This is a genomic window from Gluconobacter sp. NFX36, from assembly GCF_049887835.1.
Taxonomy (GTDB): domain Bacteria; phylum Pseudomonadota; class Alphaproteobacteria; order Acetobacterales; family Acetobacteraceae; genus Gluconobacter; species Gluconobacter japonicus_A.
The window spans coordinates 224899-276048 of sequence record NZ_JAGEKJ010000004.1; the positions used below are offsets into that span (position 1 = coordinate 224899).

The following is a 51150-nucleotide window of genomic DNA, read 5'->3' on the forward strand; positions in this document are numbered from 1 at the left end:
CCAGAAAATGGCCCGTTAGACAAGGGCAATCAGTGTGTGGTCAGACCCGCTTTTCCATCAGGAAGCCCTGTAAGGTTGCCGAGTTCGGCTCCAAGAAGCTTGAGATATTCGCGAACAAGAAGATGCAGGGTCTGGCGCGTTAAAGGGGCTTCCAGTGCGGGGGGCAGAACGGGATATGGCACCAGATCCAGTTCCGGTGCTGTACGATGCAGTTCCACGATGGCGCGCCGGATATGATACCCGGCCGTGACGACAAGCAGGCTGTGCAGCTTGTGTTCCCGCGCCCATGTGGTGATTTCATACGCGTTGCCGATTGTACTGACGGCGCGGCGCCCCAGCGTGATGCGGGCGATCATGTCGTCTGACAGGGACTGTCTTTGCAGTTTTGCCAATTGGTCGAGCGTGACATGTGGCCCGACACCCGAAATAAGAAGGAGCTGGCCGTATCCGCCCTTGAGAAGGGTCATGGACGTGTCGATCCGTGACTGTCCGCCTGTGAGAGTGACGATTCCGTCGCAGACCGTTGCGACCTGGGGAGGCTGTCTGGAGTCATGGATGAACCACGCCAGACCAAGGGTCCATATCAGAGCGGTCAGCAGCAGGATGGAGGCGGCGGCTCTCAAGGCAGTCGTCTCAGCCAGACGAGAACCACACCCTGTGCCGTGAGCCAGCCAAGGCAGGCCGCAATGAAGGGCAGTGCTCCCAGTTCTTTCAAAAGAGACGACGGAAGGATGCGCAGAGTGGTCCACCAGCCATCAAGCGTCGTTGGAAACGCAGTTGGAAGTGCGGATTGATGCGCGAAAGGTGAAAGTGTCGTTGCAAGGGAGGTTGTGAGCGGCGTGAGCAGAACCAGTCCTGCGATGCCACCAAGGAAGCTGAGGAGCGCAGCGCGACCTGCGATATGGCTCGAAATAGTGAGGTCGGCGGCGCCGAGGGCATGCACAATCTCCACCGCACGCTTCTGCGCAGCCACGGAACGTCGAACGGTCATGCCGATCGAGAGGGCGGCGATGGCTGCAATCAGGGTCACAGCCAGCCATGCGCAACCGGTCAGGCTTGTGCCGAGGCGCTCGAGTCTCTGGCCCCATTGAAGGTCTTCCTGAAGAACGGCTTCCGGAAGTGTATCGTGGACTGTCGTGGTCAGGTCGGTTCCAGGAGTGTGAGCGACGATCAGGACTTCAGGAAGAGAAAGGCCCGGTAGCCCTTTGTGAGAGCCTACAGGTTGCCCGAGCCACGGAGAAAGAAGCTCCTGTACCTTGTCGGTCGAGAGTTTCTGGATGTTCGTGACACCATTCATTGCTTTCAGGGCTTGGATAAGTGCGTTCGTTCGATCCGACGCATTCTGGATATCCGTGGGGATTTCGATGGTTGCTGCACTATGAGCGGCCCGGGACCACCCTTCGGCCAAAGCCTGAATACCCGTCAATCCGGCAAGGGCAAGCCCTGCCAGAAGGGTCATGAGGGCAACGAGAAGTGGCAGGCTGCCGGAGCGCAGGCCGGGAGAGACGCGGCGGCTCATGGTGTGACAGCCTGTGGATCAAGCGTGCCGTCGCGAAGCATGATGGATGGTGCAGGGGCTTCTCGCACCAGTCCTTCATTATGGGTGGCAACGATGACGGTGGTTCCGAGATCAATAAGTTCCTGAAAGGTGGAGAGAAGACGTCTGGCCTGAGACTCTTCGAGAGCATTGGTGGGTTCGTCTGCGAGGAGAATATCGGGGCGTCCGATCAGGGCGCGGGCGATGGCAACGCGCTGCTGTTCTCCGCCTGAGAGAATGGTAGGGCGGGAGTGTGCGTGGGCGGCAACATCCAGCCATTCCAGAACGGAGAAAACTTCCTGCCGGATATCGCGCTCTGACCGGCCTCGTAACCGAAGCGGGAGGGCAACATTGTCAAAAACGGTCCATTCCCCGATCAGACGATAATCCTGCGGTACAAATCCGATGCGCCGCCTCAGATTTCTTAAAGCCCCCCGGCTGGCGTTGGTGATGGATGTTCCCAGAATATCCATCTGGCCAGACGCAGGGCGTGCACCAAGGGTCAGAAGCCGTAGCAGGCTGGATTTGCCTGCGCCCGATGGCCCAAGCAGCCAGCGGAATTCACCCTGCGGAATGTTCAGCGTCATGCTGTGCAGGACGGGTTGCCCAACGCCAGCAGGTTTCAGAGACACATCGCGCAGCCGGATCATGAATGGGCAATCAAAGGTGTTGCGGGTACATTAACCATTTATTAACGGTAACCCCTTCATATGGGCAAGCCAGTTCAGATCAGGCTGATGTCGGTAGAGCCTGATTGTTGAAGGATACTGTGATGCGTCTCGAATGTCCCCACTGTCATGCGGTTTTTGAAGTGCCTGAGGCACTTTTGGACCATGCACGCCGGTTGCGCTGCGCAAATTGTGGGGAAAGCTGGGAGATAATGCCTTCCGAGCCTGAAGTGCAGGAGGTTGAAGGAGGCGATCAGGGTGTGGCGCAACCAGTGGCCCTAGAGGGAGGGTCGGATGAGCGACAGGATAACGACGCGGACTTTCTGAAGCCTCAGTCAGTTGGGGTGTGTAGTCTGGCTGCAAGAGAGATCGAGCGTCGGCAGGCTGTGCTGCATTCCCGCTCATCTGTTGGCGCGCCAACTGGATCAGAACCCATGGCTCGAAAAATGATTGGCAGTACAGGGCGCTGGCTGGCCGCATGGGGTGTCAGCCTTGCCATGGTCGGGGGTGGTGCCGTTGCCGCATGGCACTGGAAAGCGGGGGAATTGGTCCACCTGTGGCCAGGTGTGGGTCATTTTGTTTCCCCCTGAGCTTTCTCACATGTTGCGGGCGGCCAGCGCGGAAAGTGTGGCTCCGATCGCGGCGAGACCCATGAGCAGGAAGCCGTCGAACATCAGAGAGCCCGGCGTCAGCAGGTGGCTGCCAATCTGAAGATGCGTCGGGAGTGTACCGGCGACGTGATTCATGATGTCCTTTGCCTGCGGGTCGGCGCTGGCAGCGCTGGTTGTAATGGCACTGACGATATGCGGCAGGATGTACCAGCCCAGACCCAGGATCAGCAGCAGTGGAGCCAGCAGTTCGGCCACCTGCTGGGCGAAGTAGAAGACGAAATAGCACACGGACCAGATCCCCGTCCGGATCAGGGCCCCGGTTGAAAGAGGACCACTTTCCCCGCTAGGGGTGTTGAGCAGGCGATCCGTAATGTTGCGGGAGGGCTGAATGTCCATAGATACGGCTTCCACTGGTCCGGTAACGGGAGTTAGTCTTCGCCCCTTGGAAATCGGACGAACATCAGCTTCGGACTAGCTGCAAGAGGCCGTCAATGCAAACATTCCGTCACCGTCATGCTGCCTTCTGATCTCAAAACTCCGTCTGGAGTGACGGAGACGGCACGCGTTCTGCTCGTGGAGCCGGATGATACCCATGCCCAGCGGATCTGGCGTGTTCTGCTGAAAGAAGGTTTTGCCGTCACCTGTCTGGGGAGTGGCGAGGCCGCGCTGGGCATGGTCGAAGACCTGATGCCCGATCTTGTGGTCGTCTGTTCAGAACTACCGGGCATGACGGGCGGTCAGCTTGCGCGGCGTCTGCGGCTGGATGCGCTGACCCGGACCATTCCCATCCTGATGCTGACGGAAGACGCGTCTCCGGGCGTGGAGCGTGAAGGACTGGAGAGCGGGGCCGATGCCTATATTTCCAAATCAGCGCATCCGGATCTCCTGGTGCTGCGCATGCGTGCACTTTTACGGGAGGGGCCGGAGCTTCTTCAGGTAGACGAAGCCTCCCGCCTGCGACGGGCCAGAATCGTGATCGTCAATTCTCCCCGCGATGAGGAAGAAGACGAGGAGATTTCCGACGATGCGCCTGAGACGACGCTGGGCGAACTGCTCTGGCGCGATGGTCATACGGTTACGTCCATCGAGCGGTCTGATGATCTGATTGAAGGTGGCTGGTTGCGGGGCGCGGATGGGCCTGACTGTCTGGTCCTGGAACTGGGAAGCGGCGAAGAGGATCTGAAGTTCTGCTGGCTGCTCGATGCCCGCCGGCAGGCCGTGCTTGAGGCGGGTGGTATTCCCTTCCGGACGTTGGGCATTGTCGAGGCGTCGCGATTCAGACGGCAGTCTTCCGGCGAGTTCTTCGAAGCAGGCATTGATGATCTGGTGCCTAGCGATATTGCCATCGAAGCACTGGCGATGCGGATCAGGACGCTGGCCCAGCGGCGTATGGCGCAGGATGAATTTCGCCAGCAGGAAATTGAACGTCAGCAGAATGCTCTGACGCTTGAGGCTGCAAGAGCCAAAGCTGAAATGGCCGAGGCACTGGCGCAGGCCAACATGGAACTGGCCCGGACGAATGAGCAGCTCATTCAGGCGCAGTCCAAACTCGTTCAGACCGCCAAGATGGCGTCTTTGGGTGAGTTGGTGGCGGGCATCGCGCATGAGATCAACAATCCTCTGGCGTTTACGATCGCTCATGCGGATACAGTTGAGCGGACCCTGAAACGCCTTCAGACGATGGGTGGCCCTGAAGAGGGGGCTCCTCTCATGCAGAAGGGAATTTCGCGCCTGGAGTCCATGAAGCTTGGGCTTCAGCGTATCCAGAACCTTGTTTTGAGTTTGAGGCGCTTTTCGCGGCTGGATGAGAGTTCATTCCAGACGGTTGATGTTCCTGGAGCACTGGAAACGGCTCTGGCTTTGCTGGGGCACAAACTTGGGCCGGATATCGTGATTGAGAAAGACCTTCAGGCACCGGCGCATCTGGTCTGTCAGCCTGCATTTCTGAATCAGGTTGTGATGAACATTATTTCCAACGCAGCGGATGCACTGGCGGACATGTCCCCGGAAGGCGGTCCTGTGGAAGGGCGGATTGTTATCACGTCGCGCTTGGAAAACGGTCGGTATGACATGACGATCAGCGATGACGGGCCGGGTCTGCCATTTGAGTTGAGAAACCGTGTCTTCGATCCGTTTTTCACAACAAAGCCTGTTGGTACCGGAACTGGATTGGGGCTGGCGATTGCCTATAGCGTCATGGAAGCCCACGACGGAACCATCGAAATCACGGATGCCAATCTGCCGGATGGCCGAGGAGTGGGAGCTTGCTTCCGGCTCAGCCTGCCCGTGACAATGACAGAAGAGGGGCCGGTTGCGACTGGTCGTCCCGTATGAGTGTATGGAGTGCAAAGGGGCCAAGTCGTCCCCGGATTCTTCTGGTGGATGATGAGGAGGAAATCCTTGTCGCGCTTGAGGACTTGCTGGAAGACCAGTACGAAATCCTCGCCACGACGGACCCGTTCAGGGCGCTGGATCTTCTGCGCGCGCATCCGGATGTCACAACGATTATTTCCGATCAGCGGATGCCGGGCCTGACGGGCGATCAGCTTCTGATGAAAGCGCGCGCGTTTTCCGATGCGCGCAGTATTCTTCTTACGGGGTATGCGGATCTGGATGCCGTGGTCTCGGCGCTCAATCTGGGGCAGGTGCAGGCCTATGTGCACAAGCCCTGGGATTCGGATGCGCTGAGGTCTTTGGTGGGGGAAGTTACGCAGCATTGCGTGGCCCAGCGTGCCTTGCAGACGGAACAGGCGCTGTTGCGCGGGTTGATGGATGCGTTGCCCATCGGACTGGTTTTTTCGGATGCGCAGGGACGATGTATCCGGAGTAATATTCTGGACGAAACGGTTCAGAATGTTGGCGATGAACTCCTGCATTTTCCTGAAACGCTGCGCGAAGACGTCCGGCAGATGCGGGAAGACGTTCGGCAGAGCGGTCAGGAAGAGCGGTTGATCGCGGAAAGCGTTCCCGACGAAGAAAGTGGGACGACGCAACGCTGGCACGAACTGACGCGCCTTGCTCTCGCATGGCCGGAGAATGTCCCTTTGTCGGAGCGTTGGCAGGTCAGCATGGACCGCGATGTCACCCGCCGGGTCATGATGGAAAGCCGGTTACGTCAGGCGGACAAACTCCAGTCTCTAGGAACGCTGGCGGGGGGTATCGCGCATGATTTCAACAATCTTCTGGCAGCGATTTCTGGATCTCTCGAGTTGCTGGAAGATATGGTAGATCTGGATGAGACATCCGGTGCACTCGTCAAAAATGCTATGGAATCTGCGCAGCGGGGCGCAGTTCTGACGCGGCGGCTTCTTCAGTTCGGGCGCCCGCGGGAGGCAAGGCTGGCTCCGGTACGGTTGCAGGAGCTTTTGCCGGGGCTTGAGGCTTTGCTGGTGCAGAGTCTCAAGCGCAGAACAGGTGGGGGAGATGCCGCATGTGTTCTGTCTCTCGGCGAGCTGGCTGCGGATTTTCCTGCGGTCTGGTCGGATCAGGATCAGCTTGAAATGGCGCTTCTCAATCTGTGCGTAAATGCGCGTGATGCGATGAGCCAGGGAGGAACTGTAAGGGTTTCGGCCCGTCTGGTCGGGCAGAAATTCGACACTTTGCCACCGGAATGTTGTCTTGAGCAGGCCGTAGCGATTGATGTGATCGATGAAGGCGAGGGCATGTCTCCAGAGGTGATGAAGCGGATTTTCGATCCGTTTTTCACCACGAAGGATGTGGGGCGTGGAACCGGCCTTGGTCTGTCCAGTGTCTATGGTTTTCTGAGCCGGAGTTATGGCGAGATTGTTGTAGACAGCACGCCCGGGATCGGGACGTGCATGACCCTGATTTTACCCGTGGTTCGAGCAGAAGTCATGGCCGAGCAAAAGGAGCAGGGCCAGGCGACTGTTTCTTTGCGTGTGCTTGTGATTGATGATGAAGCGCCTGTCCGGATGGTGACAGCCGGGTTCCTTCGTCATGATGGGCATAACGTGAGCGCTGTCTCGTGTCTTGCAGAGGCGCTGATGGTTGTGGACGAAAGTGAACCGTTCGATCTCGCGGTGATTGACATGCGGATGCCGGATCATGACGGTCCCGCCTGTGCAGTGGCCCTCATAGAAAGGCTTCCGGATCTGAAGGTTCTGTTCATTAGTGGACATACGGACATTGTGCCCATGCAGGGCTCAGAAGAGCCTCTTGCCAAACCGTTCACGCATAAAGGGTTGCAGTCCGCGATCCAGCGCCTGATGCAGCCTTCTTCAGCACAACCTGGCGTCATGATCTGAAATCGAGCGCCCTCTTGTCAGTGAAAAAGGCAGCCCCATCTTTTCAGGTGATGTCTTACCAAACTACTCCCCACGATCCGGTCGGCTGGCATGGCACGACCATTCTCTGTGTCCGCCGCAATGGGCAGGTTGCCATGGCGGGGGACGGGCAGGTCTCTCTCGGAGCGACTGTTATCAAAGGCAATGCGCGCAAAGTTCGGCGTATTGGTCCGCATGGCAAAATCCTTGCGGGCTTTGCTGGGGCGACCGCTGATGCCTTCACATTGCTGGAAAGGTTAGAGGCAAAACTCGAGCGCTATCCGGGGCAACTCGAACGGGCCTGCGTCGAACTGGCAAAGGACTGGCGAACGGATCGCTATCTGCGCCGACTGGAAGCCATGATGGCCGTTGCCGATGCGGAGCGCTCCTTCACGCTGACAGGAAATGGCGATGTACTGGAACCGGAAGATGGCATCGTCGCCATTGGGTCTGGCGGGAACTACGCCCTGTCGGCGGCGCGGGCGTTGATGACGGTTGAAGGTCTAAGTGCAGAAGAAATCGCGCGCCGGGCCATGAAAATTGCAGGCGATATCTGCGTTTACACGAACTATTCCGTGACGCTGGAAACACTTGGCGGGGAGGCTTCCTGATATGGCCGTACCAAATTTTGCACCCCGCGAAATTGTCTCCGAACTTGATCGCTTTATTGTCGGGCAGTCCGATGCCAAGCGCGCTGTCGCAATTGCCATGCGAAACCGCTGGCGGCGGTCCCAGCTTCCGGATGGACTGCGGGACGAGGTTGTTCCCAAGAACATTCTGATGATCGGCCCGACAGGGTGCGGCAAGACGGAAATTGCCCGTCGTCTGGCGAAGCTGGCTCAGTCACCGTTCCTCAAGGTCGAAGCCACGAAGTTCACGGAAGTGGGCTATGTGGGCCGTGATGTGGACAGCATCATCAGGGATCTTGTTGAAGTCTCGCTGACCATGCTGCGCGAAAGCCGTCGCAAGGATGTGCAGGAAAAGGCTCGGGCAGCGGCTGAAAACCGTTTGGTTGATGCGCTTGTCGGGGAAGGGGCCACGGCCGATACAAAGGTCAAGTTTCGCCAGATGCTTCGGGACGGAACGCTGGAAGACAAGGAAATCGAGATCGAGATTGCGCCTGATCCACAGACCGGAGGTGGTAAGGAAGGCAGCGATATTCCTGGTTTACAGTCTGGGCAGATCATCAGCTTCAATGACATGATGAAAGGCTTCGTGAACCGGATGCCTTCACGCAAAAAGCTGAAGGTGTCTGTGGCGCGGGAACAGCTTATTCGGGAAGAGGCCGACAAGCTTCTGGATGATGACGCACTGAAGCGCGAGGCCGTGGAGCATACCCAGAACCATGGAATTGTCTTTCTGGATGAGATCGACAAAGTCTGTGCGACGTCCGAGCATGGAACGCGGAGCGGGGATGTCTCTCGCGAAGGCGTGCAGCGTGATTTGCTACCTTTGATCGAGGGTACGACGGTCAGCACGAAATATGGTTCTGTGAAGACGGACCATATTCTCTTCATCGCTTCCGGGGCCTTCCATGTCGCTAAACCGTCGGATCTGCTGCCTGAGTTGCAGGGGCGTCTCCCCATTCGTGTGGAACTGTCAGGACTGAACCGGGACGATCTGAAACGTATTCTGATGGAGCCGGAACACTCGCTTCTCAAGCAGTATGTCAGTCTGCTGGGAACGGAAGGTGTCACGCTTGAATTCGCGGATGACGCGGTAGACGCGCTGGCGGAACTGGCTGCCGATATCAATGAGCGTGTTGAAAATATTGGCGCGCGACGTCTGGCAACCGTTCTCGAAAAGCTGCTGGAGGACGTGTCTTTTGCGGCTTCCGAGCGCAAAGGCGAGACCGTGAGGGTGACGGCAGAGGATGTTCGTGACAGGGTGGCGCCACTTGCCCGCAAGGGTGATTTGAGCCGCTTCATTCTGTAACGGAGACTGATTTGTGAGTGATGCCTTCCTTGCGCCGCAAGAAGAAACTGCTGCCGCTGCCATTGAGGAAATCGAAGCCGAGCTGGCCATGTTCGACGACTGGATGGAGCGGTATCAATACATCATCGAGATGGGGCGCAAGCTGCCTGTTTTTCCGACAGAATGGCAGGACGACGCCCATCGTGTTCCGGGGTGTCAGAGCCAGGTCTGGCTTGAAGCGGAAAATCGTGATGGCCGGCTCTTTTTTGCCGGGGCTTCGGATGCTGCGATTGTGCAGGGTCTCGTAGCGTTGCTGCTGCGGGTCTATTCGGGACGTCCCCGCGAGGAAATTCTTCAGACGAACCCGGTTTTCCTGCACGATATGGGGCTGGTCAAGGCACTGTCTACCAATCGTGGAAACGGGGTCGAAGCCATGGCGCAGGCTATTCTCAAGCGCGCTTCGGCCTGATTTTCTGCTGTATTATGTAAAAGTAAAAGCCCCTGCCAACTTTGCTGGCAGGGGCTTTTTTTATGCTCAGTTGGATGGCTGTGCCGCCTGAGGGGCAGGAGCATCACACTTGGTGAACTTGCCCTTGGCGTCGCGACAGGGCTTTGGCTTCTTTGGAGCCTCGCATTTGGTGAATTTGCCTTTGGCATCGCGGCAGGGCTGGGACTTGGCGTGTGCAAGCTGGCCGCCAAAAGCAATGGTGGCGCAAGCAAGAAGAGCGACTTTACGAAAGGTCATGTTTAGCCTCTGTACAGTTTTGCCCTGAAACGACAGGGTTTTGATGCAGGGAATGGACTGGACTGCCCTCTGGACGCAAGGTTTCACTGAAATCCGTCGTTCTTATTTTTTGCGTCTGACGACCAGTCTATGGTGCCATGATAAGGTGCCGAAACGGGTTGTCCGTCTTTTATGGCTGGAAGGTATCGAGCCAACGTGAAATAGGCGAGTGTTGCCTGTCTCAAAATTTCTGGTCCCGGACTGGCGGCACAGTCATGTGCAATGCCCGCCATATCAACCTGGCACGTTACAGTAAATCTTCCTGAAATATCTTTGTCATTGGCAAAATCTGGATAGTACGGAAATGCAGTGTGCGCGTGATCCAGGGCAGGGGTAGTCGCTGTTTTTCCAGTTCGAAAGGGAATGGTGTCTTCCCAGTGACTTTCTATGGGCTGGCCGTATTTATAAGCGGGTAAAAATTTGGATGAATAAGCATAAGCTTCCGCGGCCAGCGCGAAATCTGGTGCGGTAGCGGATGTCTGGCAGCTTCGAGGCTGACCTTTTTCCGTAATGATGCAGAGAATGTGGGCTGAGCCCCCATGTCGTGCTTCAAGTTCGGCTGGTGGATACACCAGGTGCCCGCGATGATTGGGATCCAGAACCGCTATTACGGGTGCGGTATCGTCGCTATGCGCGGGAAAAGGGACAATTGCCAAGAAGGCCGAGATGGTGAGAGCTATTCCGTACCGAAAAACAAGCACTGTACCCTCACTGTAGGAATGTATTTCATAATGTAACAGAAGTTTAGAAAGTTTTTGTTGGGATTTGAAGATAAAAAAGGGGCACCCGAAGGTACCCCTTTTCTGAAAATCAATGCTTTACCGAGTGATCACTTCTGATCAGCAAGGCTATAAGCAATCAGGTCATCACCCATGACTGTCGGGAAGGAGTTATGACCACCTGCGTAGGTGACCACGAACTGCTTGCCATTGACGGCATAGGTCATCGGCGTGGCCTGTGCTCCGGCCGGCAGACGGTCCTGCCACAGGGTCTTGCCCGTCGTCAGATCGTAAGCGCGGATGTAGTAGTCCATCGTGCCCGTCAGGAAGCCGACGTTACCAGCCGTGGAGAGCGGGCCGCCAAGGCTCGGAACACCGATCTTGATCGGAGGCAGCGGGATGGGCAGGGAGCTGCCGTGCATGGAGTCACGGAGCGTACCGTTACGATGCTGCCAGACCACCTTGTTGGTGCGCAGGTCGATACCGGCCACATAGCCCCAGGGTGGCGTGCGGCAAGGCATCTTGATGCCGAGCGGCAGCAGAACCGGGTCCATGAACGGATGCAGGTCAACAGCATACGGGATGCCATAGTTCGGCTGAAGGCCGGTTTCGCCACCAGAGCCCTTTGCGTTGGGTTCCGGCCAGAGCGGGTTGCCCGGACCGCGGGGAACCAGACGGGAGACGAACGGCAGGGAGATCGGGTTGGCGAAGGCCACCTGACGCTGTGGGTCAACCGACAGGCCGCCCCATTCGAACATGCCCAGATCGCCCGGGAAGACCAGCGTGCCCTTGAGGGACGGCGGCGTGAACGGGCCTTCATAGCGCAGGGAGTGGAAGTAGATGCTGCAGAACATCTGGTCGAAGATTGTGCCACCCCAGATATCGGCATCGGAGAGCGGGTTCTTCGGACGAAGCGTCAGCTGCGACATCGGCTGCGTCGGGCTGGTGTGATCGCCCGGAGCTGCACCACCTGGAACTGGTGTTTCAGGAGCAGCGACGACTTCCTTGCCTGTGCGACGGTCGAGAACGAAGATATCGCCTGTCTTGGTCGGGATGTAGATCGTCGGAAGGATGGAACCGTCCTTCTGGGTAACGTCTACGAGGCTCGGCTGAGAGGGAGCATCCATATCCCACAGATCGTGGTGAACGGTCTGGTAGTACCAGGCCAGCTTACCCGTGTCTGCGTTCAGTGCAATAACGCCTGGAGCATAACGCTCGGATTCCTTGGTGCGGTAACCGCCCCACTGATCCGGCGTGCCAACACCCATTGGGATGTAAACGAGGTTCAGGGCCTTGTCGTAGGACGACACGATCCAGGAGTTCGGGGAGTTAGGATGGAAGACCGGATGGTCTGCATCCGGCATCTGGTTCGGGTCCGGGTTGGACGCATCGAAGACCCAGACGCGCTTGCCGGTGTAAACGTCAAATGCCTGCGTTGCGCCCGATGCCTGCTTGATGGAGCCGTTATCGGTGATGGCGCTGTTGGCAATAATCAGCTTGTCGGTAATGACCGGCGGAGACGTCGGCTCATACATGCCTGGCGTGACGTAAGGCTGGTTCGGCTCGCGCAGATCCAGTTCGCCGTCATTGCCAAAGCCGGAACACTTCTGCCCGGTTTCTGCATCGACTTCGACAAGGCGACCGTCGTTGACCGGCAGAATGATACGCTTGGCGCAATCCGTCGGAGCAGGGTTGCCATCGCTGTCCGTTGCATCAGCAGGCGTCTGATGGAAGCTCACACCACGGCAGGTCAGATGCTGGAAGCCTGGATTGACCTGAAGATGCGGATCGAACGTCCACTTGACGTGGCCTGTTGCGGCATCAACGGCCCACAGTTTCTGGTGCAGCGAGCACAGATACAGTGTGTTGTCGAATTCGATCGGGGTGACTTCGTTGGTGGCTTCGCCCGGATCATTCGGTCCCATCAGATCCTTGGTGTGGATGTGCCATGCCACCTTGAGGTTCTGAACATTGGTCGAATTGATCTGCTTCAGCGGAGACCAGCGATCGCCAGCCTGCGTACGGCCATAGGCGTGCCATTCGCTGTCCGGTACGTTGTCCGGGTCAGCCGGGGCTGCATTGGTAAGCTGCGTTGGCAGATTGCCGCTGATGTCATGCGGGTCCGTGAACAGACCGGCGATGAGCACCAGAATCGCCAGGCCAACGGAACCAGCGAGTGGCAGCGTCGTCGCGCGGGTGCCGCCGATCTGGCGGGACACGAACGGGATCAGCAGCCAGATACCGAGAATGATCACAATATCGGAGCGGGGGACGAGGCTCCACAGGTCGAGGCCGACCACGGAGAGCTCCCACACAACCGTTGCGAACACGGCAGCAGCAAAGAGCCACAGGGCAGCCGGATTACGGCGCCATGCAAGGACAGCCGTTGCGAGAAGCGCAAGGCCGAGAATGAGGTAATATAGTGGGCCGCCGAGGGATGCGGCCCAGGCGCCGCCCACGGTCAGGATCGCGCCGCAAAGCGCGAAGACCGCGGCCGTAATCAGGGCCCAAAGCCCTGGCCGGGAAGATGTGCTCATGATGTTCCTAGAGCTGTTATTTGGTGCAGCACTTGACCTTCGGACAAACACATAGAAGCGCATTAAGAATCAAGATGTCAGAAGGTTCATCTTGCTCACGTCACTGTGAGTGAGATCACAGTGACGTGACTTGAAGAAAGGCTCGTCTTTTGCTTGCGCGTTAAAGAAAATAAAGTCCTTGGTAGAATCATCCAGATGGGATAAGGCAGCCGCTCCGTGTACGCGTCCGGGCCTCAAGTGGCATGCCCGGCCGTGCAGAGTCCCGCTTTTGTGGGACCAATCGTTTACGGCGAGGGAGACCGAAATGCCCAAGATGAAGACCAAGTCGTCGGTCAAGAAGCGGTTCAAGATCACCGCGACCGGCAAGGTAACATGCGGCCCAGGCAACAAGCGCCACGGCCTTATCAACCGTCCGCAGAAGATGAAGCGCACCAACCGTGGTCCTCAGACCATGACGGACATGGACGCTAAGACCATCAAGCAGTGGGCGCCCTACGGGCTCTAAGGAGATAAGGTAACATGGCACGTGTTAAGCGGGGCGTAACGACGCACGCCCGTCACAAGAAAGTTCTCGACCTCGCCAAGGGTTACCGCGGCCGTTCGTCCACGAACTACCGTATTGCTCTGGAGCGCGTTGAGAAGGCGCTGCGCTATGCGTATCGCGACCGTCGCAACAAGAAGCGTGATTTCCGCGCCCTGTGGATCCAGCGTATCAACGCTGCCGTCCGTGAGCACGGTCTGACGTACAGCAAGTTCATCAATGGCCTGGACAAGGCTGGCATCGAGATCGACCGTAAGGTCCTTGCTGCCATTGCTTTCGACGACGCAGCTGCATTCGCAGAAATCGTCAAGAAGGCACAGGCCGCTCTCGCAGCCTGAGCTTTTCAGACCTGATCCCCACTTGTGGGGGCTGGTGACTGGCGGGCCGTCCTGTTATCAGGGCGGCCCGTTTTGTATTTGTACTGTAAGCGATGGGCGGTATGGCTGACGATCTCGACACGCTGAAGAATGACACTCTTGCTGCGCTGGGCGCTGCTCAGGATCGCGCGCAATGGGATGCCATTCGCGTTGGAACACTGGGGAAGTCTGGTGCCCTGACCGGGCTGCTCAAACAGCTTGGAAAACTTGATCCCGAAGAGCGCAAGCTGCGCGGACAGGCTTTGAATCGCCTGCGGGACGACCTAACCAAAGCGATTGAGGAGCGTGGTCGTGAGATCGAGGAGCAGGCTCTTGAAGCGCGCCTGAAGTCCGAACGGGTGGATGTGACGATGCCTGCGCCGTCGGTTGCGACGGGCGCTATTCATCCGATCAGCCGTACCATTGAAGAAATGACGGCCATTTTTGGAGCGATGGGCTTTTCGGTTGCTGAAGGACCGGATGTCGAGAGCCAGTGGCACAATTTCTCTGCGCTTAACACGCCAGACCATCATCCAGCCCGTACCGAGCACGACACGTTCTACCTGCCGCCGAAGTCAGGAACCAATGAGCCGCGTGTTCTGCGAACGCAGACATCCGGCGTTCAGATCCGGACGATGCTGGGTCAGAAGCCGCCCATCCGTATTATCGCTCCTGGCCGCACCTATCGTGCAGATCATGATGCCACCCATTCGCCAATGTTCCATCAGTGCGAAGGTCTGGTCATTGATCGCAATATTACGCTCGGGCACCTGAAAGGCTGCCTGATCGAGTTCCTGCGTGTCTATTTCGACAAGCCCAATCTGCCAGTGCGTTTCCGCGCGTCTTACTTTCCCTTCACTGAGCCTTCCATGGAAGTGGATATCGGCTGGTCCAAGGCGACCGGTGAAATCGGTGGCGGTTCTGACTGGTTGGAAGTTCTCGGGTCCGGCATGGTCCATCCACGCGTGCTGGCCAACTGTGGCCTTGATCCAGCCGAGTGGCAGGGTTTTGCGTTTGGTATGGGCGTCGAGCGTCTGGCCATGCTCAAGAATGGTATTCCGGATCTACGCTCTTTCTATGAGAGCGATCTGCGCTGGCTGCGTCACTACGGATTTTCGGCTTTCTCTCCCGCCACGCTGACGGAGGGCGTGTGACATGAAGTTCTCTCTTTCATGGCTGCGTGAACACCTTGATTTTACGGCTTCTTGTGAAGAGATCTGTGCGCGTCTGAACGGCATTGGTCTTGAAGTCGAAGGTGTGGAAAATCCAGCCGAGAAGCTCGCTGGCTTTCGGACCGCCAAAATTCTGGAAGCACATCGCCATCCGGATGCGGACCGTCTTCAGCTTTGCCGCGTGGCAGCTGGGGCAGGCTATGAAGACCTTCAGGTCGTTTGCGGCGCACCGAATGCACGCGCTGGCCTTCATGTGATTTTTGCACCTCCGGGCACTTATGTCCCGGGGCTCGATATCACCATCAAGAAGGGCAAGATCCGTGGTGAGGAAAGCGGCGGCATGCTGTGCTCCCTGCGCGAACTGGGTCTCGGTGAGGAAAGCAATGGCATTGCCGAGTTGCCGGAAACAGCCCCGATCGGTGAGGCATATGCAACGTATGCCGAGCTTGATGACCCGGTCATTGAAATTGCGATTACGCCAAACCGTGGCGATGCTCTGAGCATTCGCGGCATTGCGCGTGATCTTGCTGCGGCAGGGATTGGCCACCTTAAGCCGTGGTTAACGGAAGCCGTTGAAGGGGATTTCGAGTCTCCGATTACGTGGAAGACGGAAAATCCGGGCTGTCCCTATATCGTGGGGCGCGTCATTCGAGGCGTGAAGAATGGTCCCAGCCCAGAGTGGCTTCAGCGCCGACTGAAGGCTGTTGGTCTCAAGCCGATTTCCAGGCTGGTTGACGTCACGAATTACTTTACATTCGACCTCGGCCGTCCGCTGCATGTTTTTGATGTTGCAAAACTTTCTGGCACTACTCTGACCGTTACCCATGCCGCACGCGAGACGTTTACGGCACTGGACGGCAACGAATACGTCCTTGGTACGGATGATATGGTCATCGTCGATGATGCCGGGGTGCAGTCTCTTGCAGGCATTATGGGTGGTCAGCAGAGCGGGGTGGATGAGAGCACAACAGATGTGTTTGTTGAGTCCGCTCTGTTCGATGCCGTTCGTATCGCCCTGACAGGTCGACGTCTGGCCATTCATACCGATGCGCGTCAGCGTTTCGAACGTGGTATTGATCCGGCGCTGGTGCGGAGTGGCCTTGAAGCCGCCACCATTATGATCAGGGATCTCTGTGGTGGTGAGCCAAGCGAGATCACGGAATCTGGTGAGGTGCCAAACTGGAAGCGGACGGCGACGCTCCGTTTCGAGCGTCTGGCAACACTGGGTGGCGTACAGATTCCGGCTTATGACGCTGTTCGCTCCCTGGAGCATCTCGGCTTCGAAGTTGTCGAGCGTGACGATGAGCGCGCGACATTCGCGGTTCCGTCCTGGAGGAATGACGTCGCGTCTGGACAGGTTCTGGCTCAGGCCGCAACACTGGACGAAGACGTTGCCGCCAAGGCTGCAGCCAGCGTGTCGCGCATGGAAGCGGAATGCGACCTTGTGGAAGAAGTGCTGCGCCTTTACGGGCTGGACGCGGTTCCTCCTGTCGCGCTTCCACAAACGGCTATGATTCCGGCTCCTGCCGTAACGCCTCTACAGGCGCGGACTGCACTCCTGCGCCGGATCTGTGCAGCGCGCGGCATGATGGAAACAGTTGGCTTCTCATTTGTCGCCAATGAAGATGCGGTCCTTTTCGGGGATGTGCCTGAGACGCAGCGTCTGTTGAACCCGATTGCAACTGATCTGGATCAGCTGCGTCCAACGCCACTCGTCAATCTGGCGCGCGCTTTGGGGCGTAATCTGGCTCGCGGGCTGGGCCTCTCGGGGGAAGGATCGCTCTTCGAAATCGGGCCGTGCTTCGACTTTGAGGGGCAGCATCTGCGTCTTGCCGGTTTGCGTGGTGGTTTGACGGCGCGTGAACCGGGTCGTGCAGCACAGGAAGCAACGCTTTGGGATGCCAAGGCCGATCTGACGGCGGCTCTGAGCGCGCTTGGTGTGCCGGAAGCCTCGCTGTCCGTAACGGCAGACGCCCCCGGCTTCTACCATCCGGGTCGTTCTGGTCAGGTGCGTCAGGGGCCGAAGCTCGTTCTCGGAACTTTCGGTGAGCTTCATCCTCGCGTGGCGCGTGCCCTCGGACTGAGTGGAACGGTTGTAGCGTTTGAACTGTATCTGGATCGTATTCCGCAGCCGAAGGCTAAGAAGAAGTCCGCGCCTGTTCTGTCAGCACTTCAGCCAGTTCGTCGTGACTTCGCATTCCTTGCCGGACCGGATGTCGAGGCACAGGGTGTTTTGAAGGCTGTTCGCATGGCGGATCGGAACCTTATTCAGGATGTGCGTCTCTTTGACGTTTTCGAAGGTGGGAGCCTGCCGGAAGGGTATCGTTCGCTCGGTGTGGAGGTTGTTCTTCAGCCGCAGACCGAGAGTCTGACCGAGGCTGGCCTTGAAGCGCTTTCCAAATCGGTAGAAGGTGCAGTTCTCAAGGCAACAGGGGCCACGCTGCGTCGATGAATTCTCTTGCAGACTCCGGATCAGGCGATCAGTCGATGAACAGGTCTTTCAAGTCGGGGGCGCCTGTTCCCCAGCATGGGCGTGTGATCTGGATTCTGGCAGGAGAAGCCAGCGGAGACGTGATCGGTGCACGCCTCATGCTGGCGCTGCATGCACAGGACCCGAGTCTGGTGTTTGCCGGGGTTGGCGGTGGCCGGATGGAAGCTTTGGGGCTGCATAGTCTGTTTCCCATGAGCGATCTGGCCGTCATGGGGCTGGTTGAGGTCCTTCCAAAGGTGAAGCATCTCAGGCAGCGTCTTCTTGAGGCTGTGCAGGATATTGAACTGCGCAAGCCTGACCTTGTTGTGACGATCGACAGTCCGGGCTTCGCACTTCGGCTGCTTCAGAAAATCGAAAACTCGGGGATCAAGCGCGTTCATTACGTTGCCCCTCAAGTCTGGGCCTGGCGTGAAAAGCGCGTAAAGGAGTTTCCGGGTCTTTGGGACAGGCTTCTGTGCCTTCTCCCGTTTGAGCCGGAATGGTTTGCACAGCGGGGGCTGGAAGCGCGTTTTGTCGGGCATCCGGTCCTTCAGTCGGGTGTAAGACAGGGAAACGCCGCTCGTTTTCGCTGTCGGCATAATATTCCGGAAAATGCGCCTGTTCTGATCCTGATGCCGGGAAGCCGGCGCTCTGAGGTTCCGAAACTGCTGCCCGTTTTCCGCAAAATGCTGGATATTCTTCGCAAGACACATCCCGATATCTGCCCGGTTATTCCAGTCGCACCTGTCATTGCACCAACGGTGCGAAACCTGATCCGGAAATGGCCAGTTCAGCCCCATATCGTGACGGACATTCATGACAAGCATGATGCGTTCGCGGCGGCTCAGGGAGCTTTGACGAAATCGGGGACGTCCACGCTTGAACTGGCTATGGGGAACGTTCCCATGGTGGTCACGTATCGCGTCAATCCTGTGACAGCGATGATGGCACGTCGGATGATTAAGGTGCCGTATGTCGCCATGGTCAATCTGCTGGCTGGCCGGGAAGTGGTCCCTGAAATGCTTCAGGAAAACTGTACGCCTGAGAAGTTGGCCGCGACGATTGGCAAGCTACTGGACGATCCTGCGGCGGCTGATAAGCAGCGTATCGCGTTTGCGGAAGTGCTTGAAAAACTCTCGCCACCCGTGGGAACGCCAGCAGATGCAGCGGCGTCCGAAATCATGGACCTACTGGATGAGCCGGTTTCCCGCTCACCCAGGCAGGCCAAAGTTTTTAGCGAATAAAGCCGACCAGACGCTCGGCTTCCTGAACGATTGGCTCGGAGATTTCGCGCGCGCGATCAGCGCCCGCGCGCAGGACGGAGATGATATGATCTTCGTTCTGCATCAGGCGTGCGGTCTCGGTGGCCACGGGACCAATTTTCTCCACCAGCAGATCTGCCAGAGCACTCTTGAACGGTCCAAAACCCTCGCCACCGAAGCGCGCCAGAACGTCAGACATCGTTTCTCCTGACATTGCGGCGTAAATCGCCACCAGATTGCGTGCTTCTGCACGGTCGCCAAGTCCTTCAACTTCACTCGGCAGAGCTTCGGAATCTGTCTTGGCACGGCGGATCTTCAGAGCAATTTCATCCGGCGTATCGGTCAGGACAATCCGGCTCTGCTCAGATGGGTCTGACTTGGACATTTTCTTCGTACCATCGCGCAGGCTCATGACGCGGGCTGCTGCCGGTGGAATGAATGCCTCGATTTGCGGGAAGAAGTCCGTGCCCATGTCATGGTTGAACTTCTGGGCGATGTCATTGGCCAGTTCGATATGCTGCTTCTGGTCATCGCCAACGGGCACGCGGGTGGCATGGAACGCCAGAATGTCAGCGGCCATCAGGTTTGGATAAACATACAAACCAGCAGAATGGTTTTCCCGGTTCTTGCCTGCCTTGTCCTTGAACTGGGTCATACGGTTCAGCCAGCCAAGGCGGGAGACGCAGTTGAAAATCCAGCCGAGACGGGCATGGGCGCTGACGGCAGACTGGTTGTAGAGGCGCGTCGGCTCAATGCCTGTTGCCAGAAGGCACGCGGCGGAACCGAGGGTCTGCTTCCGGAGGTCTTCCGGAGTCCAGGGCATCGTGAGGGAATGCATGTCCACGAGGCAGAAAACGCAGTCATGGTCTGCCTGCATGGCGGCCCAGTTGCGGATGGCGCCCAGGTAGTTACCCAGATGAGGAATACCGGTCGGCTGAATGCCGGAAAATACACGCTGCATGATGAACTCAGTCTTCAGCTTTGGGGAAAATCAATGTCCTCATGGAAGCGGGTGCTTCTGATTGAGGATCTGGCGTTCTTGATAACTTGTTGCGGGGTCGCCCGGTTGGGCGCGAACGCTGGCGACCTCGGCTGCCGTAAGGGCTGGTGTGGGTTTGCTCTGACCCCGGACGATCAGCCAGTTCAGGACGTCGGCGATCTGCTGATCATTGAGGCGATCACGGTAAGCGGGCATGGAATAGTCATAACGATACCCCTGCGTGTCAAAACGGCCGCGAAGTCCGTTCAAAAGAACCGTCGCAAGGTAATGGTGGCCTTCCGGCGTCTGGGCAATGACGTCCAGCCGACCAACCAAGGGCGGCGTTTCGCCCGGCATGCCGCTGCCACCATGATGGCAAATTCCGCAGTTTGGGCCGTAAACGGCTTGTCCAGCCGGCTTCTTTCCACAAGAGGTCAGAGCAAGGCAGAGAGGAAGAGCGATCCGTTTCATGGCAGAGGCGTCTGCTGTTCCAGTTTCTGGCGTTCGAGCAGAACTTCTTCGGGAGAAAGCGGATGTTTGCGCTCTTCAGCGATTTCTGCGGCTGTAAAGGTCGGGCCACCGGAGGACATTTCCTGACTGGCCACAAATGTCAGGATCCGTGCGATTTCATCGTCAGGAAGTCGGTGAAATGACGGCATAGAGCTGTTGTAGGATGCGCCGCCTGCGGTAATGGGGCCATCAAGACCATTCAACAGCACATGAATGATGTAGCGGTGGCCTTCTGGCGTCAGTGCGATATGGCCGACCCGACCAAAGATCGGAGCGACGGCCCGGACCTGTCCATGTCCACCGTGATGGCAGATGCTGCATTCATTCGAATATTCGCGAGGCGCCTGTTCACGATTTTCCCAAGCATGACCGACGACAAATGCAATCGCCAGAAAAATGGCGATAAACAGGGGAAGCCGGATTGCGGGGTCTAATCTGATCACGGACTGTTTGTCGCATTTTCAGACCGCATTCAGCAAGGGCGGGTCTTGGCAAATCCGTCCCGATAGGGCTCATGGGCGCTATCGAAGGGAGAAAGCATGAGCAGCAAGGGACGTCTGGTACTGTATGTGGGGCCAATGTTTGCAGGAAAATCCTCGCATCTGATCAAGGCTGCGGCTGCGCATGAGCGTGTTCTTGCTCTCAAGCCGGGATTCGATACGCGGGATGGCGCCGAACTGGTGAGCCGGGACGGATCACATTTTGCTGCCCAATCCGTGCGTCAGTGGCCCTCACAGGCGGACGAATACGATCATATCGTGCTGGACGAAGTGCAGTTCATGGTTGCCCCGCATTATGAAGGCGACATTGTTGCGGAATTGCAGGCAGCGAAACTGCGTGGGGCAATAGTGACCGTTGGCGGGCTGGATAGTGATTATCGACAGCAGCCGTTCGAAATCGTTTCAAAACTGATGCAGTTTGCCGATGATATCATTCATCTTGAGGCCCGGTGCCATACCTGCAACGATCCTGCACGCTGGACGGCCAAGACGCATGAAACAGGGCGTCTTCTAGAGACGGGCGATCAGGAACTTTATGAAGCGCGGTGCAATGCACACTGGTGCCTTCCAGAAAAGCCGTGAGGCTTCTCTGGAAGGGTAGGGCAGTTTTTACTGCTGCCCGTTGTTGACGCCCAGAAGCTGGATCTTGAAGATCAGCGGGCTGTTCGGCGGAATGATGCCCATGGAGCGCTTGCCATAACCCAGCTTGGCGGGAAGGTAGAGCATCCACTCGTCCCCGACATGCATCATGGGCAGCGCTTCAAGCCAGCCTTCAACCAGACCATCCAGCGGCATTTCCATGTAAGCGCCGTTACCATGCTGGTCGGAGCTGTCAAAAATGCCCCCATCCGGCAGACGGCCTTCATAGATCACCATCATGGTGGAGCCACGATGCGGGCTTTCCCCGTCCTTTGGTCCTGATTTCAGAACCTTGTAAGACAGCCCGTCGGGGAGGGTCTTGACGCCCGGTTCTGCCCGCACTTTCGCCATGAACTGCTCAGGCGTCAGTTCAGGTGCATCTTCCTTGTGTCCGGCACACCCCGCAAGGAGTGCGCCACAAAGGGTCAGGGCTGATGTAAGGCGAAACAGGCTGGTCATGGTCCCCCGCAACTGGTTATGGATCAGAGTGCGCCACCGCGACGGCCAATCTGGCCACCGAGACGCAGGCGCAGTGCGTTGAGCTTGATGAAACCCTGCGCATCCTGCTGATTATACGCGCCTTCGTCGTCCTCGAATGTCACAACGCGGGTATCGTACAGGCTGTTCGGGCTCTCGCGACCGACGCAAACGACGTTGCCCTTGTAGAGTTTCATGCGGACGCGACCGTTGACGGAATGCTGACTGGCATCGATCAGAGCCTGAAGCATGCGGCGCTCAGGCGAGAACCAGAAGCCGTTATAGATCAGCTCGGCATAGCGCGGCATGATGCTGTCCTTGAGATGGGCAGCTTCGCGGTCCAGCGTGATGCTCTCGATAGAGCGGTGAGCGGCCAGAAGGATCGTGCCACCCGGCGTTTCGTAGATGCCGCGGGACTTCATGCCCACAAAGCGGTTCTCCACGATGTCCAGACGGCCAATGCCGTTCTCACGGCCGAGCTCGTTCAGGCGTGTCAGCAGTGTTGCCGGGCTCATTGCAACGCCATTGATGGCAACCGGGTCACCGTTGACGAAATCGATGCTGATTTCCGTCGCCTTGTCCGGCGCGGCTTCCGGGGAGATGGTGCGCTGGAAGACGATTTCGTCAGGGGCCACAGCCGGGTCTTCGAGCAGTTTGCCTTCGGACGAGGAGTGCAGAAGGTTGGCATCAACGGAGAACGGGGCTTCGCCGCGCTTGTCCTTCGTGACGGGGATCTGGTTTTCTTCTGCAAACTCAAGCAGCTTCGTCCGGGATGTCAGCTCCCATTCGCGCCATGGGGAAATGACCTTCACATCCGGCTTCAGGGCATAATAGCCGAGCTCGAAACGGACCTGATCGTTGCCCTTGCCGGTTGCGCCGTGAGCCACAGCATCAGCGCCAACAGCTTCGGCGATTTCGATCTGGCGCTTGGCGATCAGCGGGCGGGCGATGGACGTGCCGAGCAGGTACTGGCCTTCATAAACCGTGTTCGCACGGAACATCGGGAAGACGTAGTCCTTGACGAAGGTCTCGCGCAGATCTTCGACGAAAATTTCCTTCACGCCGAACATCTCGGCCTTTTTGCGGGCTGGCTCCAGCTCTTCGCCCTGACCAAGATCGGCCGTAAAGGTCACGACCTCGCAGTTATAGGTCTTCTGGAGCCATCGGAGGATGACCGAAGTGTCCAGCCCGCCGGAATAGGCGAGAACGACTTTCTTGACGTCCTGATGGGCGCTCATAACTGCGTGGTCCTTATGGTTTTCGTTCGGAAGGCGTTTCTAGCATCCCGCGTTCGTGAGGGAAACCGGGCGTCAGGCGGTTTTGCGCTGACGCTCGCTTTCGGTCTTGAGCTGCCCGCAGGCCGCGAGAATATCCTGTCCACGCGGGGTGCGGATCGGAGAGGCAAAGCCAGCATCCATCACGATTTTCGCAAACTTTGCGAGTTGCTCTCGTGTGGACGGTTTGAAGTCTGAACCAGGCCATGGGTTGAACGGGATCAGGTTGACCTTCGCTGGCATATCCTTGATCAGGCGGACCAGTTCGCGGGCATCGGCTTCGCTGTCATTGACGCCACGCAGCATGATGTATTCGAACGTGATACGACGGGAATTCGATGCTGCGGGATAACGCCTGCAGGCCGCCATCAATTCCTCGATCGGATATTTGCGGTTCAGCGGGACGATCTGATCGCGTAGATCGTTCGTGACGGCGTGGAGGGAGATGGCAAGATTGATGCCGAGTTCATCGCCGCAGCGGTCCATCATCGGGACGACACCGGATGTGGACAGCGTGATGCGGCGGCGCGACAGAGCAATGCCTTCACCATCCATGATGATGCGCATGGCCTTGGCCACGTTGTCATAATTATAGAGCGGCTCACCCATTCCCATCAAAACGATGGTGGACAGGAAGCGCGGCATGTCTGCGCTCGGGCTTGGCCATTCCTTGTAGCTGTCCCGTGCTGCCATGAACTGGCCGACGATTTCTGCCGGTCCCAGATTGCGGACGAGCTTCTGGGTTCCGGTATGACAGAATGTGCAGGAGAGGGTGCAGCCGACCTGCGAAGAAATGCAAACGGCCCCGCGGTCTTCCTTGCGGTCCGGAATATAGACCGTCTCGGCTTCCTGTCCGTCGCGGAAGCGGAAAAGGAATTTGCGGGTGGCATCGACGGATGTCTGTTCCGTCGTTGTCGTGGGACGGCCGACGATGAAGTGTTCTGCTAGTTTGGCCTGAAGCGGCTTGGCAATGGTGCTCATTTTTGAAAAATCAGTCGCGCCCTGGTGGTAGATCCAGTGCCAGATCTGCTTTGCCCGGAATGGCTTTTCGCCAATTTCGGTCATCAGGGTGGCAAGTTCCTCACGCGACATGCCAACCAGATCGCGGCGGCCATCTTCCAGCCGTGCTTCCGGCGGAGCAAAGAGGGCGGATTTCGCGCGGATACGCTCTCGCTCTGCCTCGTTCAGATCATCTGAAGCGACGGAGTTGATGCGCGGGCGGGTATCTGGGTGTGTCAGGACGGTCATGGCGGCGGACCCATAGCACGGAGAGAGCGCGGATTTCCAAAGGAAAGTGAGTCTTGATGCAATGGGATGGACTCTTTGTACCGAACGGTACAAATTGGGCTTATCCTTTTAATCAGGAAACTTCACTATGAACGTCAGACCACCCTTGCCACCGTTCACGCGTGAAACGGCCATACAGAAAGTTCGTGCTGCAGAAGATGCATGGAATGGTCAGTGCCCGGAGCGGGTAGCTCTGGCCTACTCGCAGGATAGCCGTTGGCGAAATCGGGATGAATTTCTCGCTGGTCGGGCGGAAATTACGGCATTTCTCGCCCGGAAGTGGGAGCAGGAACTCGAGTACCGTCTGATTAAGGAGCTTTGGGCATTTGATGGAAACAGGATTGCGGTACGGTTCGCTTATGAATGGCGCGATCAGAGTGGTCAGTGGTGGCGTTCTTATGGAAACGAAAACTGGCGCTTCAATGATGCCGGGCTGATGGATGAACGGCATGCCAGTATCAATGACGTTCGGATTGGAGAGGCAGAGCGTTTATTCCGTTGGGAAGAATCGGTGCGGCCTGATTTTCATCCAGGGCTGAGTGAGGTGGGTCTGTGACGACTTCTTCCCGTCGGGACCGTGATCCAGTTCTTCAGGCAATTGCTGAGGTCTTCCGGCGTCATGGATATGAGGGGACTTCTCTTAGTCGTTTGACCACCGCAACCGGGCTGGGAAAGGGGAGCCTTTATAACCTTTTCCCGCATGGGAAAGAGCAGATGACCGCCGAAGTTCTGGCTCATATCCAGCGATGGTTTGAGACAGAAATTTTTGTGCCGCTTAAAGTGACTGAAAACCCGTCGGCGGGAATTGAGAGTATGTTTCGGAGTGCGGAACAGTATTTCCAGTCAGGTCAGAGAATTTGCCTGATGGGCCTTATGGCATTGGATGGGGACACGCCGTTCGGGACACAGATTCAGGCTTATTTTTCCGACTGGCAGACCGCTCTGGCCTCAGCGATTTACAAATCTGGAAAGCCTCAGGAGGAAGCCACTGATCTTGCAGAAGAGATTGTCAGTGGGATTCAGGGTGCTCTGGTTCTGGCACACGCGCAATCCGATGCAGGAATTTTCCTGCGCCGGATGCAGTCATTCAGGCGTCGGCTGGGGGTTCCGTGCGGCGGGCTGCAATAAGAAATTCCCGATTGCCTTCGGGGCCAGTAATCGGGCTGGCTTCGATTCCAAGGACTTCCCAGCCGGGGAGTGAGGCAAACCAGTCCCGGATTTCGGCGCAGACACGGTCATGGACAGCCGGATCTCGCACCACACCTTTGGCGCCCACTTCGCCGCGACCAGCCTCGAACTGAGGCTTGATCAGTGCAATGGCCCATGCGTCAGGCGTTGTAAGAGCCAGAGCGGCGGGAAGGACTGTCTTGAGGCCGATGAAACTTGCGTCACAGACGACAATGCCAGCCAGTTCTGGGATTTGCTCCGCCGTGAGGGCGCGGGCATTCGTCTTTTCCATGACGACGACCCGCTCGTCGGAGCGGATTTTCCATGAAAGCTGGCCGTGCCCTACGTCGACGGCATAGACCTTGCTGGCGCCATGGGTCAGCAGAACATCTGTAAAGCCGCCTGTGGAGGCACCGACATCAATGGCGATACGGCCTTTCGGGTCCAGCCCAAAATGCTCGATGCCATGAATGAGCTTCAGGCCACCGCGGGACACCCAGGGATGATCCTGCCCTTTGAGGGATAACGGAGCATCCTCGGGAATCTGGTCACCAGCCTTCGCGATGCGCCTGTCCCCATTATAGGCCAGACCCGCCATGATGAGGGCCTGGGCGCGGGTCCGGCTTTCGACCAGTCCCCGATCAACGAGGAGCTGGTCTGCGCGGCGTTTGGCCATGGATCAGGCGGACTGCTGGGCGACTTCAACGCCCAGCGCTGCAGCAGCAGTGCGCACAATGTGCGGAGCCGTCAGGCCGGCTTCGTCGTACTGAACGTCCGGGTTGTTATGGTCGATGTATTTGTCTGGCAGTGCCATCGGACGGAACTTCACCGTATCCAGCTTGCCGGTTTCAGCAAGATGCTGAACGACCAGGCTGCTGAAGCCGCCGATAGCACCTTCTTCCAGCGTGATCAGTACGTCATGCTGTGCGACCAGGTCATCCACCAGCTTGGTGTCGATTGGCTTGGCGAAGCGTGCATCCGCGACCGTTACCGCGACGCCCTGTGCGGCAAGCTGATCTGCTGCGCGAAGGGATTCGTGCAGACGGGTACCCAGCGACAGAATGGCGACACCAGAACGTGTGCCCGGAGCCTGACGAGACTCGCGAACGATACGACCCTTACCGATTTCCAGAACTTCTCCCTTTTCAGGCAGGTCCAGACCAATGCCGCTGCCACGCGGGTAACGGAAAGCGATCGGGCCAGCATCGTATTCGCAGGCCGTGGCGGTCGCATGGAGCAGTTCGATTTCGTCAGATGGTGCCATGACGACCATGTTCGGCAGACAGCACAGGTAGTTCAGGTCGAAAGAACCGGCATGCGTTGCACCGTCAGCGCCAACGAGACCTGCACGGTCGATCGCAAAGCGGACCGGCAGGTTCTGCAGGGCGACGTCATGGACGACCTGATCGTAGGCGCGCTGAAGGAAGGTGGAGTAGATAGCGCAGAACGGACGCAGACCTTCGGAGGCGATACCGGCGGCAAAAGTGACGGCGTGCTGCTCTGCGATACCGACGTCGAAGAAACGGTCAGGATAGGCTTTTGCGAACGCTGTCAGGCCGGTGCCGGACGGCATGGCGGCCGTAACGGTAACGAGCTTGTCGTCGGTCTTGGCGCGACGCATCAGTTCGCGGCTGAAAACAGACGTATAGCTTGGTGGACCGGCCGGAGCCTTCTTCTGCTCGCCCGTCACAACATTGAACTTGCTGACGGCATGGTACTTGTCGCCTGCAGCTTCGGCAGGCTTATAGCCACGACCCTTTTCCGTGATGATGTGGAGCAGGATCGGCCCCTGATCGTCCGCATCACGGAGGTTGCGCAGGATGGGAACAAGCTGGCTCATGTCATGGCCATCCACCGGGCCGACATAATAGAAACCAAGTTCTTCAAAGAGCGTGCCGCCAGTGATCATGCCACGGGCATATTCTTCGGCGCGCTTGGCTGTGCGCTCGATCTTGCCGGGCAGGCGCTTGGCGACCTTGCCAGCCAGATCCCGCAGGCCGAAGAACTGGCGTGAGGACATCAGGCGCGACAGGTAGTTCGACATTGAACCGACCGGGGGGGCGATCGACATTTCGTTGTCGTTCAGCACCACGATCAGGCGGTTGGCGCCTGGGCCTGCAACGGCGGCGTTGTTCATGGCTTCGTAAGCCATGCCAGCGGAAATGGAACCGTCACCGATGACCGCAATCACGTTGCGTTCGTGGTAGCTCGGATCTTTTTCGGCGTGGAGATGATGCGCCACAGCCATGCCGAGACCGGCGGAAATGGATGTGGAGGAATGTGCTGCACCGAACGGGTCGTATTCACTTTCCGCGCGACGGGTGAAACCGGACAGGCCTTCTGGCTGACGCAACGTACGGATGCGATCACGACGGCCCGTCAGGATTTTGTGCGGATACGCCTGATGGCCAACATCCCAGATGATCCGGTCATCAGGCGTGTTGAACACAGCGTGCAGCGCGACGGTCAGTTCGACGACGCCAAGCGACGCACCAAGATGGCCGCCGGTCGTGGAAACGGCGTCAACCGTTTCTGAGCGCAGTTCGTCAGCAAGCTGCTTGAGCTGATCGACGGAAAGATTCCGCATGTCTGATGGCAGCGTTACGCGGTCCAGAACCGGATAGCGGCCGTAAGTAGGAATCGTAGAAGACGGGTTGCTCATGAAATCAGTTCCTGCGCTCGACGACGTAGTCTGCAAGGGCCCTGAGGGCTGCGGCCTGTGCGCCGAAAGATGAAAGGGCCTCCCGGGCCTGATCGCTCAGGCGGCGGGCCTCGGCGCGGGCTCCGTCAATGCCGAGCAGGGAGACATAGGTTGATTTTCCGCTGGCTTCATCCTTGCCAGCAGTCTTGCCAAGTTCCTCGGCGCTTGCGGTCGTGTCCAGAACATCGTCAGCGACCTGAAAAGCCGTTCCAAGATCACGACCATAAGCGACGATGGCGTCCCGGCGTTCATCGCTCACGCCAGCCAGAATGGCGCCAGATTCCGCAGCGTAGCGGATCAGGGCGCCTGTCTTCAGAGCATGCAGGCGACGGACGTCGTTCAGCGGCAGGGCACGGCCTTCACCGCGAATATCCACGACCTGACCACCGACCATGCCAGCCGCGCCGGAAGCACGGGCCAGAGCCAGGGCCAGATTGGCGCGGATTGTGGCATCCGGGCTGGTTTCAGGTTCAACGAGGATTTCGAACGCGCGTGTCTGGAGGGCATCGCCCGCGAGAATGGCAATCGCTTCGTCAAACTGGCGGTGCGTTGAGGGCTGTCCGCGGCGCAGATCATCGTCATCCATGGAAGGGAGATCGTCATGCACCAGCGAGTAGGCGTGCAGCATCTCGACGGACGCCGCAACGCGCAGTGCGGCCTGACGATCCGCCCCAAACAGGGAAGCAACTTCTACGGCCAGAAAGCCACGCAGACGCTTACCGCCGCCGAGGGAGGCGTAGCGCATGGCTTCGAGAAGAACGGATTCGTCACCCGGGACCATTGGGAGCAGAGCGTCGATTGTCGCTTCAATATCCGTGCAGGCGTGGGCGAGAGCCTCCTTGAGGGAGGTGGACGTGGTGGTGGCACTCATCGGCCGGTCTCTCCGGTATCGGCAAGAGGCTCCGTGCCTGTGCTGCCGTCATCGTTCTGCACGATGGCACGCACACGCATTTCGGCCTCTCCCAGCTTTGTATCGCAGTGTTTGCGCAGGGCAGCACCGCGCTCATAGGCTGAAATGGCGTCTTCAAGCTTCATCTGTCCGCCCTCAAGGCCACGGACGATCCGCTCCAGCTCGGAGAGAGCCTCTTCGAAAGACATGGCATCAATAGGTTCGGGCATGGAAAGCCTCAGGACATGTTTTGGAAACAAGGTAGCGAGGGATTACAGCCAGATGACAGCTTTTGCCAGCCCTGTGCATGGGAACGGGGGAGTTTCCTCAGGAGGGTTGCGTTTCTGCACGCCTGCGGATGACGAAGGACAGGACGCCTGCGCTTTCGGTAAAGGCGACGAGGGCATGTCCTGTTTCACGGCAGTAAGACTGGAAATCTGCCACCGAGGCGCGATCTGTCGCCAGAATGCGAAGGCGTGCGCCGGGCGTCATGTCGCGGAGCGCACGGTTCGCCTTGAGAACAGGCATGGGGCAGGCGAGACCGCGCAGGTCCAGCAGGGTCTCCGTCGGAGGTAATGTCATGGTGTCCGTTATGCCTCGGCATGGATCGCGGGCCAAGAGATCGTTTTTCCGTTGCTGGAATGTGAGGATTTTTCTATATTTGTGGCTTAATGCCACAAAGCGTCCTTCGGGGCGCTTTTTCTGTTTTTGGAGAATGTATGGAAAAGCAGGTGTGCGAGAGCCCATCGGTTTCTGAGGGAAATGAGCGCCGCGCCTATACGTTGCGGGTTCTGGAAGACCGGGTTCTGCGGTTGGAAACCGTGGCTGGAGGATTGTCTGATCGGTATGAGCAACTGCGGACAGAAATGCGTCAGGAAATCAGTTCTCTTCGTAACCAGATGAAATCTCTTGAGACCAAGATGGATGACGGTAACAGGATTGTGAATGGAAAATTGGACCGTCTGATCGGTGGACGTGCGGTTCTGACGGCTCTTGTGACATTGGCGACATCTATTCTTGGCACAGGGATGGTGCATTTTGCCCTGTCCCTGAGTACGCATTGAGGGGGCGGCATCATGACTGGACTTGATGTTGGTCAACTCAAGCATTGTGTCGTTGAGCCCACACTGACGGGTCTTGGACTCGGGGGCGCGGCGGCTGTTAACCTCCTGACTGGAACGGCGCTTGCAGAAAGTCGGGGCATGTATCTGAAGCAGGTCGGCGGAGGCCCCGCGCTTGGACTGTGGCAGATGGAACCCGCAACACATGACGACTGCTGGAACAACTTTCTCCGTTTCCCAGTGGGAAAACGCCTTGGTGGTCTTCTGGAGGAGATGTTGGCGCCCGATCTGCCCCGTAGCGCCCAGATGGTCACAAACCTGCGATATGCCTGCGCGATGGCCCGTATTCGTTTTTATCGCGTGAAGGAGGCTTTGCCGGGTGCGAACGACCCTTATGCGCTCAGTCGCTATCACAAGGTGCATTATAATACAGCTTTGGGCGCGGCTGACCCTGGCGCGAATGCCGTCTATTTCAAGGCGGCATTGCAGGCATAGAAGAATGAGCGATGCCGGGGACTTGTATGCATCACGCTCCCGACACCGCAGACTTGACCTTAAACCGCCTTATTATGACGGAATAGTGGCGTCGCTGACGCGGAAGAGTTTTATTTGATTGGTTTTTATAATTATTTGACGAGTGGCAATATCCGGTTTGCAGGATTCCCACAAAAGGTTGCCGGGCCAGTATGGGAAAGCATCAGACCACGGTGAATCCAGACTGTTCCGCCAATGTCGATCCATCTGCGACAAAAGGCATAATCTTCGGAAAGATAGGTTCGGGTCTCTGGCTCGATCATACAATCGAAGAGAGCGAAGGCGTCTGTTGGTTCATGGGTAAATGGGCTGTGGTCTCCGCTCTGTTGAGCATCAATCCGTCTATAGCGGCTCTCTGGATAGGCAGCGGTCATGCGTTGAATGGTTGCGCGGGTTAATAAAAGGAAGCCTGTTCCAACATAAGAGACCTGCGCCACATCTGAAGGTGTCTTTTCTTCATAAAGAGCCGCACAATCTCCAACATAGCGGAGGCTGGCAGTTTCGGGGGGTTCGCCCGACGCGAGAAAACGCTCTGTATTCTTGTCCCAGTAATGGGATTTGAGGGGATATACGCCCCCGATAACAGTCTTGTCAGCGGCAAGGAGGGCCTGAATATCCGAAAATGAAAAACCGATATCGCTGTCGATAAAAAGCAAATGGCTTGCATCCGTCATGGTGATGAACTGATGCAGAAGCGTATTTCTGGCTCTGGTAATCAGCGCATCGCTTCCCAGCGTTGACAGCGTCAGGCGGATATTCTGGGAGGCGGCTTCCGCCATGCAACCGATGACGGACTGCATGTAAGACTGGGTAACAGATCCGCCGAAGCAGGGTGTCGCGATAAAAATATGGGGGCTGGCACTCATGCTGTGCATGTTGGGCCTGCCCCTCTTAACAAAGACTTAAATTGAGAGCGATTAAAGTCCTTAGCTGCCCATATGGCTTTGAAGAATCATGTAGAGAAGAAATGCGGCATCAAGGCCAAGAACGATCGGTGTTAGACGTTTGAAGTCCCGCAGGGCGAGCGCCAGTCCGGTATAAAGGAGCAGACCACAGGACAGGCTGAGCATGAAATTGCCGGTCACGCCTGCGATGAGCAGCATTGTCAAAGGTGGAATGGCATCGGAGGGATTGTCTGCAACGCGATGCAGGCTTCCGAGCATGTTCAGCCCCACGAGAACCAGAACAGGCGCTGTTGCGATTGCTGGAATGGCAGTAATCAGTGGCCAGAAAACGGACGATACAGCGAACAGAAGCGCCACAACCAGTGCGCTCAGCCCTGTACGGCCACCAGCTTCCACGCCAGCCAGACTTTCCACATATGCCGAAACCGTACAGGTCCCGAGGCTGGCACCAATGATGCTGGCAGCACCATCCGAGGCAAAAGCGCGATGATCGAGCGCTGGCTTCTCCGGTGTTCCATCCAGTCCCGCACGGTGAGCCACGCTCATCATAGTGGCCGTTGCATCAAAAAAATCGCTGATGAGGAAGTAAAGCGTGATGGGGATGAGCAGGCCGAGATGGGAAAAAAAACCGGCAAAATCAAAGGGCAGGAAGAGGTTGGTTGGATAATGTGGCCAGTCCACAGCATGGGCAGGCAGAGTTGTGATCGTACCCTTGTCCGTATGGATGAAAAGGCCCGCAACCGTCAGGGTTGAAATGGCAAGAAGCAGCCCGGCTGGAACACGCAGGACGACCAGAACCGCACAGAGAAGCACGCCGGCCATGCTGAGCAAGACTGATGGATCGCTCAGGGAACCGAAGGTCAGACCCTGCGCGGTAGGTACCGCGATACCGCCGGTCGTTAGGCCAATACGGGCAATGAAGGCGCCAAGTGCGACCTGGATGCCCAGAACGATTGAGGGCGGAAAACCACGGATGATGCGCTGTCTGATTTGGCTGAGAGAGAGCGCTGTGAAGCAGAGGCCGCTGAACAAGACGACAGTAAAGGCTGTGCGTGGACTGACATGTGCCTGCTGAACCACAACCTGTGCAAACAGCACGTTGCTGCTCATGGCAGGAGCCAGCGCAATGGGGAGTCGTGCCCAGAGCGCCATCAGCAATGTGCCCGCGACCGCGCCGGCGATGGTCGTCATGACCATATCGTGCCGGTCCAGCCCCGCCGCAGACAGGATGGAAGGATTGACCGCGACGATATAGGCCATGGCCCCGAAGACGGTCAGGCCAGCGACGATCTCACGGGGTACGGTGGAGCCGCGGGCGGAAATATGAAACCAGCGGTCGAGTGTGGACAGCAAAGATCAGGCACTCCGGCGGGAATGAACATTGTGCTCAGCTATAGTGAAAAATGCTCATTCCGCCATGGGGCTTTGATGTTTTTTCATTTCGGCTTCGATTTTTGTGCCCATGCTTTGCGTACCTGAGACGGTGTCAGGTGTTTTGTAGGCTTGCCTGTTCCGCTCTGTTTTTCAGAATGCGGCACGCTGCTGGCTCCTGCGCCTGTGGTGCCACCTGGTGCAATTCCAGAAGCCGGATTTGTGTTGGCTTCCTGAACTGCGCGCTCACACGCAGAGCCTTCTCCGACACCAAACTGGATCGTCGGAATCAAAGCTGCGGGCGGGAACAGGACGCCAAGTCCTACAGAGGCGGCAACCCGGCCAATCAGTTCTGCTCCAGGTAAAATATTGGGGCTGCTGAGAGGGCCCAAAATGTGAACCGCTCCAGGTAGAGAGAGGATCTGTGGATGGATGGCGCGCGTAGTAACGGCGTAATCCAGCGTGTCATTGTGAAAGTTGACTGTGCCAGTCCCGGTCGTACGGGTCGTTTCTGTTTGTAGCAGGAGGGACTTTGTTTTCAGGATACCGTTGTCCAGAGGCATGTCCGCCACGAGGCATTCCAGCTTGGATCGGTCCGGGATTCCAAGTGCGGAAAGAACGGCAGAGCCCAGTTTGAGGCCCAGAAGGTCGGGCAGAAGTGCCGTCACATCGCCCCCGCGATCCAGTACCAGCGTGGTTCCGCCATCGCCATTGGCAACCAGAGACGCGACGGAATTGCCGGTTGATGTAAGCGTGACATGTCCGCCAATTGTCCCTTCACCCTTGAAGGTGTCCGTAGCCTTCATGATTCGGGATAGGGGCAGACGGGACACATCCAGACGGAATTTCGTTCGGAACTGTTCGTTTTTAGTCGGTTGCAGCGTTGCTGTTGCACTGATTTTTCCCGAACCCGTCGCAAAGGACAGATGCTTCAGATCAATAGCACCATCTTTGACTGCAAATTCCGTATCGATGTTGTCCAGAGGCCAATCTTTGTTGCGGATATGATCACCGTGATAGGTGACATGCGCATTGACGGCATTCAGCTTGGGAACATTGATTTTCTGGTCAGGTAGAACGCTGCGGCTGGGTGGAGCAGTCTTTTTTGCTTCGCCTGTTTTGGCACCAACGAACCCTCCCAGATCGGCTAGATCAACCGAATGGGAATGGAGTGCTGCTTCGACGAATGGGGGCTTGAGATGCGGGTCGACGTTGATGTTGCCGCCGATATCGGACGAGCCCATCCTGCCTTCAAATTTCTGGAAACGAATGGCGCTCTCGGAGTAACCGAGATTACCCGTGATGCTGTAGGCAGGTGTATGCGGGATGGGTATGCCTGTCAGACCGTAGAGCAAAGACATGTCCGGTCCTGCAAAGTGAAGTGCTAGCTTCGTGCCCTTGAAGTGCAGAGGATCATCAACCGTACCTTTCAGAGTGGCATAGGTCGGACCATTCTCAATGCGCCCATCAATGGGGTAAGGCTCTGCGGGTTGTGTCAGGGAGAGCAGGGCGCCTCCAACGATATGACCATTAATTGGCGCCTGGGCGTAACGGCCCTTGAGATCCACAACAACATTACCCTTGGTGCCGTTCTGTGGTGGCGTTGTGTGAATCAAGACGTGCATGTCGGTCTTGAGTTGTGCGAGCGCCAGCCGGATATCGGCATTCTGAATATCAATTTCGCCAATGTCCGGTGAGGTCATGGGCTTTGATGGCGTTTGTGTTTCTGTCTTCTCCGTCGTATCGCCGAAGGTATAGTTGTTTTGGCCATTTGTTCGGGAAACGATATCGCCCTTTGGCGTATCCATTCGAATGACTGGAATAAAAAGCCCACGTCCCGTCAGATAGCGCCAGACATCTACTTTGACTGTCAGGGATTTCGCAGACGCGAAATCTGCCTTTTCCTTTTCGAACCCTTCGGGCTGGGAAATCTTCAGATCATCGACCGTAACGCTGGTTCTAAGCCCCGGCGACACATGGAGATGAGCAATGCTGACCGGCCGATGAAGCGCATCAGAGGCTTTGCGATTGATAAGAGGGACAAACCAGTCCCACTGCCAGATCATGATCAGAATGAGGATGCCAAGGGCGAGGACCCCGAAGACACCACCGGTCGTCTTAAGGGCTAAGTGCCGACTACGACTGGTTGATCCGGGGGACGAAGATGTTTCACTCACCATTGTAATTCCCCATCACGAAAAGTCTGGCAGGATTGAAAAGATGACTGCATTGGTATGAATACGATTTGCAGTCGGGCCAGTTTCGCTCGCAGGGAAAAGAGTACGGAAAATGCGTGAAGACGACCCTCTGACCAAATTGCGTGAAGTCAGCCGCACCATTCATGAGCAGGTCGACAAAGCCTATTCGGGATTCAGTCTGTCAGATGCTGCTTCCTACACGGCGTTTCTACAGGCGCACGGACGTGTTTTGCCGCAGGTTGAAGCCTGGTTGAAAACAATTATGAACCTTCCATCCTGGCGCGAACGGACGGAGTATCTCCGAAGCGACCTTGCTGAATTGGGGCATGATCTTCCGGAGTATCTGGATTGGCAGCCTCCTTCAGGAGCAGGGGCTCCACTCGGGGCTTTGTATGTTCTGGAAGGATCGCGGCTTGGCGGTAAAATGCTGGCTGCCCAGGTTGGTGAAGGTTTGCCGCACACCTATCTTTCGGCAGGGCACGAAAAAGGCGGGTGGCCAGCTTTCCTCCAAATTTTGAGAGAACGTCTTCAGGATGCTGACGACGGTTATCGTCAGTCAGTCATGGATGGCGTGACGTCAGCATTCGACCTTTTCCGGAGGGCCGCAACAGTCAGGGGGTAGGTGACGCGTATTTGGCGGGGCGAATGTTGCGGGGAACAAGGCCTGGAAATGCTTCAGACAGCCGCTCTGCTTCGTCGGGTGGAAGCATTGCAATGGCGCATCCCAAAGCGGTTGCGTCTGGAGTGGGCAATCTTTCAAGTCCTCGCAAAAGCGCGGCAAGAGTGTGTCCACCCTGACAGAGGACCGTGAGTGCGGTGATGCGACTGGAAAGCTCTGCAGAGGGCATCTGCTTGACGAGTGCTTGGCCGGGTATTGGAAGTGCCACGTCCTGACCCGTCAGAGGAGACATAATGAGACGTTTCTCGGAATCGAGTTTGAGGGGAACGATCGGGAGAAGGCATGGGGATTGTTCCACATCCAGACAGGATACGGAACAGAGGCGCTCTGTAATGAGATATGCCGGGTGAGGAGCGGGAGCGCTTGTTTCGATCATCAGCAGCAAACGGACATAGCGTGCAGCGTCAAGAGCCGTGGTCTCAAGTGTAACGAGGTTTTCAGTATCCAGATCCAATGCGAGTTGAGTTGTTTGCCCAAGCGCATAGAACTTGAAGTCAGGGAATGAGACGTCTTCGTGCTCAAAGAGAACTGAGGAATTCAATCCCAGTTTGGCAAATGCATCCTCATCATTGCGGACAATCATCTGCCGAAGCCGCCAGTAAAGATCCGTCAGACCAGCCTGAACAATGGAGGCAGCAAACTGGCGTGTTTGCCGAAGCCACCGTTGAGCAGATGTATCCAACACGTCATTTCGATTGAAATGGTTCCATGCATCTTCCGGCGTGACGCTCGAGTGACGGTTTAGAAAGCTACGCCGGTCGCCTGCTGCATAATGCAGAATGCGGGCGCGAGACCAGTTTGGTGCGAAGTTCAGGCGGGAGAGTGGATCTGGAACTGGTCCTTCATAGTCCTCTGCCCGTATAAATGTTCGGATCACACGATGGTCTGCTATTTCCAGCGGTGCGTGTCGAGTGAAAGCCTGAGTCGGTGCAAACGGAGAGGGCTCTTCATGCCCGTTGGACCCGAAAAGGCACCAATGAACAGGTTGAATATTGTCTGTTGCGGATGAGAGAAAATCTTCGAGAGAGGCGCTGGCCTCAAAGTGCAGATATTCGTCTGCAGCGAGAATCATCATCCAGTCAAAGGCGCTTCTACCGTCACGGAGCGCTTGCTCCTGAAACGCGTTCTGGCGGTCCAGGCGAGCAGGAATACTGACATCTGAGCGATGAAGACGAATATCGTGGAAAGAAGCTGCACTGGAAAGAATAGTCCATGTGCCGTCTGTAGAGTGGTCATCACAGATGATCAGTGTCGAAAAACCAATCGCTCTGTGATGACTGATCCACCAGCCAATGTTGTCGACCTCGTTATGGACGAACAGAACAGCGGCTGTTTTTAACATAAAGCAGAATCAATCCATTTTAAGTGCGGCAAGGAAGGCGCTTTGTGGAATTTCGACCTTACCAAACTGTCGCATCCGTTTCTTGCCTTCTTTCTGCTTGTCCAGCAGTTTGCGCTTACGGGAGATGTCTCCGCCATAGCACTTTGCGGTCACATCTTTGGACAAGGCACCAATGGTCTCACGGGCAATGACCTTGGAGCCAATGGCAGCCTGAATGGCGATCTTGAAGAGCTGCTTCGGGATCAGATCCTTGAGCTTGCCACAAATGGCGCGACCACGGGTTTCTGCAACCGTCCGATGCGCGACGAAAGCCAGTGCATCAACGGGCTCATGGTTCACGAGAATGGAGATGCGAACCAGATCGCTCTCCTCATAACCATCGACCTGATAATCAAATGACGCATAACCACGGGTGAGAGACTTCAGACGATCGTAAAAGTCGAACACCACTTCGTTCAGCGGCAGACGATAGACTGCCATGGCGCGATTGCCGACATAGGTGAGATCGACCTGAATACCGCGACGCTCCGAGCAGAGCGTGAGCACGGAACCCAGATACTCGTCCTGCACCATGATCGTGGCCTTGATCCAAGGCTCTTCAATGGTTTCAATCAGGGCCGGATCCGGCATGTCAGCCGGATTGTGGAGCTCTTCCTTCGTGCCGTTCGTCAGCGTCATGCGATAGACGACGGACGGCGCAGTGGCGATCAGATCCAGATTGAACTCGCGGGACAGACGCTCCTGAATGATTTCCAGATGCAGCAGTCCAAGGAACCCGCAACGGAATCCGAAACCAAGAGCCGCAGAGCTTTCTGCCTCGAAGTGGAACGATGCGTCATTCAGGCGCAGCTTGCCCAAGCTATCACGCAGCTTCTCAAAATCGTCCGCGTCAATCGGGAAAAGGCCACACCACACAACCGGGATGGAAGGCTTGAAGCCCGGAAGGGTCTTTTCTGCCGGCTTGCGATCAAGGGTAATGGTGTCACCAACGGCAACGTCCGCCACCGTTTTGATGGCAGCATTGATGAAGCCCATCTCGCCCGGACCAAGCTCATCCACATTCGTCATGCGTGGGAGGAACACACCGACCTGATCAACGTGATAGGTCGAGCCAGCCTGCATCATGCGAATACGGTCACCCCGCTTGACGGTACCGTTCATGACACGGATCAGGATGATGACGCCGAGATACGGGTCGTACCAGCTATCAACCAGCAGGGCCTGAAGAGGTGCATCGCGGTCACCCTTTGGCGCCGGCAGACGCTCGACGAGCGCTTCCAGTACGCCTTCGATATTAATGCCGGTCTTGGCGCTGATTTCCACGGCGTCATCGGCAGGAATGCCGATAACTTCTTCAATCTGTGCCCGGACGCGTTCCGGCTCTGCGGCTGGAAGGTCGATCTTGTTCAGGACGGGAACGATTTCGTGGTTGGCGTCGATAGCCTGATAGACGTTGGCCAGCGTCTGCGCTTCCACGCCCTGTGAGGCATCCACGACCAGCAGCGAGCCTTCACAGGCTGCCAGCGAGCGGCTGACTTCATAGGCGAAGTCGACATGGCCCGGGGTGTCCATGAGATTCAGCGTGTAAACCTTGCCATCCTTGGCCGGGTAGGTGAGGCGGACGGTCTGCGCCTTGATGGTGATGCCGCGCTCCTGCTCCAGCTCCATCGAATCGAGGACCTGGGCTTTCATCTCACGCTCGGTAAGTGCGCCACAGGCCTGAATCAGCCTGTCGGCAAGTGTGGACTTGCCATGGTCGATATGCGCGATGATCGAGAAATTGCGGATGAGGGAGAGCGGGGTGTCGGTCATGGCAGGTTACATACGGGATTCTGGCAGGAATGTCAGCAGACCTGCGGGGAAACCTGCCTTTTTCCAAAGGCAGGTCAAAAGGGATCAGCGATCCGTCAGACGGAACTCGATCCTGCGGTTGCGGGCGTATGCCGCTGGAGTGTTGGCTGCGTCAAGCGGCTGGTAGTCAGCAAAACCGGTCGCAGCCAGATGACGAGGGTCGATCCCTTCCGAGATCAGAAGCTTTACGACCGTAATAGCGCGCTCGGATGACAGTTCCCAGTTGCTTGGAAAAGCGCTGTGGATCGGCTGTTTGTCAGCATGGCCATCAATGCGCAGAATCCAAGGAATATCTTTCGGGATCGTGGAGGAAACCTGCTTGAATGTCTTGGCCAGCGTCGTGATTTCTTTTTTGCCTTCTGCCGTCAGATCAGCGCTCCCCTGAGGGAACAGAATTTCGGACTGGAAGACAAAACGGTCCCCGACGATATTCACACCCTTCTGGTTTTTTAGAACATCCCGCAGACGACCAAAAAACTCGGAGCGGAAACGCTTGAGCTGGTTTACCTTATCCGCCAAAGCGAGGTTCAGCTTGTTGCCGAGATCCTGAATCTGGGTGTCTTTGGCCGTTTCGTTCTTTTTCTCGATATCGAGAGCATTACTGATGGCCTGAAGCTGGCGCGTCAGTTCCTCAATCTGGGCCTGAAGATCCGAAATCTTGCTGTTCTGCTGTTGGCTTGCGCTATCAGCAGAAGCAAGGGCCTGATCCTTCGACTGGAGCTGACCGTTCAGAAGAGCCATTTGTCCGGCCAGGGCCTTCAGTTGGTCTTCGTTCTTCTGCTTGTCATTGGCCAGACTGGCGACGGTCGCATTCAGGGATTTGTTCTTGTCCTCCGTCATGGAGAGCATGTGCGACAGCTCGGCCAACTGCTTTTGCAAGTCATCCAGCGTATGCTCACGCCGCATCAGGGAGACGGACAGAAACTGCTGGCCCACAACAAAAACCAGCAGAACGAATGTCACGACCATCAGCAGCGTGGACAGGGCGTCCACATAGCCGGGCCACGCATCGAGGGCGTTATTGGGTCCGCGTCTGCGCCGGGCCATGGGTCAGTCCTGCCTGCTGGAAGTGCCAGTCGTGCTGCCAGACGCTGCTGCGATGGTCCGCGCCAGAACCCGAAGATCGTTGCGGATTTCGCCAACGGTCTGAGCACGGCCCTGATGCAGTTCTTCCACGAGGCGGGAAAGATGGCTTTCAATACGGAGCAATGGTGTGCCCTGCGAGCCAGGCTGACCTTCTTCGCCCAGCTGACGCAGGAGCGGCACGAGTGCTGCGTTGGTTTCTGCCGTCCGCGTCATGATCTGCTGGTTGGCTTTCAGCAGTTCAGTCATGCCGCGAAGGCGTTCCTGCAAACTGTCCAGAAGCTGTACCTCACGAACACGCCCTTCCTCACTGCGAGAAACCGCGTTCTGAAGCGTTTCCAGATTTTCAGCCGTCTGTTCAAGAAGCGCCTGAACATAAGCCGGAATAGGTGCGCCATCGCTGTCGATGCTCGTACCGCCACTCACGCGGGTCAGACCGGCGAGCCACTCTTCAAGCTCATTGAAGAACCGTGTCTGTGCCTGACCAGCAGTCAGATCCAGAAAACCGAGAACCAGTGCGCCAGCAAGGCCGAACATCGAGCCAGAGAATGCAGTGGACATGCCAGCCAGCGGACCAGCAAGACCCGTCTTGAGCTGATTGAACATCGCATCCAGATCGCCATTGCCCGCAGACATGCCGCCGATGACGGAGGCGATGGAACTAACGGTCAGCAGCAGGCCGTAGAACGTTCCCAGAAGACCAAGGAAAATCAGAAGCTGCGTCATGTAGCGCGAGATTTCGCGGCTCTCATCCAGGCGGGACGACAGACTGTCGAGCATCGCCTGTGTCGTCTGGGTGGAGAGCGTCAGGCGGTCCGTGCGACTGCGGGCAGCCAGCATGCTTGCCATGGGGGCAAGCAGTTTTGGCGGATTGGGGGTGCCCAGACCCGTCCGGGGCTGGCGAAGAAGCTCTACCCACTGGACTTCAGGCATGAGCCGCTGAACGACTCTCAGATTCCAGATGATACCCAGAATGAGAACGCCAAGAATGACAGCATCCAGTTTCGGATTAGCATTGAAGGCATTCAGGAGGGTCTTCGCCATCGACGCTGCAAGAAGTGCAACGACGACAATGAAGATACCCATACGCAGAAGGAAGGTGGTGGGACGGGTCACGGCGGGTCTTTCCTGGCTTATGGCGTGCCGCTTGCCGGGGTTGCGGATTCGGAAGGCTGGGGATTGCTCTCGGTCACAATGTCCAGGCGGTCAGCCGGACTTGCGTCGCCCTTGTCGGGGCGTCCCATGGCGCGCGGATAGAGGCGGGTGGTCGCGACGCCTGCCTTGATGAAAATGGAGCGTATTGCCAGCGCGCGTGCAAGGGAAATGCGACGTGGCATCGAAATGTCATCACCCGGTAACGTCGCATAGGCCGTCAGGATGATGCGTTTTTCGGGCTGATCCTTGAGGGTATTTGCGTAGGCCTCAACGGATTTCAGGCTGTCCTCGTTCAGATCAGAACTTTCCGGCGCAAACAGAACGCGCATTCCGCCGCCTTCAAGCGTTTCCGTACGGGTCTTCGCATCGGCAACCGGCTTGATGTCTGCGGGGGGCACGGGGGCGTGCGTCTGAATGGGAACGAACGGAGGGGGCAGCACAACAGGCGGCGGTGGTGTAGGCGGCACGCCCGGCACGCTTGCTTTTGCGGGTGCGGATGCCTTCACTGAAGAGGCAGGAGCAGTCGCGGCAGATGGTTTGGATGTCTGGGGAGCCGCCGCTGCGTGATGCGCGGGGCGGGGTGGGGTAGCCGGTTTTGCAACGGCGACCTGTTTGCCCTGAGGCAGATCATCCAGATTGCTGGAAACCTGAGCATGTGCCCCGGAGGGCTGAAGGCAGGCCAGAGCGGCCGCCACTGAGAGGGAGGTTAGGATCGGCCTGTACATATGGCGTGATCCTAACCGAGCGGTCCATCCTCCCGCAATGGGGCGGGAGCGACTTCTGCTTACTCCCGGTTCAGGGCTTCATGGACGATGGTGCGCAATGTGCCATGAAGCTGGGCGTTACCAGCGACAACATTAACGTCATCATCAAGGTCATGAAGTTCCTTGCCGTCCGGGTCGGTGGCATGGCCCCCGGCTTCACGTACGATCAGCAGGCCAGCGGCACAATCCCAAGGCTTGATCCCGAATTCCCAGTAGCCCTCGTAACGGCCAGCGGCGACCCATGCGAGATCGAGGGCGGCGGCGCCGAAGCGACGGATGCCCGCAACCTGCGGCATGAGTGCGCCCAGAACGCGGGCAAACGGGAGACGCTGGCTGCCCGGAACCTTCGCGAACGGGATGCCGGTCGCGAACACGGCTTCCTGCATGTTCCGGCGTGCGGAGACACGAAGGCGACGCTCGTTCACGAACGCACCGATGCCCTTCTCGGCCCAGAACATCTCGTTGGCGGCCGGGTTGTAAACCAGTCCACAGACCATTTCGACGCTTCCGTCAGGAAGGCGACGCTGGAGACCTATGGAAATGGCCCAGTGCGGAATGCCGTGCAGGAAGTTCGTCGTGCCATCCAGAGGGTCGACGATCCAGCGCCACGTCCAGTTATCCCCGCCCGAAGCGCCTGTTTCTTCCATGAGGAAGGCATAGCCTGGCCGTGCGCGGGCGAGTTCTTCGCGGATGATGGTTTCTGCACGCAGGTCGGCCTGGGACACGAAGTCTCCCGGACCCTTGATGCTGACCTGAAGCTGCTCGACCTCTGCAAAATCGCGGAGCAGACGGCGGGCTGCCTTCTGCGCTGCGTTCTGCATGACGGCCATGTGCGGGGAAAGACGCATGATCAGTCCTTGGCGCGCTCGACGTAAGACGCATCATCCGTACGGACAACGATGCGCTCGCCAGCTTCAATGAAAGGAGGAACCATCGTCTTGACGCCGTTGGACAGGACAGCAGGTTTGTAGGACGAGGAGGCCGTCTGGCCCTTCACGACCGGATCGGCTTCCGTGATTTCGAGCGTGACATGTGGCGGCAGTTCAACGCCAACCGGGTCGCCCTCAACCAGCTTCACGTTCAGGGGCATGTTGTCCTGAAGGAACGCGAACTGGTCACCGAAAATGTCCTGGGGCAGAATCAGCTGCTCAAAGGTTTCCGGGTCCATCAGGACGACGTTGTCACCGTCCATGTAGGAATAGGTGTAGTCCTTGTCTTCCGTCATCAGACGCTCGACGCTGTCAGCCGTTCTCCAGCGCTCGTTCGTCTTGTTGCCCGTGTTCAGGTCGCGCATTTCGACCTGAATGAAGGCGCCACCCTTACCCGGGGTGATGATCTGCTGCTTGAGAACCGTCCAGCGGCGACCATCATGCTCGATGACCTGGCCAGCGCGGATAAGGTTGGCTTGTTGCTTCATGGTGTGTCCTGACCCTGCAATGGTGGGGTTTTTATCACGTCTTGTGGGCTTCTAGCGCCGCAGGGGGGAGGTCGGCAAGGCGCAAGGCGGCTTCATTGAACGGAATGGCTCAGGAAAGTGTGAAGTGTTGCCCTCTTGGGGCACGTCCTGGACACGTTCATGGTACTGGCCGGACCCTGTCGTGCAGGCGGGGCATGCAACTGGAGGCTCCCTCTATGTACGACATGAAGAATCTTTCCCGTATTCCCCACCTGGAAGCCAATGCCAGCGAAGGCATGGACGCGTTCTGGAAGTTTGACCGTGCGGCTTTTGAAGACGGGGCTGTCAGCGCCTTGACCAAACAGCTTGCTGCAGTGGCCGTCGCTCTGACGACACAATGCCCTTACTGTATTGAACTGCATGGCAAGGCAGCACGGGATGCCGGGGCGACGGATGCCCAGCTTGCAGAAATCGCTCTCGTGGCTGCAGCAATTCGTGCGGGTGGAGCTGTCACACACGCCACGCATCTGTTTCCAAAGAGCGAAGGCTGAAAGTCTTGGACCGGACGGAGGTATATTCCGTCCGGTTCCGACACGCGTCTCATGTAAAGGACGCAATTTCTCCCTTCGGAGAGCGAACTTTCCCATCATTCCCGGTCACCAGATAGTCCGGCCCAAGCGGCACTTTTCCTTTGCCGCCCGGAATGTCTAGGACATACGTGGGCCAGGCCAGTCCGGTGACCCGCCCACGCAGACGGGCGAGCAGGGCCCGTCCTTCCTCAACGGGAACATGGAAATGACTGGTGCCGGGAGCTGCATCCAGGTGATGCAGGTAATAGGGTTTGACCCGTGCCGTCACCAACGCCCGAAGCAGCGCTTCAAGAGACTCTTCCGTATCATTCACGCCGCGCAGCAGAACGGACTGGGAGAGAACGGGTATAGCACGCCCCAGAATAGACCGAATGGCGGTGCGGGCTTCGGCGGTCATTTCCCGCGCATGATTGATGTGCGCGACGACCCACATGGCGCGATCCGTTTCCGTGGCGTCGAGCAGTTCCGGCGTGATGCGGGCAGGGTCGGCTACCGGAACGCGCGAGTGAATACGGATCGTCTCAATATGAGGAATGGCCGATAGCGACTGAACGATGTGTTGCAGTCGTCTGGGTGCCAGCATGAGCGGGTCGCCACCCGTCAGAATGATTTCGCGGATGGCTGGGTGGGTTCTGACCCAATCCAGGGCGTCCTCAAGCTCGGTGTCGCTGAGCAGTCCGCCATCGGGGCCAACATGCTCCCGCCGGAAACAGAAACGGCAATAAAGAGGGCAGATCAGCAGAGGCTTGAGGAGCGCACGATCTTCATAACGATGCACGATTCCCTTGATGGGAGAGAGTGCATCGTCTCCGATCGGATCAAGGGTTTCGTAAGGCTGCGTGGAGAGTTCTCGTGCATCTGGAATGACCTGCCGACCAATCGGATCGTCCGGTGCTTCGATCAGGGCCTGAAACGCAGGTGGGATCGCCGTTGCGAACTGACTGGCGACAGCATCCAGCGTGTTGCGCGCGGCTTCGGGGGCGAGGCCGGCCTGAATCAGATCGGACGGCGTACGCAGGACGCGTCGCTTCGGAGAGGTCTTGACCGTATCATGCATGTGGTGGCTCTAACGCTGGCTGGCCGTGTGTTGCAACAGGAACTCGCTTCGATGACCCATTCTTCCTCCGATCCGGACAGGATTGCCGAACGTCTCCCGCTTTTGCGCCGCCGGGCCCAGATGGTGCAGGCAACGCGGAAATTCTTCGATGAGCGGGGGTATCTGGACGTCGATACACCTTATGCGGTGCCAGTGCCTGGAGAAGAGGTTCATCTCCGGTGTTTTCGGACTGAACTGGAACACTCGGATGGCTCGCGTGAGGCGCGCTTCCTGCATACCAGTCCCGAATTTGCCATGAAGCGGATCATTGCAGCGACTGGCCTGCCCATTTTTCAGCTCGCGCGGGTCTGGAGGAATGGAGAAGCCAGCGCGACGCATGTTCCGGAATTTACCATGCTGGAATGGTATGCGCCGGGCGCTGACCTTGACGTGCTGATGGACGAAACCGAGGCTTTCGTACGCGCGCTTCTGCCCGATCAGGTTTACCGTGATGGTGTTCTGATTCCCGTGACGGAGCCCTTTGAGCGTCTGACGATGCAGGATGCTTTTGCGCGTTATGTGGGAGCAGATCTGTTGGGAACGGCAGGGGACGCTGACGCGCTTGCCGATCAGGCCGACGCCGTTCTGCGAGATGGGGAAAACTGGGAAGACCTGTTTTTCCGTCTTCTTCTTGAGCGTGTCGAGCCAGTGATCGGGCGTGAACGGCCGACTTTCCTGACGCACTGGCCTGCGGAACAGGCGGCTCTTGCGCGCAAAGACCCTTCGGATGCACGGGCGGCTTTACGGTTCGAGCTTTATATTGGTGGCATCGAACTGGCGAATGCGTTTGAGGAGCTGACGGACCCTGTGGAGCAGCGCCAGCGCTTTGAAGCAGATCGTCAGAAACGTCTGGAATTTTCGCCGGATCAGGACTGGCCGCTTGATGAAGCTTTTTTGACGGCCTTGCCAGATATGCCATCATGTTCCGGTATTGCACTGGGATTTGATCGGCTGGTTCTGCTTGCAACAGGGGCACCGAAAATCCGTGACATTTTGTGGTTAAGCTAACCGTTTTGAAACTTGCAGGAGTTTTAATCCGTTTCTGATACCAAACGGGCTAGAACATCGTGCTGAAGACTATATCTGCGCTGCTCATCCAGCCGGGGACAAAGAAAATGAAAAAGGCAAAACTGCTTTCCGTCGTTGCACTTCTGGCGCTGTCTGCCTGTGAGGTACCTACCCTCCAGCAGCGTCAGGTTCTCGACGGCATGGTTGGGAAAACGGAAGTAGATGTTGTGCGTCAGTTCGGCGTGCCGACCAGAAGCTACCAAACAGAGGGCCATTCCTTCCTCGCCTATATCGAGAACCAGACCCAGTATTCCGGCGGTGGTGGCGGCTGGGGCTGGGGAGGTTGGGGCGGTGGCTGGGGTGGACCCGGCTGGGGAGGCTGGGGCGGCGGTTGGGGCGGACCCGGCGGCTGGGGTGGTGGTTGGGGTGGCGGTTTCCCCTCCACCTATTACAGCACCAGTTGTCAGACGACTTTTGAACTCGTCACCGGCCATGTCGTGGGATGGACCATGCGCGGCGATGGGTGCTGAAATCGTTTTCCTGGTCTATGGTCACATCCTCTTTAGTAAGACGGTGTGACCAAGATATGCAGGTGCGATTCGGGTTTCCTTCTTTCTCCCATGACGAGTCCAGAACTTCGGCTCCGAAGGTGGTAGGAAGTCTTCTGCTGGGGCTTGCGCTCGCTGGCTGTCATGGGACGGACTGGTCGCACAATTATCAGGACAGCTTCGAGACGCCCGCCAGTACGTCCATGTCTTATATGCCCGATACTGTCGCGAAGGCGTTTGTCGAGCCGAAAAACAACGAACCCAACACGCCAGTCGCCTATCATCGGCCCTCAACGCCGTCGTATGATGACCGTCCTCTGGACGAGAACATTGGCGTTTCCGTCGAACTGGCAAATTATATGGCTGGCCTCAGGGCTACCGGATTGGTCCCATGGATTACGGGACCGGGCCCAATTACAGTTTTCGCTATTCCCAACGCAGCCATGGAAAAACTTTCCAGCCGTTGGCCGGGAGGCCTTATGGCTCCTGCCATGCGCGGACAACTCACCCATATTCTGGGATATACGATTGTTTCGGGTCGCTGGGATGAGAAGACTATCCGTAAGACTATTGCTCGCCGCCATGGGCAGGGGATCGGTCTGAAAACGCTTTATGGGGATATTCTGAGCGTTCACATCGAACCACAGACCGGCGCTATTCTGCTGAATAACCCTGCAGGACAGACAACGCGTTTATGGGGGCAGTCTTTCCCGCAATCAAACGGTGTTCTGTATTTTACACAGGATGCCCTGATCCCTGTTTCCCGCTGAAGAAACAGGGAGGATCGATCAACCCTGAAGTCTGGCGAGAAGGCTGGAGAACAGCGTCTCGTTAGTTCCATCAAGTTTGAGCGGTATTGCAAGAAAATCTGCTGAAGCTGTTGTTGCAGTGGCGGCTTCGTCAACTGTTTGAATATTTTCTGCCACGGCAGGGAGTTCCATGACAGACGTCCACCACCGGATCATGTCTGCGTGCTCCACAGCGAAGGCAATGTAATCGGCCCCGCTTTCTCCGGCCAGCATGGCTTCATCGCGGCTCTGGCACAGGCATCCAATCTGGATATCGTCGCCAGCAAGCTTGCGAAGGTTTGGCAGGCTGTCTGCTGAAGGCGCATGCAACCCGTCCGCAACTTTCAGAAGGTCAGCGGAAAGAGCTGAAAACCCGTCCGGTACATCAAGCATCAAGGCAACATCATTGTCATGCAGAAGTGCCAACACTCTTGAAAACTGCGCTTTGTCCAGCGTGTGCTTTATCGGAAAGCGCAGGGCGGTGACTTCTGAATGCGCCAGAAGCGCAGGCAGAATGTCAAAGAGGGCGTCTGCCTCAAAGCTGGCTGGCAGAACAGGGTACAGGTCGCAGGGTATCATAGGGTGAGTGTCGCAGATTCAGGAGGTTCAGGCTAGCGGGGCCAAGGTGTAGCTTGTGGTCTGGCCGTAAGAATACGTCGTCTATGGAGTTCGTCCGAAGAGAGGGCTGTCAATTGCCGGGGTGAGGCCTTGCAGACGACCCATCCGATTCCAGCAAGAAGTGCAATGCGAGCGAGCGCTGCCGATGCCCCGCAATCCAGAATGGATGCTGAACGCTCGTCTCCAACAACCTGTAACCACCAGGGGACTCCGAAACTATTGCCGGCTCCCATCGGGGACATTGCGAGGAACGGGAAAGGATGGCGTATCTTCAGGTCTGTCATGTCACCATGGCAGGAAATGACAAAGACCGGCTTCATCAAAGGCTGAGAGGTGCTTGACCTGATGAGGGGTTCAGGTCTTTCCTGAGAGGGTAGACCAGTGGAACAGGTGTCGGTCATTTCATCGGCATGTCATGGCAGGAACGGGAAGAGCGCGTTTTGAGCGAGCAGGCAGGATATCTGCAGGACGATAAGACTATTGATCGTCTTGAGGAAGCAATGGCGCGGATTTCCAGTGCAATGGAACAGCAGGCCCGAGCCCGTGAAGAGCGTGAGCGTGAAGCCCGTTCTGCTCCTGATCTTCCTGAAATTGCTGCAAACATCGACGCACTCTGTGTTCGTATCCGCGGTATTCTTGAGCGGAAAGGGGAATAACACATGGCGCAGGTCTCCATCCGTCTGAACGGATATGTTTACAGTGTCGGCTGTCAGGATGGTGAAGAACATCATCTTTATGCAATGGCACGCCAGGTCGAAAACTGGTTGCAACGCGCCCGGACGCTGGGTGGTGCCGCTAGTGAATCCAAGACGCTCATGATGGCGGCGTTGCTCATGGCGGATGAAATCTTCGAGCTCAAGCACCGTCCTCTGCCAGATGATATGCTGGCAACGGTTGAAGAAGCGAAGGCTGCTCTTCGTATTGCTGAAGCCCGTCAGGAACGTCTGGCTCAACTGGCGCAGCGGGCTGAGGAGCTTGCGGGCGTCCTCGAAACTTCCGAGTGATTTTTGCGATTGCCGTTGAATATATTCCGGCACTGTCTAATATGTAATTCGGAGCTGCCTGGTGCGTCAGGCAAATCAACCCCCGGGCCGATAAGCATTCCTACGGGAACTGGCTCTGTCGTGGCCCTGGTCACGTTAACCGGTGCCCACCTGCACTTGCAGGTCTAGGAGGGCTGAAAAGACCAACGGCTTTGGCGGCTCCACAGATTTCCGAAATCGATCTTCAGAAGAAAGAACTCCGTCGGCAGATGGCCGAACGGAGGAATGCTGCGTCCAGAGACATGGAAGCAGTGCTTCTGCATCGCCTGCATAACGTCATAGAAGCGCAGAGTGCTTCCGTTATCGCGGCTGTCTGGCCTTTGCCGGGAGAAATCGACCTTAGGCCCCTTTGCTTTCAACTTCTGAAAGCAGGGCGCCGGATAGGGCTCCCGGAAACGCCCCCAAAAGGACATCCGCTCCTCTTTCACGAATGGAAAGAGGGCATTCCTATGTGTGAGGGCCGATTTGGGACGTCTTATCCGGACGGCCCGGAGGTCATTCCTGACCTTGTTCTGGTTCCATTTTTGGCATTTGACCGAGATGGTTACCGGCTGGGCTATGGAGGCGGTTACTACGACCGTACTCTTGCCAAGTTGAAGGTACCCGCAATTGGCTACGGGTTTTCCATTCAGGAAATGGAAGCCCTTCCAGCGGGACCATACGATATTCCACTGTCTGTCATCGTCACCGAGAAAGAGACGATTGAGACAGGTTTCCATAACTCGAAAGGCTGACTGTTGAGATTTCTGTTTCTGGGTGACGTTGTAGGTCGTAGCGGACGTGAGGCGATTACCCGCAATTTGCCGGAGTGGCGCAAAAAGTTGGCTCTGGATCTTGTGGTCGTGAATGGCGAGAACGCTTCACACGGTTATGGTCTGTCCCCGGATATCGCGAGAAGTCTCATGTCTGCCGGTGTGGATGTCATCACACTGGGGAACCATGCCTGGGATCGCCGGGACATGATCGGGCACATCAATCAGATGCCCAACATTGTTCGGCCTATTAACTATCCCGCCGGTACGCCGGGGCAGGGGAGCTACATTATTGATCTTGAACGGGGACGCCGTGCGCTCGTCATCAATGTGATGGGGCGCATCTTCATGGATCCGCTGGATGACCCGTTTCGCGTTGTGAGTGAACTCCTCTCACGACATCGGCTCGGTATGACCGTGAATGCGATCATCATTGATATCCATGCAGAAGCCACCAGCGAGAAAATGGGCTTCGGTCAGTATTTTGACGGTCGGGTGTCTCTTGTTGTCGGGACGCACACACATGTTCCAACGGCGGATCACCGTATTCTGCCAAAAGGTACTGCCTATCAGACCGATGCCGGAATGTGCGGTGACTACGACAGCGTGATCGGGATGGGAAAAGAAGCGGCTCTCCATAAGTTGGTCCGGAAAATCCCTGGGGAGCGCCCGCAGCCAGCGGAAGGGGAGGCGACAGTCTGTGGTCTTCTGGTGGAAACAAATGATGCCACTGGTCTGGCTACAAAGGTGGCCCCCCTGAGAATGGGAGGTCATCTGGCGCCTAACTGGCCGGATTTTTGAGCGGGGAGAAAGATTTTTAAGAAAAAATGCAGGAAAAGGAAGTTTTTTCAGGGCTCTAAAAAGGTGGAAAGTGTGGATTTCTCGTTTTTTCTCCTGTTTTTCGCCGTATATTCTGTGGATAACCTTGATATGACAAGTGTTTGACAGTGTTGGTTGGTCCCCGTATAAGCCCGTTCACCGACGCGGCGGGGCCTTCTTCGAGGGTCTGGCCGGGACGGTTAGAGACTGTGATCTTTGAAAATTGAATATGGAATTGGAAGGGATATGTTGGCGGCGTTTTGGTGCTGCTG

The 51150-nt window shown here is 57.2% G+C and carries 56 protein-coding genes, 1 other RNA gene and 1 pseudogene; 27 read left to right on the forward strand and 31 right to left on the reverse strand.

Translation table 11 applies throughout. The annotated features are described in order from the left end of the window. Positions 1-29: 29 nt before the first annotated feature. The 3 genes from J4P41_RS05975 to J4P41_RS05985 are packed head-to-tail and all read right to left on the reverse strand — an operon-like array spanning position 30 to position 2187. A complete protein-coding gene (locus tag J4P41_RS05975; protein ID WP_062023710.1) occupies positions 30-623 on the reverse strand; it encodes a YdcF family protein in 594 nt (197 codons plus the stop codon). Beyond that, positions 620-1519 carry a cell division protein FtsX gene (locus J4P41_RS05980; protein WP_426066416.1) on the reverse strand — a complete coding sequence of 300 codons (900 nt, stop codon included), beginning with the start codon at positions 1517-1519 and terminating at the stop codon, positions 620-622. Before J4P41_RS05980 ends, J4P41_RS05975 begins: the two co-directional genes overlap by 4 nt. Continuing rightward, a complete protein-coding gene (locus J4P41_RS05985; RefSeq protein ID WP_010501960.1) occupies positions 1516-2187 on the reverse strand; it encodes a cell division ATP-binding protein FtsE in 672 nt (223 codons plus the stop codon). The genes J4P41_RS05980 and J4P41_RS05985 overlap by 4 nt, the downstream gene beginning before the upstream one ends. Positions 2188-2309: 122 nt before the next feature. On the opposite strand from J4P41_RS05985, the pseudogene J4P41_RS05990 reads away from it, so the two are divergent. Both J4P41_RS05990 and J4P41_RS05995 read left to right on the forward strand, forming a co-directional pair. Next, positions 2310-2402 (forward strand): annotated as a pseudogene (locus tag J4P41_RS05990) (zinc-ribbon domain-containing protein); the annotation flags it as partial. Between the two features lie 15 nt (positions 2403-2417). Next, entirely contained in the window at positions 2418-2795 is a 378-nt protein-coding gene (locus J4P41_RS05995) for a hypothetical protein (protein ID WP_426066451.1), read from the forward strand. A gap of 6 nt (positions 2796-2801) precedes the next feature. Here the strand turns inward: J4P41_RS05995 and J4P41_RS06000 are convergent, their stop codons facing one another. Further along, a complete protein-coding gene (locus J4P41_RS06000) occupies positions 2802-3212 on the reverse strand; it encodes a hypothetical protein (protein ID WP_426066417.1) in 411 nt (136 codons plus the stop codon). A gap of 117 nt (positions 3213-3329) precedes the next feature. Between J4P41_RS06000 and J4P41_RS06005 the strand changes: the two genes are divergently transcribed. Genes J4P41_RS06005 through J4P41_RS06025 form a run of 5 tightly spaced genes read left to right on the forward strand, consistent with a single transcriptional unit; the run spans position 3330 to position 9482 of the window. Beyond that, positions 3330-5150: an ATP-binding protein gene (locus J4P41_RS06005; protein WP_426066418.1), complete on the forward strand. Its 1821-nt coding sequence runs from the start codon at positions 3330-3332 to the stop codon at positions 5148-5150. Beyond that, positions 5147-7081: a response regulator gene (locus J4P41_RS06010; protein ID WP_426066450.1), complete on the forward strand. Its 1935-nt coding sequence runs from the start codon at positions 5147-5149 to the stop codon at positions 7079-7081. Before J4P41_RS06005 ends, J4P41_RS06010 begins: the two co-directional genes overlap by 4 nt. 50 nt (positions 7082-7131) lie before the next feature. Continuing rightward, on the forward strand, positions 7132-7710 hold the full coding sequence (gene hslV, locus J4P41_RS06015; RefSeq protein WP_175266225.1) for an ATP-dependent protease subunit HslV: 579 nt from the start codon (positions 7132-7134) through the stop codon (positions 7708-7710). A gap of 1 nt (position 7711) precedes the next feature. After that, positions 7712-9034: an ATP-dependent protease ATPase subunit HslU gene (hslU, locus tag J4P41_RS06020; RefSeq protein ID WP_426066419.1), complete on the forward strand. Its 1323-nt coding sequence runs from the start codon at positions 7712-7714 to the stop codon at positions 9032-9034. A gap of 13 nt (positions 9035-9047) precedes the next feature. Next, entirely contained in the window at positions 9048-9482 is a 435-nt protein-coding gene (locus J4P41_RS06025) for a SufE family protein (RefSeq protein WP_426066420.1), read from the forward strand. A 66-nt stretch (positions 9483-9548) separates the two neighbouring features. Here the strand turns inward: J4P41_RS06025 and J4P41_RS06030 are convergent, their stop codons facing one another. The 3 genes from J4P41_RS06030 to J4P41_RS06040 all read right to left on the reverse strand — a co-directional run bounded on the left by J4P41_RS06030 (position 9549) and on the right by J4P41_RS06040 (position 13053). Beyond that, on the reverse strand, positions 9549-9758 hold the full coding sequence (locus J4P41_RS06030) for a hypothetical protein (protein WP_034880455.1): 210 nt from the start codon (positions 9756-9758) through the stop codon (positions 9549-9551). Positions 9759-9841: 83 nt separating this feature from the next. After that, positions 9842-10453: an energy transducer TonB gene (locus tag J4P41_RS06035; RefSeq protein ID WP_426066421.1), complete on the reverse strand. Its 612-nt coding sequence runs from the start codon at positions 10451-10453 to the stop codon at positions 9842-9844. Positions 10454-10626: 173 nt separating this feature from the next. Continuing rightward, entirely contained in the window at positions 10627-13053 is a 2427-nt protein-coding gene (locus J4P41_RS06040; protein WP_426066422.1) for a glucose/quinate/shikimate family membrane-bound PQQ-dependent dehydrogenase, read from the reverse strand. A 304-nt stretch (positions 13054-13357) separates the two neighbouring features. On the opposite strand from J4P41_RS06040, the gene rpmI reads away from it, so the two are divergent. The 5 genes from rpmI to lpxB all read left to right on the forward strand — a co-directional run bounded on the left by rpmI (position 13358) and on the right by lpxB (position 18836). Continuing rightward, positions 13358-13558: a 50S ribosomal protein L35 gene (rpmI, locus tag J4P41_RS06045; RefSeq protein ID WP_010501937.1), complete on the forward strand. Its 201-nt coding sequence runs from the start codon at positions 13358-13360 to the stop codon at positions 13556-13558. A gap of 14 nt (positions 13559-13572) precedes the next feature. After that, positions 13573-13932: a 50S ribosomal protein L20 gene (gene rplT, locus J4P41_RS06050; protein ID WP_007282845.1), complete on the forward strand. Its 360-nt coding sequence runs from the start codon at positions 13573-13575 to the stop codon at positions 13930-13932. Between the two features lie 101 nt (positions 13933-14033). Next, positions 14034-15104 (forward strand): phenylalanine--tRNA ligase subunit alpha, encoded by a 1071-nt coding sequence (gene pheS, locus J4P41_RS06055; RefSeq protein ID WP_010501933.1) that lies wholly within the window; start codon positions 14034-14036, stop codon positions 15102-15104. A 1-nt stretch (position 15105) separates the two neighbouring features. Beyond that, on the forward strand, positions 15106-17574 hold the full coding sequence (gene pheT, locus J4P41_RS06060) for a phenylalanine--tRNA ligase subunit beta (RefSeq protein WP_426066423.1): 2469 nt from the start codon (positions 15106-15108) through the stop codon (positions 17572-17574). After that, complete coding sequence (gene lpxB, locus J4P41_RS06065; RefSeq protein WP_426066424.1) at positions 17571-18836, forward strand: lipid-A-disaccharide synthase; 1266 nt, start codon at positions 17571-17573, stop codon at positions 18834-18836. The genes pheT and lpxB overlap by 4 nt, the downstream gene beginning before the upstream one ends. Here lpxB and trpS read toward each other — a convergent pair. The 3 genes from trpS to J4P41_RS06080 are packed head-to-tail and all read right to left on the reverse strand — an operon-like array spanning position 18826 to position 20786. Continuing rightward, the gene (trpS, locus tag J4P41_RS06070) at positions 18826-19815 is read right to left on the reverse strand and encodes a tryptophan--tRNA ligase (RefSeq protein ID WP_426066425.1); all 990 of its coding nucleotides are present in this window, start codon (positions 19813-19815) and stop codon (positions 18826-18828) included. The genes lpxB and trpS overlap by 11 nt on opposite strands. Positions 19816-19854: 39 nt before the next feature. Beyond that, positions 19855-20304: a c-type cytochrome gene (locus J4P41_RS06075; RefSeq protein ID WP_426066426.1), complete on the reverse strand. Its 450-nt coding sequence runs from the start codon at positions 20302-20304 to the stop codon at positions 19855-19857. Next, entirely contained in the window at positions 20301-20786 is a 486-nt protein-coding gene (locus J4P41_RS06080) for a c-type cytochrome (protein WP_061928882.1), read from the reverse strand. Before J4P41_RS06080 ends, J4P41_RS06075 begins: the two co-directional genes overlap by 4 nt. 96 nt (positions 20787-20882) lie before the next feature. Between J4P41_RS06080 and J4P41_RS06085 the strand changes: the two genes are divergently transcribed. Continuing rightward, complete coding sequence (locus J4P41_RS06085; RefSeq protein ID WP_010501924.1) at positions 20883-21425, forward strand: thymidine kinase; 543 nt, start codon at positions 20883-20885, stop codon at positions 21423-21425. A gap of 27 nt (positions 21426-21452) precedes the next feature. Here J4P41_RS06085 and J4P41_RS06090 read toward each other — a convergent pair whose 3' ends face one another. From J4P41_RS06090 to rlmN, 3 genes are all read right to left on the reverse strand, one after another. Continuing rightward, positions 21453-21941, reverse strand: coding sequence for an FKBP-type peptidyl-prolyl cis-trans isomerase (locus J4P41_RS06090; RefSeq protein ID WP_034880451.1), 489 nt, complete (start codon positions 21939-21941; stop codon positions 21453-21455). Positions 21942-21964: 23 nt separating this feature from the next. After that, entirely contained in the window at positions 21965-23197 is a 1233-nt protein-coding gene (locus J4P41_RS06095) for an argininosuccinate synthase (protein WP_007282854.1), read from the reverse strand. Positions 23198-23269: 72 nt separating this feature from the next. Next, complete coding sequence (gene rlmN, locus J4P41_RS06100; protein WP_061928879.1) at positions 23270-24481, reverse strand: 23S rRNA (adenine(2503)-C(2))-methyltransferase RlmN; 1212 nt, start codon at positions 24479-24481, stop codon at positions 23270-23272. Between the two features lie 127 nt (positions 24482-24608). On the opposite strand from rlmN, the gene J4P41_RS06105 reads away from it, so the two are divergent. Next, complete coding sequence (locus tag J4P41_RS06105) at positions 24609-25076, forward strand: DUF1348 family protein (RefSeq protein WP_426066427.1); 468 nt, start codon at positions 24609-24611, stop codon at positions 25074-25076. Then, entirely contained in the window at positions 25073-25648 is a 576-nt protein-coding gene (locus J4P41_RS06110; protein WP_426066428.1) for a TetR/AcrR family transcriptional regulator, read from the forward strand. Before J4P41_RS06105 ends, J4P41_RS06110 begins: the two co-directional genes overlap by 4 nt. Here J4P41_RS06110 and J4P41_RS06115 read toward each other — a convergent pair. From J4P41_RS06115 to J4P41_RS06135, 5 genes are all read right to left on the reverse strand, one after another. Beyond that, a complete protein-coding gene (locus tag J4P41_RS06115) occupies positions 25608-26363 on the reverse strand; it encodes a TlyA family RNA methyltransferase (protein ID WP_426066429.1) in 756 nt (251 codons plus the stop codon). The two genes, J4P41_RS06110 and J4P41_RS06115, sit on opposite strands and share 41 nt — an antisense overlap. Before the next feature lie 3 nt (positions 26364-26366). Beyond that, positions 26367-28349: a 1-deoxy-D-xylulose-5-phosphate synthase gene (gene dxs, locus J4P41_RS06120; protein ID WP_023942944.1), complete on the reverse strand. Its 1983-nt coding sequence runs from the start codon at positions 28347-28349 to the stop codon at positions 26367-26369. 4 nt (positions 28350-28353) lie between these two features. After that, a complete protein-coding gene (locus tag J4P41_RS06125; RefSeq protein ID WP_062023744.1) occupies positions 28354-29259 on the reverse strand; it encodes a polyprenyl synthetase family protein in 906 nt (301 codons plus the stop codon). Further along, positions 29256-29507 carry an exodeoxyribonuclease VII small subunit gene (locus J4P41_RS06130; protein ID WP_426066430.1) on the reverse strand — a complete coding sequence of 84 codons (252 nt, stop codon included), beginning with the start codon at positions 29505-29507 and terminating at the stop codon, positions 29256-29258. The genes J4P41_RS06125 and J4P41_RS06130 overlap by 4 nt, the downstream gene beginning before the upstream one ends. Before the next feature lie 97 nt (positions 29508-29604). Further along, positions 29605-29859, reverse strand: coding sequence for a sulfurtransferase TusA family protein (locus J4P41_RS06135; RefSeq protein ID WP_062023746.1), 255 nt, complete (start codon positions 29857-29859; stop codon positions 29605-29607). Positions 29860-29996: 137 nt separating this feature from the next. On the opposite strand from J4P41_RS06135, the gene J4P41_RS06140 reads away from it, so the two are divergent. Both J4P41_RS06140 and J4P41_RS06145 read left to right on the forward strand, forming a co-directional pair. Next, on the forward strand, positions 29997-30341 hold the full coding sequence (locus J4P41_RS06140; RefSeq protein ID WP_023942942.1) for a hypothetical protein: 345 nt from the start codon (positions 29997-29999) through the stop codon (positions 30339-30341). 12 nt (positions 30342-30353) lie between these two features. Beyond that, positions 30354-30833 carry a hypothetical protein gene (locus tag J4P41_RS06145; protein ID WP_426066431.1) on the forward strand — a complete coding sequence of 160 codons (480 nt, stop codon included), beginning with the start codon at positions 30354-30356 and terminating at the stop codon, positions 30831-30833. 131 nt (positions 30834-30964) lie between these two features. On the opposite strand, the gene J4P41_RS06150 is transcribed toward J4P41_RS06145, so the two are convergent. From J4P41_RS06150 to J4P41_RS06160, 3 genes are all read right to left on the reverse strand, one after another. Further along, a complete protein-coding gene (locus J4P41_RS06150; protein ID WP_426066432.1) occupies positions 30965-31747 on the reverse strand; it encodes a hypothetical protein in 783 nt (260 codons plus the stop codon). A 51-nt stretch (positions 31748-31798) separates the two neighbouring features. Beyond that, a complete protein-coding gene (locus J4P41_RS06155) occupies positions 31799-33130 on the reverse strand; it encodes an NCS2 family permease (protein WP_211568558.1) in 1332 nt (443 codons plus the stop codon). Positions 33131-33213: 83 nt separating this feature from the next. Then, complete coding sequence (locus tag J4P41_RS06160) at positions 33214-35328, reverse strand: AsmA family protein (protein ID WP_426066433.1); 2115 nt, start codon at positions 35326-35328, stop codon at positions 33214-33216. Between the two features lie 109 nt (positions 35329-35437). Here J4P41_RS06160 and J4P41_RS06165 point away from each other — a divergent pair, with 109 nt between their 5' ends. Next, the gene (locus tag J4P41_RS06165) at positions 35438-35968 is read left to right on the forward strand and encodes a biliverdin-producing heme oxygenase (protein WP_426066434.1); all 531 of its coding nucleotides are present in this window, start codon (positions 35438-35440) and stop codon (positions 35966-35968) included. On the opposite strand, the gene J4P41_RS06170 is transcribed toward J4P41_RS06165, so the two are convergent. The 7 genes from J4P41_RS06170 to efp form a co-directional block, all read right to left on the reverse strand. Continuing rightward, on the reverse strand, positions 35958-37367 hold the full coding sequence (locus J4P41_RS06170) for a glycosyltransferase family 2 protein (protein ID WP_426066435.1): 1410 nt from the start codon (positions 37365-37367) through the stop codon (positions 35958-35960). The two genes, J4P41_RS06165 and J4P41_RS06170, sit on opposite strands and share 11 nt — an antisense overlap. A gap of 9 nt (positions 37368-37376) precedes the next feature. Next, entirely contained in the window at positions 37377-39179 is a 1803-nt protein-coding gene (gene lepA / locus J4P41_RS06175) for a translation elongation factor 4 (protein ID WP_007282870.1), read from the reverse strand. 84 nt (positions 39180-39263) lie between these two features. Beyond that, a complete protein-coding gene (locus J4P41_RS06180; protein WP_426066436.1) occupies positions 39264-40265 on the reverse strand; it encodes a peptidoglycan -binding protein in 1002 nt (333 codons plus the stop codon). A 3-nt stretch (positions 40266-40268) separates the two neighbouring features. After that, entirely contained in the window at positions 40269-41417 is a 1149-nt protein-coding gene (locus J4P41_RS06185) for a flagellar motor protein MotA (RefSeq protein WP_426066437.1), read from the reverse strand. Between the two features lie 17 nt (positions 41418-41434). After that, complete coding sequence (locus J4P41_RS06190; protein WP_426066438.1) at positions 41435-42181, reverse strand: OmpA family protein; 747 nt, start codon at positions 42179-42181, stop codon at positions 41435-41437. A 59-nt stretch (positions 42182-42240) separates the two neighbouring features. Next, a complete protein-coding gene (locus J4P41_RS06195) occupies positions 42241-43068 on the reverse strand; it encodes an inositol monophosphatase family protein (RefSeq protein ID WP_010501880.1) in 828 nt (275 codons plus the stop codon). Between the two features lie 2 nt (positions 43069-43070). Then, complete coding sequence (gene efp, locus J4P41_RS06200) at positions 43071-43637, reverse strand: elongation factor P (protein WP_023942929.1); 567 nt, start codon at positions 43635-43637, stop codon at positions 43071-43073. A 215-nt stretch (positions 43638-43852) separates the two neighbouring features. Here efp and J4P41_RS06205 point away from each other — a divergent pair, with 215 nt between their 5' ends. After that, a complete protein-coding gene (locus J4P41_RS06205) occupies positions 43853-44167 on the forward strand; it encodes a carboxymuconolactone decarboxylase family protein (RefSeq protein ID WP_010501876.1) in 315 nt (104 codons plus the stop codon). Between the two features lie 49 nt (positions 44168-44216). Here the strand turns inward: J4P41_RS06205 and J4P41_RS06210 are convergent, their stop codons facing one another. Beyond that, positions 44217-45263, reverse strand: a complete 1047-nt coding sequence (locus tag J4P41_RS06210) for a lysine-2,3-aminomutase-like protein (protein WP_426066439.1) — start codon at positions 45261-45263, stop codon at positions 44217-44219. Positions 45264-45314: 51 nt separating this feature from the next. On the opposite strand from J4P41_RS06210, the gene epmA reads away from it, so the two are divergent. From epmA to J4P41_RS06225, 3 genes are all read left to right on the forward strand, one after another. Then, entirely contained in the window at positions 45315-46310 is a 996-nt protein-coding gene (epmA, locus tag J4P41_RS06215) for an EF-P lysine aminoacylase EpmA (RefSeq protein ID WP_426066440.1), read from the forward strand. 107 nt (positions 46311-46417) lie between these two features. Continuing rightward, the gene (locus J4P41_RS06220; RefSeq protein ID WP_034880449.1) at positions 46418-46840 is read left to right on the forward strand and encodes a hypothetical protein; all 423 of its coding nucleotides are present in this window, start codon (positions 46418-46420) and stop codon (positions 46838-46840) included. Between the two features lie 119 nt (positions 46841-46959). Further along, positions 46960-47628: a fasciclin domain-containing protein gene (locus J4P41_RS06225; protein ID WP_426066441.1), complete on the forward strand. Its 669-nt coding sequence runs from the start codon at positions 46960-46962 to the stop codon at positions 47626-47628. Between the two features lie 18 nt (positions 47629-47646). On the opposite strand, the gene J4P41_RS06230 is transcribed toward J4P41_RS06225, so the two are convergent. Continuing rightward, positions 47647-48225, reverse strand: coding sequence for a thiamine phosphate synthase (locus tag J4P41_RS06230; protein ID WP_426066442.1), 579 nt, complete (start codon positions 48223-48225; stop codon positions 47647-47649). A gap of 32 nt (positions 48226-48257) precedes the next feature. Further along, on the reverse strand, positions 48258-48548 hold the full coding sequence (locus J4P41_RS06235; RefSeq protein WP_426066443.1) for a hypothetical protein: 291 nt from the start codon (positions 48546-48548) through the stop codon (positions 48258-48260). Between the two features lie 126 nt (positions 48549-48674). Here J4P41_RS06235 and J4P41_RS06240 point away from each other — a divergent pair, with 126 nt between their 5' ends. From J4P41_RS06240 to J4P41_RS06260, 5 genes are all read left to right on the forward strand, one after another. After that, positions 48675-48920: a hypothetical protein gene (locus J4P41_RS06240; protein WP_010501865.1), complete on the forward strand. Its 246-nt coding sequence runs from the start codon at positions 48675-48677 to the stop codon at positions 48918-48920. Positions 48921-48923: 3 nt separating this feature from the next. Further along, a complete protein-coding gene (locus J4P41_RS06245) occupies positions 48924-49268 on the forward strand; it encodes a cell division protein ZapA (RefSeq protein WP_426066444.1) in 345 nt (114 codons plus the stop codon). A 48-nt stretch (positions 49269-49316) separates the two neighbouring features. After that, positions 49317-49473, forward strand: a non-coding RNA gene (gene ssrS, locus J4P41_RS06250) — 6S RNA. Further along, positions 49460-50041, forward strand: a complete 582-nt coding sequence (locus J4P41_RS06255) for a 5-formyltetrahydrofolate cyclo-ligase (protein ID WP_426066445.1) — start codon at positions 49460-49462, stop codon at positions 50039-50041. The genes ssrS and J4P41_RS06255 overlap by 14 nt, the downstream gene beginning before the upstream one ends. Before the next feature lie 3 nt (positions 50042-50044). Further along, a complete protein-coding gene (locus J4P41_RS06260) occupies positions 50045-50860 on the forward strand; it encodes a TIGR00282 family metallophosphoesterase (protein ID WP_010501862.1) in 816 nt (271 codons plus the stop codon). Positions 50861-51150: the final 290 nt, after the last annotated feature.

Coding starts and splice junctions, on each gene's coding strand:
- J4P41_RS05980 (WP_426066416.1), bottom strand. CDS start 1,519: ATGAGCCGCCGCGTCTCTCCCGGCCTGCGCTCCGGCAGCCTGCCACTT.
- J4P41_RS05985 (WP_010501960.1), bottom strand. CDS start 2,187: ATGATCCGGCTGCGCGATGTGTCTCTGAAACCTGCTGGCGTTGGGCAA.
- J4P41_RS05995 (WP_426066451.1), top strand. CDS start 2,418: ATGCCTTCCGAGCCTGAAGTGCAGGAGGTTGAAGGAGGCGATCAGGGT.
- J4P41_RS06000 (WP_426066417.1), bottom strand. CDS start 3,212: ATGGACATTCAGCCCTCCCGCAACATTACGGATCGCCTGCTCAACACC.
- J4P41_RS06005 (WP_426066418.1), top strand. CDS start 3,330: ATGCTGCCTTCTGATCTCAAAACTCCGTCTGGAGTGACGGAGACGGCA.
- J4P41_RS06010 (WP_426066450.1), top strand. CDS start 5,147: ATGAGTGTATGGAGTGCAAAGGGGCCAAGTCGTCCCCGGATTCTTCTG.
- hslV (WP_175266225.1), top strand. CDS start 7,132: ATGTCTTACCAAACTACTCCCCACGATCCGGTCGGCTGGCATGGCACG.
- hslU (WP_426066419.1), top strand. CDS start 7,712: ATGGCCGTACCAAATTTTGCACCCCGCGAAATTGTCTCCGAACTTGAT.
- J4P41_RS06030 (WP_034880455.1), bottom strand. CDS start 9,758: ATGACCTTTCGTAAAGTCGCTCTTCTTGCTTGCGCCACCATTGCTTTT.
- J4P41_RS06040 (WP_426066422.1), bottom strand. CDS start 13,053: ATGAGCACATCTTCCCGGCCAGGGCTTTGGGCCCTGATTACGGCCGCG.
- rpmI (WP_010501937.1), top strand. CDS start 13,358: ATGCCCAAGATGAAGACCAAGTCGTCGGTCAAGAAGCGGTTCAAGATC.
- rplT (WP_007282845.1), top strand. CDS start 13,573: ATGGCACGTGTTAAGCGGGGCGTAACGACGCACGCCCGTCACAAGAAA.
- pheS (WP_010501933.1), top strand. CDS start 14,034: ATGGCTGACGATCTCGACACGCTGAAGAATGACACTCTTGCTGCGCTG.
- pheT (WP_426066423.1), top strand. CDS start 15,106: ATGAAGTTCTCTCTTTCATGGCTGCGTGAACACCTTGATTTTACGGCT.
- lpxB (WP_426066424.1), top strand. CDS start 17,571: ATGAATTCTCTTGCAGACTCCGGATCAGGCGATCAGTCGATGAACAGG.
- trpS (WP_426066425.1), bottom strand. CDS start 19,815: ATGCAGCGTGTATTTTCCGGCATTCAGCCGACCGGTATTCCTCATCTG.
- J4P41_RS06075 (WP_426066426.1), bottom strand. CDS start 20,304: ATGAAACGGATCGCTCTTCCTCTCTGCCTTGCTCTGACCTCTTGTGGA.
- J4P41_RS06085 (WP_010501924.1), top strand. CDS start 20,883: ATGAGCAGCAAGGGACGTCTGGTACTGTATGTGGGGCCAATGTTTGCA.
- J4P41_RS06090 (WP_034880451.1), bottom strand. CDS start 21,941: ATGACCAGCCTGTTTCGCCTTACATCAGCCCTGACCCTTTGTGGCGCA.
- J4P41_RS06095 (WP_007282854.1), bottom strand. CDS start 23,197: ATGAGCGCCCATCAGGACGTCAAGAAAGTCGTTCTCGCCTATTCCGGC.
- rlmN (WP_061928879.1), bottom strand. CDS start 24,481: ATGACCGTCCTGACACACCCAGATACCCGCCCGCGCATCAACTCCGTC.
- J4P41_RS06105 (WP_426066427.1), top strand. CDS start 24,609: ATGAACGTCAGACCACCCTTGCCACCGTTCACGCGTGAAACGGCCATA.
- J4P41_RS06115 (WP_426066429.1), bottom strand. CDS start 26,363: ATGGCCAAACGCCGCGCAGACCAGCTCCTCGTTGATCGGGGACTGGTC.
- dxs (WP_023942944.1), bottom strand. CDS start 28,349: ATGAGCAACCCGTCTTCTACGATTCCTACTTACGGCCGCTATCCGGTT.
- J4P41_RS06125 (WP_062023744.1), bottom strand. CDS start 29,259: ATGAGTGCCACCACCACGTCCACCTCCCTCAAGGAGGCTCTCGCCCAC.
- J4P41_RS06130 (WP_426066430.1), bottom strand. CDS start 29,507: ATGCCCGAACCTATTGATGCCATGTCTTTCGAAGAGGCTCTCTCCGAG.
- J4P41_RS06135 (WP_062023746.1), bottom strand. CDS start 29,859: ATGACATTACCTCCGACGGAGACCCTGCTGGACCTGCGCGGTCTCGCC.
- J4P41_RS06140 (WP_023942942.1), top strand. CDS start 29,997: ATGGAAAAGCAGGTGTGCGAGAGCCCATCGGTTTCTGAGGGAAATGAG.
- J4P41_RS06145 (WP_426066431.1), top strand. CDS start 30,354: ATGACTGGACTTGATGTTGGTCAACTCAAGCATTGTGTCGTTGAGCCC.
- J4P41_RS06150 (WP_426066432.1), bottom strand. CDS start 31,747: ATGCACAGCATGAGTGCCAGCCCCCATATTTTTATCGCGACACCCTGC.
- J4P41_RS06160 (WP_426066433.1), bottom strand. CDS start 35,328: ATGGTGAGTGAAACATCTTCGTCCCCCGGATCAACCAGTCGTAGTCGG.
- J4P41_RS06165 (WP_426066434.1), top strand. CDS start 35,438: ATGCGTGAAGACGACCCTCTGACCAAATTGCGTGAAGTCAGCCGCACC.
- J4P41_RS06170 (WP_426066435.1), bottom strand. CDS start 37,367: ATGTTAAAAACAGCCGCTGTTCTGTTCGTCCATAACGAGGTCGACAAC.
- lepA (WP_007282870.1), bottom strand. CDS start 39,179: ATGACCGACACCCCGCTCTCCCTCATCCGCAATTTCTCGATCATCGCG.
- J4P41_RS06180 (WP_426066436.1), bottom strand. CDS start 40,265: ATGGCCCGGCGCAGACGCGGACCCAATAACGCCCTCGATGCGTGGCCC.
- J4P41_RS06190 (WP_426066438.1), bottom strand. CDS start 42,181: ATGTACAGGCCGATCCTAACCTCCCTCTCAGTGGCGGCCGCTCTGGCC.
- J4P41_RS06195 (WP_010501880.1), bottom strand. CDS start 43,068: ATGCGTCTTTCCCCGCACATGGCCGTCATGCAGAACGCAGCGCAGAAG.
- efp (WP_023942929.1), bottom strand. CDS start 43,637: ATGAAGCAACAAGCCAACCTTATCCGCGCTGGCCAGGTCATCGAGCAT.
- J4P41_RS06205 (WP_010501876.1), top strand. CDS start 43,853: ATGTACGACATGAAGAATCTTTCCCGTATTCCCCACCTGGAAGCCAAT.
- J4P41_RS06210 (WP_426066439.1), bottom strand. CDS start 45,263: ATGCATGATACGGTCAAGACCTCTCCGAAGCGACGCGTCCTGCGTACG.
- epmA (WP_426066440.1), top strand. CDS start 45,315: ATGACCCATTCTTCCTCCGATCCGGACAGGATTGCCGAACGTCTCCCG.
- J4P41_RS06220 (WP_034880449.1), top strand. CDS start 46,418: ATGAAAAAGGCAAAACTGCTTTCCGTCGTTGCACTTCTGGCGCTGTCT.
- J4P41_RS06230 (WP_426066442.1), bottom strand. CDS start 48,225: ATGATACCCTGCGACCTGTACCCTGTTCTGCCAGCCAGCTTTGAGGCA.
- J4P41_RS06235 (WP_426066443.1), bottom strand. CDS start 48,548: ATGACAGACCTGAAGATACGCCATCCTTTCCCGTTCCTCGCAATGTCC.
- J4P41_RS06240 (WP_010501865.1), top strand. CDS start 48,675: ATGTCATGGCAGGAACGGGAAGAGCGCGTTTTGAGCGAGCAGGCAGGA.
- J4P41_RS06245 (WP_426066444.1), top strand. CDS start 48,924: ATGGCGCAGGTCTCCATCCGTCTGAACGGATATGTTTACAGTGTCGGC.